We start from the raw sequence: 47,093 nt of genomic DNA, 5'->3' as shown, positions 1-47,093 counted from the left end.
GAATGCTTCGAATGAAGGAGAAAAGTGCACCGGCATCAACGATACGGCCTACGTTTGGGTAGAACCGACAGCTAAGCTCGGAGTAACTCCTAAAGTTGACACGGTCTGCAACGGCGATGCGGTAAATATCCTGTTGCACAGCCCGACCGTACCGACACGCCCCGTGAGGTTCCGTTATGTGACCGAAGCACCGGCAGGAGTGACCGTAACCCCGGCTTCTGCCAACCCGCTGCCGAATGATTACACCCTTACCAATACCATTGTAAACACCACGGACAATGCACAATTGGTTAAGTTTATCATTACACCCTACACCCGCAATGCTTCGAATGAAGGAGAAAAGTGTACCGGCATCAATGATACGGCCTATGTTTGGGTAGAACCAACTGCAACAATAATACTGAATCCGCAATTGGATACAATCTGTTCAGCAGAAAATGTCAATATAAGCCTGCAAAGTAATACTGTGCCAACCATGCCTGTGCTTTTCAGGTACATTACTGTTCACAATGCAGGAGTGAACGTGGTTCCGGGTAATGGTACGGCGATGTCTAATCCAAATGCTATAACCGATTACATTGAAAACACAACAAACCAGGCGCAGAGGGTACTTTTCATAATTACTCCTTATAATACCGGTGCAAACGGAATTGAGAAATGCCCGGGCAGAGCCGATACATCAATTGTATGGGTTGAACCGGTACCTAAAGTTGATCTTACACCGTACCTGGATACCATATGTACCAATCTGAAAACAGATATTGCTACATATTCTGTAACCAACTCATTGCAACCTGTTAAATTGATGTACAAGACATTTTATAATTCGTCGCAGATCGAAATTAACAGGTCACAGGATACTATCAATCTTATCCCGGGAGAACTGCTTGATGACGTTCTGATTAATCATTCTGATATTCCACAAAGGGTGATGTATGTTGTGTATCCTTATCTGTCGGGTTACAATGGTTCACAAAAGTGTCCCGGCATGCCGGATACCGTATATGTATGGGTTGCACCTGAGTTAAAGATTGTGATTGATACCATTTCAACTTACATCGGTGGTAATAATATTCGTTGTTTCGGTTCGAAAGACGGTTCCATCCGGTTGGCTCCGAGAGGTGGTATATCTGCTTTCCCCGGATATGATGATTCTGATTTAGGTTATACATGGCAAAGCGGCGCAAGGCAATGGCATTCAAGAGACCTGGCCGGTTTGGCTGCGGCAAATTACTCGATCATAATCACCGACAAGCTTGCATGCCGCGATGATTCATCATTTACACTTACTCAACCCGCTATACTCACCAATTATTTTAAAGAAATCAGCAAATTAAAAAGCTGTAAGGCTGGTGATGGTATTATATGCATGAATACCCACGGGGGTATTGAAAAGTATACCTATGTATGGGAAACGTTGCCTGGAGATTTCAAAAGGAAAATGTCCGCCGAAAAAGACACCCTCTTTGATATTATTGCAGGTATTTACCAGGTAAATATTACCGATACCAACGGGTGCAGTATAAGGAGAGATACGATTATTTCACTGCCTACGAATACCAAAGTAACGCCAATGTCGTACCATACCTATGGCTTTACTCCGGATAACAAACAGTATACAATCAAATGCAAAGACGAATATGGTATGCTGTATACGGTAAATGCAGATACATCACTCACTATCACCTATCATTGGACCTGTAATGAAACCGGTTTTGACACCACCTACACCCATAATAAAATATATGATTCCATTGATTTTGTCCCTGAAGGATTATACAATCTTACCTATGAGGATGAAAACGGATGTACCGGTGATGGTTTTGTGGAAATGATTGCTCCGGATTCCATTAGAATAGACAGGGCAAGTTTGCTGCAATATACGGGCGGTTACAACGTCACCTGTTATGGTGAAAGTAACGGAAGCATAACACTTAATAATATTAGTGGCGGTCATGCTGATCAACCGTATCAATTTGCATGGGAAAGCATTTCCGGCGGAACTGTGCAAAATCCGGCCGCAAGGAACCAGGCCAGCCTGGCAGCAGGAAGTTATGGAGTCACAATTACTGATTCTTACGGATGTACAGGTGCAGATACGTTTAACCTGACAAGTCCGGAAAGAATAGTTATATCAGATGAGGTTTCATTGTCGAATGCAGGTAATTACAATCTGAATTGTTTTGGCGACGGGACAGGCTTCATTAAGCTGACTGTTTCCGGCGGTGTATCTGCCTATCATTATAAATGGCTTGATAATTCAACCACTTCAAATGAGAGGTATAATCTGAAAGCAGGAGATTATGAAGTCACAGTTACCGACGCACTAAACTGTAAACTTAAAGATACCATATCTCTTACTGAACCGGATCCGCTAACAATTGATTCGGCCGGTATATCTGATTTCAATGGTTATGCGGTACGATGTTCCGGAGATGAAGATGCTGAGATTGATATAAGAATTGCTGGCGGAACACCGGGTTATGCCTATGTATGGACCTATAACAATAATCCTTTACCCGATAATACGGCATTATTGGTTAACAGGCCGGCAGGACAATACCATTTGAATATTACGGATGCCAACAATTGTACGCTTGCATGGTCGGCTTTACTGAATGAACCCGGGGAACTGCAGCTTGAAGTTCAAAAAACAAACATGAATTGTACCGGACTTGTCGCCGGAACCGCAGAGGCCCTGGTAAGCGGAGGTAACGCACCCTATTCCTATATTTGGAGTAATGACAGCACAAGTGCCAAAATTACCGGGTTGAATCCGGGTGAATATATTATCGGAGTTACTGATAACAATTCATGCCTTATTTCGGATACTGTTACAGTTTCGCAGAATACCGAGGTGGGTATTACAATTAATATTGAAAAGCCGGTTTCATGTTACCAGTCGGCTGATGCAGTGCTTAAAGCAATTGCTGAAGATGGCGTTCCTCCGTACGAATATAACTGGCTTAACGGAGGGTCTCAGACAGATCTGAATCAAAACCTGGCGGCAGGCATCTACACGGTTGAAGTTACAGACAATGACGGTTGTGAAGGAATGGCCACCTTCGAACTTGTTCAGCCTGACAGGCTAAAAGCCGGGTTCATCATAACTGATCCGTCCTGCTCCGGAGGGGGAGACGGATCTGTAGAGCTCAGTGCTGAAGGCGGGAACTATCCTTACTCGTATTATTGGAACAGCAATCCCGTAAACGGCGAAACGGTTACTGACGTTCAAAAAGGCACTTATACTATTTCTGTAAAAGATAACCAGGATTGCCAGGCTGATACCATAATAAGTGTCAGTGAACCGGATAAGCTTCGAATTTCACTGGATGAGTCCAATACCATTTACCCATTCTGTCCTGACTGGCAGAATGGCGTTCTTTCGGTATCGGTTTCAGGAGGCACACGTGATTACAGTTATGAATGGGATTATTCCGACCAGGAACATGACTCGATCATTTCCGGTTTAAGGGAAGATACTTATTCAGTACATGTTAAAGATGCCATGAATTGTGAAACCGATACAATTTTCAGGTTACGGGCATTGCACAATAATTGTCTCCAGCTTCCCACGGCATTCACTCCGAATTATGATAATGCAAACGACTTCTGGGAAATAAGGTACATGACTGAAGACGGATCAGAGGTTAAGTTCAGCCAGGTATATCCTGAAGGCAGTATAAAAATTTACGACCGTATAGGCAACCTGGTATTTGAATGTACGGGTGGTTGTCCGCAGGACTGGAATGGTGAGGACAGTCATGGCAGGCAGTTACCTGTGGATACCTATTATTATATCATTGATCTGAATACTGCAGATGACAATCCTCCGTTGAAGGGAATTGTTACAATAATCCGTTAGCCGCGCCAATTCTGAATAAGACAACCTTTTCGTCCGGTTATCGTATTATATACGATTAACCAAATACCTGAAATATTGCCCATTCTAACAAGGATAGCGTTATTGAGCAATAGAATGATTTACTTTTTAAGCATCATATTGATGCTTATGGTCTATTATTGTCCTGCAAGTTCCCAGCAACTTCCCCGGTTCAGCCAGTATTTTTCAAACGAATTTATTGTAAACCCTGCCGTTGCCGGTTATGATGGCCGCACAATTGTAAATCTTGCTGCCAGAAAGCAATGGCTTGGATTTTCCGAATATACCCCTAACTCATATGCATTAAGCCTCGAAGGTCGTATTCTGAAAAAAACAATGAATGTAAGGGGTGGAATTGGTGGCTCAGGTTTCCGAAAATCAACCAAAGGACGAATCGGGTTAGGAGGACTCGTTTATCATGATGTGAACGGGGCAATTGAAAGAACAGGCGGTCAGTTCAGTTATGCCTATCACATATTTATTAATAATGCACAGCTATCTTTCGGACTAACCGGAAATGTGTTTCAGTACAGGATTGATGCGGAAAAGGCAAGGTTAAAAAACCCCGATATTGATGTACTTAATGGCCTTATAGGAAAATCAACACTAATTCCTGATGCCAACGTAGGAATCAATTACATGACTGAAAAATATCATTTAGGCGTTGCAGCCTGCCAACTTTTCCAGTCGAAAATTAAAATCGGCAACGGAAGCGACTTCAAGGAATCGGAAGAAACCAGGTTGTTAAGGCAGTATTACTTTCTTGGCGATTATATGTTCACCAGCAGAAGGCAATGGGAATGGCAGCCTTCGGTGCTTATAGTCATGTCAGAGAAACCCCAGGTCCAGGCAGAGGTCACTTTAAAGGCTTATTATAACCGTCAGTACTGGTTCGGTGTATCAGGCCGCACCAGTGGGGATATTGTGATAATGGCCGGAGTAAAATTGCTTAAGTATTACTTCGGCTACTCGTATGATTATGGTTTCAACGGTATCTCCCGCTATACTTTTGGTTCACACGAGATCTGCATCACTGCAAAATTCGGTGATACAGCGCGAAGATACCGCTGGCTTGACCGCTATTGATCGGTTTTCTTCTTTTTGTATTCAAACCAGGCTGTTCCTATAAGCAATAAAATGAGGATCAGCGATGAGGCAAGCGAAATTTTCTCGCCCACATAATAGCTTGCCGGATGAAACCGGAATTCAATTATATGACTGCCGGCCGGAATCCGCATAGCCCTGAGCAAATAATCAGCCCTGAAATGAGGAGACGGTTTATTATCAATATAAGCCTGCCATCCTTTATCATAGAATACTTCGGAGAAAACAGCAAGTTGTTCTTTTTGTGATGTTGAAGAGTACTTAAGATAATTAGGCTTGTATTCAACCAGTTTGATACTGGCTGATGAATCTTTTTCAGGTTTGAACCCTTCAACGAAATTGCTGAAACGTTTGTCAACCACAGCCTGGCGGGCAGGATTAATTTCTAAAATTGATTTGATTTCCTCATCGGCATTCGCTACAACTCTGAGTTCATCAACAAACCATGCGTTTCCGAGCTTTGATTTATTAACCAGCGGAGGTGCATCAGGATTAACAATAATGTACCGGGTATTCAGAATATTGAGCGCATTGGCCCCCGCAAGAGTACTGTCGATGGATGCCATCGTCAGGCTCTTCTGTTGAAGCGTATTATAAAGAGACAGTATCTCTTTCTGAATATTATTATCATATAATTCCTGGAATCTTCTCATTTTGGCTCCGTGATAACCGCCAATGGATTTATGATAATAGGAGGTTGTCGCGTCCTGCAAGGGGCTCAGAGAAACATTCAACACCCTGAAGTCCGGATCTTTATCGTTTAGAATGACAAGGTCGGCAGTAGTCGGTTTGAATACATTTTTATCCTCCTTAACTGTCATGAAATTACTGCTGTTAAGATACCTCTTATCCACAGGCCACAAGTCAACCAGGATCAAAAGCGAAAGAAGGACGATGACCATATTAAACTTAAGCTTTTTAAGCCAGGTATAATATACAAGTGCAGCTGCAAGACTGATGAGCAAAAGTGAGCGAACTGCGTCGGCACGGAGTATGGAAAGGCGGTCCATTTCGATTGCATCTATCAGCCCCTGTATCCCCTGCAGTCGCTGTGAATCATAGGGCGTGCTCATATTGAATGATCCGGCGATGAGAATAAGGAATACAATCAATCCGCCCAGGCCAAAAAATGAATACTTAAGTCCGCGCATGAAATCTTTTTTCGGAATATCACCAAATATGATTTCCCTGAGGACAAGGACAGCCATGAAGGGCATTGTGAATTCAACCATTGTCAGGGTCATGGATACTGTTCTGAACTTGTTGTAACCCGGGAAATAATCGAGCATGAAAAAATTGAAAGCTTTGAAATGATCTCCCCATGCAAGGAAGATGGCAAAAACGGTAACGATGCCCAGCCACCATCTTGCAGGACCACGAACAAGGAATAAACCAAGGATAAACAGGAAAACAATAACCGCTCCTATATAAACCGGTCCGGCAGTCTGAATCTGATCACCCCAGTATAAGGGTACGGCTTTGATAAAATTGCGGGCAGTAGGATTTCCGTAATTCGATTTAAGAAATTTATAGGTGTGGGATGATTCCTTTAATTCACCACCTGAACTGCCCCCCATGAAATTAGGGATCATCAGGTTAAAAGTTTCAGCAGGGCTGTAGCTGTATTGTGTAGCATAATCCTTGTCAAGTCCTGAAGTTCTGTTTGCTTTTTCAGAAGACAGTTCTGTAGGGCCACGGATTGAATATTTTCCATATTGATACGTTGTATAAATACTGCTGAAATTGGCACCAACCCCCAGGACAACACAAAGAACAAGCCATGGAAAAGGTTTAAGAAAAGCTGCCAGTGTTTTATTTTTGATGGCAATTACCAGTTCGACAATACCCAGGATAAGGAGGATCAGGAATGTATAATAGGTGATCTGAATATGATTCATCAGGATCTGCAATCCCAGGAAAATTCCGGCACACAGGCTTCCCAGAATATGTTTTCCCCTGAAGGCTACATATACCCCGGCAATAATGGGAGGCATATATCCAAGGGCAAGAACTTTTGAAACATGCCCCACCTGGATAATCTGGAAGAAATAGGATGAGAAACCATACGCCAGGGCTCCGGCGAAACTCAGCCAGGGATTCACTCCAATAAGGAGTAATGCTAAATAGGCTCCAAGGAGGTAAAGAAAAACAAAACTTACGGGACGGAAACCGAACAAAGTAAAAACCGCATGAACTTGTTTCAGGATGTTTCCTTTATATTTGGTGGATATAAGATAGGCTGGCATTCCGCCGTACATGCTGTTAGTCCACAAAGGCTCTTCATGATATTTCTCCCTGTAGTCCGATATTTCCTTTGACATACCTTTGAACTGCATGATGTCATGCTGGTTAAGTTTTTTTCCTTCGAGGACATCAGGGATGAAATAAGCAACAGATATGAAGAAGAATAATATAACAGGCATCCCGTAATGGATGACCATTTTATTGGTAATTTTATTCATACAGTTTTTTATTGTAAAGTAAGATTAATTTTGTAGTCGCTCAAAGCCCAGAATAAAAATATTTTTGAATGATTCTTCATCTATTTACGCAGGTATCCGAATATTCACTTGAATTTATCCGGTTGCTTGCTGATGAATTTGACCCGTCAGAACATCTGGTGGTTTTCAGAAATAGAGCCAATGCTGAAAAAGTAAATCAAACAGGGATTGATGTCCGGTTTATAGAAAGCCGACAGGAACTCATATCACAATTGCCACTGCTTCTTGAAAAAAGCAGTAAGATTATTTTTCATTCATTTCCTGTTTCCCGATCACTTTTATTTTGGTATAGGCATCGAAAGTACATGCAAAAAGCTGCCTGGTTTGTGTGGGGACATGATGCTTATTGGTTCAGGTATTGTAAAAAAACATTGAGCAACAGGCTCTATGAAGTAATCAGAGCCATATTGATCCGGAAGCTGGAAACCATTATTTCACCTATATCAGGTGATTATGAATATGTTGTAAACCACTACAAGACAAAAGCTCCTTTAATAAAATGCAGGTACCCGGTGCCAACCGATTTCGAATTATTAAAATCGCTCAGGAACCGTTCAGATAATGAAACTGTTAACATTCAGCTAGGCAATTCAGCAAATCCAACAAATAACCTTGAAGAATTAATACAATTTTTCGGGAAGTATGAAAAAGCGGCCAATTTTCATTTCCATTGTTTGTTATCCTATGGTGATATGAAGTATGCTGAAAAAATCATTGACTTGGGTAAATCTGTACTAGGAAATCGCTTCTTTCCTGAAACCAGGTTCATGAACCGTACTGAATTTGCAAATTATATTTCAACAATTGATGTGCTGATCATGAATCATCAACGTCAGCAAGGATTGGGAAACATTATTTCATTTTTGTATCTTGGCAAAAAAGTATATATCAGGAGTGATAATTCGTTGTATTCGTTATTTAAGGAAAACGAAATTACAGTTTATGATACTATTGAATTACTATACTCAGGAGATACTAAAAACCTTTTAGAAGTAGATTCAGACACCATTTCAGAAAATATTATAAAAACGGAAAATTTCATATCACACGACAGAATTACTTTGGAATGGCAGCAGGTGTTTCACGTAAATTAACTGCATTTTGGAAATAGAAACTTTAAACTGGGATTCAGTCTTTTTTGGAATTAAAATTGGAAGAATCAGCGTGGATCCTTCTTTCAATTATGAAGAATTCAATGAGCAGGCAACAAGGGAAAAATTCAAACTTGTTTATGTTTTCCGCGAGGTAAATGACGTGTCCGATAAAGGTGTTATTTCTTCAGATTTGCAATTAACAGATATCCAGGTTACCATGAGGCTGCTGTTGGATTCTGAATCTGAAATTGTGCCAGTTGATTTCAATACTTCCTTAAATCGGGATGAATTAAATGAGTGTTATGAGATTGCTGAAAGCATTGCAAAGGTCTCAAGGTTTTACCGCGAACCAGCGATAGGGAAAGAAAAAGCTTTAAGTCTATACAGAACATGGGTGGATAATGCGCTCAACGGATCATTTTGCGACGGAGTAATTGTCAACAGAGTTGATGGACATATCAGGGGAATCCATCTGATTAAGACCGATGCGGTGAATCAAACCGGAACCTGTTCATTAATAGGAACCAATCCGGTTTATAAGGGTGCGGGAATCGGGAGGAACTTATGGAAACAGGCATTCTCCTACTGGCTGGGTAAAAAATCAGTCACCCATTGCAGGGTGCCTTTTTCGCTGGATAATATGGAATCGTTTAATTTTCATCTCAGGATGGGATTTAATTCTGTGGAATCCATCAGGTATATATATCATTATAGAGCAGAACTATGATTCCTTTTAATAAGCCATACTTAACAGGCAATGAAACGAAATATATTGAACAGGCTGTTCAATCGGGGAAAATTTCAGGTAATGGGGACTTCACCAAAAAATGCCAGAATTTTTTCGAACAACGGTATGCATTCACAAAGACCTTGCTTACTACTTCCTGCACGGATGCTCTTGAAATGTCCGCCATACTATCCGATATTAAACCGGGCGATGAGGTAATAGTACCTTCATATACATTTGTATCCACTGCATTAGCTTTTGTAAGACAAGGAGCAAAGATAATTTTTGCTGACAGCAGGAGTGATCATCCCTGTATGGATACTGACCATATTGAGCATCTTATTACAAAAGCCAGCCGGGCAATAGTGCCGGTACATTATGCCGGGGTTGCCTGCGATATGGATAAGGTTATGGATCTTGCCGGAAAGTATAACCTCGTTGTAATAGAAGATGCTGCCCAGGCGATTGATTCACAATATAAAGGCCGGCAATTGGGAGGTATCGGGCATCTTTCATCTTTTTCATTTCATGAAACCAAAAACATAAATTCAGGTGAAGGCGGTTTGCTTGCCATCAACGATGAGCAATACCTAAAAAGAGCTGAAATTATATGGGAAAAAGGAACCAACCGTGCTGAATTTTTCAGGGGTGAAGTAAATAAATACGGGTGGGTCGACATTGGGTCTTCATTCCTTCCGTCTGAAATCATTGCAGCGTATTTGTGGGCACAACTCGAATGTATTGATAGAATTCAGCAAAAACGCGTTGCGCTGTGGAACAGGTATTATGATGGATTGATTGACTGGGCTCCGGAACAGGGCATAATGCTTCCTTTTATTCCGGATTATGCCACAAACAATGGCCACATGTTTTACCTGGTTTGCAATAACCATGAGCAACAGCAAAGACTGATCAACAAATTGAAAAGACAGGGAATCCTGGCTGTATTTCATTACCTGAGCCTGCATAAATCTGATTATTATAAGGATAAATACACCGGAGAGTCGTTACAAAATGCAGACTGGTATTCGGATTGCCTTATACGTCTTCCCTTATATTATGAACTGAAGAATGAAGAAGTCGACTTTATCATTTCAGTCATTAAAAGTGAAGAATAGTAATATTATCGTGGATTTATGAAAATACTAATGGTTCTCGACAAGGAATTTCCTCCTGATGAACGGGTGGAAAAAGAAGCAATCACACTTGTTCAGGCCGGGCATTCCGTATCGATTGCCACCTATACGCTTAACGGAAGAGAACCAATAGAAAATAAGGACGGATATACGATTTACAGAAGAAAGATTTCCCGCCTGATGTTTAAAAGTTCTGCAGCCATATTGCTGCACCCGTTTTATTTCCTGTACTGGAAGCGTTATCTGACAAGTTTGTTCACGCAGGAAAGATATGATGCCATACATATACATGATCTTCCATTGGCTAAAACCGGGTATTATATAGCTCAGAAGTATAAGTGCAAACTGGTATGTGATCAGCATGAGTTTTACAGCAACTGGATTGTGAGGACGAAACACTATACAAATCTTTGCGGAAGATTAATACTCCGACCTTTCAGCTATTGGAAACCATATGAGAAAAAATATCTGAAAAGGGCGGATCTTGTTATAACCGTAGCTGAACCGTTACGCGAAATTTATATTAACCGGGTCGGAATTTCACCCGATAAAATTATCACTGTTCCAAATACTCCTTCCTTTGGCAATTTTAACATTGATAAGGTAGATAGTGAAATCATTGAACGATATTCCGGCAGGTTTGTACTGTTTTATGCCGGTGGATTTGATCATTTGAGAGGTATTGATTTTATCCTGAAGGCACTTGCACGCTTGAAAAATGAAATAAAGGAAATTGTATTTCTGTTAGCTGGCAAGGAAAACAGGGCATTTGACCTTAAATCACTGATACAGGAATATCACGTTAAAGATGTGACCGAATTGGCCGGTTTTGTTCCTATTGAGAAATTATCATCGTATGTGGCCGCCAGCAATGTGTGTTTATTCGTGCCCAGGGCGGATAACCTTGAAATTAACAATACTATTGTGACTAAAATCTATCAGTATGCCGCAATGGGAAAGCCAATAATTGTCAGTGAGGCAAAGAAAATGAAAGAATTTGTCGAATCGAATCAGATTGGATTTTCTGTTCCATATGGAAATATCGAGGAACTATGCCGTATAATAAAAGAAATCCATGGGAACCCCGGTATTGCAGATTCTGTGAAATTAAAGGCAGTTAATATCGCAAGAGACAACATGTGGGAAATCACTTCGAAACCGCTAACCGAATCTTATCTGAAATTGATCTCTCAATACTATGCTTGACAATATTAAATCAGCAGCCAAGGGTACAATCATTTACGGATTTGCCAATGTTTCCATCAAGCTAATCGGAGTAATACTTATTCCTATATATACAAACTACAAGTATCTGTCAAAAACGGATTTCGGTGTATTGGGCATAATGGATATTTCTTACCAACTTGTAATTATTGTTTTCGGGCTTGCCTTGTATCAGTCACTTGCACGTTGGTATTTTGACCCTCAGCACAAAGATTCACAAAAATCGATGCATTTTACTGTAATTGCATTAAACGGATTTTTGTGTGCTATTACATTTCTGTTTGTATACAGATATTCTACAAAGCTTTCCGGGTTGCTTTTTGATTCACCGGATTACGGAAGGCTTGTCTGGATTATGTTTGCCAGTGCTTCGGTAAATATACTGACAACTGTTTCAATGATGTTGCTGAGGTTGCAGGAAAAAGCGCTGAAATATGCCACCATCAGTGTTATAAAACTCCTCGTTACCTTATCGGTTACTGTTTTTCTTGTTGTTAAAATGCACAGGAGCGTTCTGGGTGTTTATGAAGCTACGCTGATAGGCGAATTAACAGGACTGGTTTTGATTTCAAGGGATATTATAAGAAACAGCGTCCTGAAATTTGAATTTCAGAAACTTGTTAATATGCTGGGCTACGGATTTCCCCTGATGCTGGCTGCTGTATCAACCGTGCTCTTAAATACAATCGACAGGTATTCCCTGAATTACCTGGCTGATTTGGATGCTGTAGGTACCTACACTCTGGCTTTCAGGATTTCAAATACTATCAAAGTAGTTGTTATCACTTCCATTCAGCTTTCACTCGTACCAATTTTCTTTAAGAAACTGGGTGACGGAGATCTGAAGCGTTTTATTTCTAAAAGCATGAACTACAGTGCGCTCATAGTGATGCTGACCGTTGTTGGAATTTCAATTTACAGTATTGAAATCATCAAAGTTTTTTCCTCCAATATGTCATACTGGAAAGCGGCAGAAATAGTTCCGATATTGGCCTTCTCCATGGTTTTTGTGATGATGAAGGAAAATGTGCTGATCGGATTGCAGATCACGAAGAGTTCTTTTACCATGGGAACTCTGATAGCCTTAACCGCTTTATTCAATCTGGGGATGAACATGCTGCTGATTCCAAAATACGTTCTTTATGGTGCAGCAGCATCCACTATCATTTCTCAAATCGGGATGTTTTTACTCTTTTATTTCGTTGCACAGCGAAAATACAGCATCCCGTATGAACTTAAGAACCTCTTTGTTTTAATATTCATCGGGTTTATCCTGTATCTTATTTCAATCATTTCAGATGACTGGAATTTATTGGCCCGCCTTGCATTCAAAACAGCTTTAATGATTTCGTACCCTTTTCTGCTTATAATGGTACGATTCTTTGAACCTATAGAAATTCAAAGAGGCATGGAATTTTTAAGAAAGTACAGGAATAAGATTTTCAGGAAATCGCTTCGATGATTTTCCGGCTTGCATTGCCCTGTCCGTAGAAATGATGATGATTCACAAATGTCCGGTTCTGAATTTCAGAATAAGCTTTCAGGATTTTACTTTCATCAGGACCGGCCAGGTAATTGTAACCGTTATCCACAAGTTCAGTCCATTCGGTCTCATTCCGGACAGTGATACAGAATTTGTCAAAGAAAAAGGCTTCCTTCTGCATTCCACCACTGTCGGTTATTACTAGCGAACAGTGTTTAAGCAGTTCAACTATATCAAAATACCCTAATGGTTCAATAACGTTGAAATCAGGGTTCAGTCCGCCTGCCTCCATGATCTTGCGGGTTCTCGGATGAAGAGGAAGAACGACTTTCTTAATTTTATTAATTTTATTCAGGGAGGTTATGATATTCTGAAGATTTTGTACGGAATCTGTATTTTCCTGGCGGTGAATGGTGCAAACTATGAATTCGTCTTTTTTCAGATCCAGAGTAGTTATAATTTTCGATCGTTCATGGGATATGGCACCATAAAACAGGGCTGCATCATACATAACATCACCTGATTTTTCAATTTTGCAGCTGAAATGATCAAAACCTTCGTTCTTCAGATTACGGATGGCGGTATCAGTAGGACAGAATAAAATATCTGAAATTCTGTCGGTAACTATACGGTTTACCTCTTCGGGCATTTTCATGTTAAAGGACCGGAGACCGGCTTCCACATGGGCTACCTGAATGTCAAGTTTCCTGGCTGTGAGAGCACCGGCCAGTGTGGTGTTTGTATCACCGTAAACTAATACAATATCAGGTTTTTCACTGACAAGAATCTTCTCGATTGATTCCATCATCCTGCCAGTCATGGCCCCATGAGTAAGACTGTTAATCTCAAGCTGGTAATCCGGTGTTGGTATATCCATTTCCTTAAAGAAAACCGAAGACATGTTTTCATCAAAATGCTGACCGGTATGGATAATGATTTCTTTTATTGTACCTGAATTACGGATTTCCCTGCTCACTGCAGCAGCCTTAATGAACTGCGGCCTGGCGCCTATTATGGTGATTAATTTTTTCAATTTACATTTGGTTTAAAAGGATCGAAAGCTGTTCTGTAAGAATCCTTCTTGAGTATTTATCAATTCCAACCGAATTCACGGATAAATTCTGTGTTGTAAATAACCGGAATAACTCAGCCATGTGCTCTTTTAACTTAACAATTTCATTGTACCCGAACGCCTTTCCTGCACCTGATTCGTTTAATATGGAGGCAGCATCACCGTCTTCAGGTCCTATAGCCAGTATAGGCCTTTTGGTCGAAAGATATTCGAAAAATTTATTTGTAAGAATTCCCTTTGCATTGGGGGTATTGTTAATGCATAGCAGGAGAAGAGAGGAGGAGGATAGGATTTGAGGTGTCGCATTGTGAGGGATGTAAGATTCCATTCTTACAAATGAACTTAATTTATGTTTTTCAAGGCTTTCCATCACTGAATGGTCAACCTTACCGATCAATCTTATTTCAAGAAGTTTACTGAACTCCTGATCTGCCTTTATAAGGTCTGACAAAACCATCCAAAGGTTTTCAGGATTTCGTGAGCGGGGCATCGAACCTAAATGCAGAATGGAGAATTTATCAGATATATTATTATGTACACCGGTTGAACCCTCATCGAAGCCATTTGTAATGGTTGTTACATTTTTTGACCCCATTAACCTGAATTCATCTGTCATACCGGGCGAAACGGTGATTATCCGGTCCGCATTGAAAAGCACTTTTCTCTCCAGTTTATGATGCAGCATATCGGCAATGCGTGTAAGCGATAGTTCTTTATAAAAATCAATGTTTGTCCAGGGATCCCTGAAATCGGCCATCCATTTCACACCTGTTTTTCTTTTCAGATGATAACCTATAAGATGCATACTATGAGGTGGCCCTGTTGTTACAACGGCGCTGACAGGGTGTTGTTGCATGTATTTAATCAGGAAATTCACCGATGGCCTTATCCATAACATCCTGGGGTCAGGAATAAAAAAATTGCTGCGTATCCAAAGAGATGCCCGGCCGATAACTCCCAGTTTCCTTCCTTCATTCATCAGCGCTACACCAAGCCGTTCATTTTTCTTTTTCCCTGTAAGGAATTTGTAAATGGAATAGGGCTCTACAATTCTTGTTTTGATTACTTCCAGGTGATCCGGTATATCTGCAAGAAGTGATTCATCATATTCCTGTGGCTCGGGATTGGATGGAGTATAAATAACGGGCTCCCAGCCAAACTGGCAGAGGTATTTAGAAAACTTAAGCCAGCGGAGTACAGCTGATCCTCCGCTTGGTGGCCAGTAATAAGTTATAATAAGGACTTTTTGCAATTCCGAAAAAATTATTCCGTGAAGTTAATGAAGTTAAGAAAAACAAACGGATCATCTTTTGATATAAACAAATCCTTTCAGTACGGTATTAAGCCCCGGAATCTGTATAACATACCAATATGTTCCGTTCTGAAGAACATTGCCGTCCGTATCAATTCCAGTCCATTCATTGTCATAATTATCATTCGAGTAAAGCGTTTTTCCGTTGGAGTCGAATATTGTTACTGAAGTGCCTTCGGTTAATCCACGAATAAAAAATACATCATTTACATTATCACCGTTCGGAGAAAAGGAATTGGGGATATTAATCTGCAGCGAAGAATTATCGCAAGTCTTCACAATCAAGGGATGTGCCTGTGAAGTCTTTTCTCCGCATTGATTTATCCCGGATACTGTTAAGCTGCCACTTGAAGCATTGCCATACAAATAAAGAGTCAGAGAGTTTAAATTTACTAGCAAGTCAGCGTCATTTCCGGTAAAACTCCACTCGTACTGTAATGCATTTGTAATTTCAGGAATTGAAAAGATATAAGGCCCATCATCTTTGCACAGTTCTGTAGGTCCGGAAATTATCCCGGGATCTCCGGGAAGTTCCTTTACATGTATTTCCAGATCAGACTGATCGATACGTATACCGGCTCTGTGGACGGAAACGCTTACTGTTCCAGAGGTTGCATTTTCAGAGAAATCAATTTGAAGTAAATTTTTATCAGCGGTTAAATCTGCTCCTGTTCCTGAATAATCCCATTCATAGTCTAAATCTGCGATATATGGGACTGAAAACAAAACATCTTTCTCACCCTGGCAGAAATTTTGATTACCTGTTATTTCAAAATTACATGGAAGGCTGAACAGTGCAATAATTTCATCATATGTAAGCACCCTGTTGTAGATTCTCAGATCGTCAATTTTACCTTTATAATTTCTGTCAAAAACTCTGCTTGTACCAAGTAAAGCAGATTCATAACCACGGACTGAAGTAAAATTTGAATTGGCAAATTTTCCAATAAATTGGCCATCCAGGTAATGTCGTGCTGTATCCCTGTCGGCTGTCAGTGTAATCATATGCCATTCATATTCTTTTACCTCTGCATGCGCTTCAGCCACCGGACCAGCTACACCTGTGGATGATCTGATTTCTTTAAGACCACCCAGTTCTCTTATTTTAATTTGGGAAAAGCCGTTGGTTAAATAGGGATTATCCGACACGTAAATATGACGCTCAATTCCATCAATAACATCAGCACAAAACCAAAGATTTACTGTTCTCTCAGGATAATCAAAGGTTGACATAAGATCCATATAATCATCGATTCCATCAAAATAATAGGCACTGTCAGCCTGACCGCATCGATCAGTGGTTAATACCGGACCGGAAACCAAAGCATTATGGCCATTTCCGCTTTCATCGATTGCATTTCCGTTAAAGGGATAAAAACCAACAAGTCCGTTAGTAGGTATTTGGGAAATTATTGGGTTACATAGAATAATAATCCCTACCAGGCTTATAATGAACTTTTGTATTTTCATATTTTCCGTATTATAGAAGTTCGGATACCTTCAACCTGAAATAGTCCGAGATTGATACCCAGAAATATGTTGTGTGTTCCATAGTTAAACGATCCTATCTTACCAAGGGTATATTCATAAGAATACCCGGCATGAACCATTTTAATTACGTGCACAGCCACTATTATATTTATGTTTCCGTTTGTACTATAGCTGATGCTTGTCCAGTGAAGCCTGTTTACATAAAGTTTAGCATAAATATCGGCCGAAATTGGTTCATCGCCCAATTTCTTTGCAGTAATTGACGGTTCAAACAGCAAAACTCTGTTGATTTTAATTTTTTGGCCTGCCATTAAATAATAGGAAGGCAGAAACTCATTGGTTTCATTTACAGCATTGGCATCTGGTAGTAATTTTACTGTGGAAAAACCAATATAATTGTTGTTGCTGTGTAAAAGTATTCCAAGATTAAAATTCATTCTGAAAACCGGATCATTACCATTCAGAAGATAGGGATCATCCGGCTGGTCCGGTTTCAACATATCTGAACGCAACGAATGATAATTGGCTATAACAGACATTCCAAAAGAAAGCTCATATTTTGAACTCAATGGAACATGGTAAGCGTAGGAGATATTTCCACCCAACAGGTTTTCAGGACCATAATTGTGATTGTAGAGTGCTGCTCCAAGACCCATACGGTCTTTTAATTCTAATGCACCTTTATTCACGAATCCTTTAGGGTCGTAAAAGTCATATGATCCAATCCGGTAATTACCACTCAGAAAATAGGTGGCGGGTGATTCAGGAATTCCCACCCATTGTCTTCTCACCGAAAGCAATGCTCCGGGATAATAATTGGATCCTGTAAAAGCAGGGTTAACAATAAAAGGTGTTAAATAGTATTGTTTATAAACTGATTTTTCCTGTGCAAATGTACCTGCTATTTGAATTAGCAAAATAGCAAGGAAAAGGATAACGGACTTTTTTAATTGTAATTTCATTTGTTAAGTAACTTAAAGGCGACCCTTCGGTTAATTTGTCTTCCTTCAGCAGTTTCATTTGATGCAATCGGAAAAACATAACTGTACCCAGCTGATTCAATTCTGTCGGCAGCAATGCCCCGGTTTAAAAGATACAATACGACAGATTCCGCCCTTTTTTTTGACAGATCCAGGTTGAAATCATATCCTCCGAAATTATCGGTATGGCCTTCAATTCTTATACGGACAGATGGATGAGAAGTCAACAGGTTGTATAATTTCTGAAGTTCACTTTCTGATTCAGGCAGCAAATCGGCTTTATTAAATTCGAAGAAAATGTTTTTTAAGATTACGGCTGAGTCAATCGCAATATCAGCTATACTTATAGTGTCAGTCAATAACTTATTGGCTGGATTATCGGGAGATACAACAGTATCCTTTTTTTCAAGCGTTACTTTTTCAACAACGATGTCATCCATATAATAATACGAGGCCTTTTCACCTTTCACAAGGTCCCATTTTTCCTTATATGTTTTATTTTTAGGTGTTGCCAGTTTAGTGATGGAAGTATTTTTATCATTTCTGAAATTACCAAGCATAATGAATTTCTCATCACCGGTTGATTTATAGAACGATGAAAAAGTTATCCAGCTATTCCGGCAATCAGGGGAAGAAAACGCAAATTCAACCTGCGGCTTTACTGTAAGCAATTTGTATTCCTTGTAATCAGTTAATAAATCAGAAGTGAAATAAATCCTGAAATTTTTTATGGCTACATTGGATTCCGGTTCAAGACACAATGAAATTTCAATTCTGTAAAGGCTATCTGCAATCAACGGTTCAAGCAACCCGGTCTGAACAAATTCCCTTACATTTCTGATCTGTCTTTCAGAATTGTACCTGTAACAGAAAATACCGATAAAACCTTCACCGCTTTTTGGTCTGATTCCTCCGTAATATTTTTCAAAAGCAGAATGGCCGGGATACTCTTTGTTAGTATTAAAGTAATCGGGGGTATCTGATAATTGTACTTTATGCCAGCCTGAATTATTTTTACCCCTGAAGTCTAAAATTTTTTCAAACGAATAATTAGGAACAAGATTCTGGCCCTGTAAAACTGTACCGCCTGCCATTCCTGCTATAAGGATTATTTTCAAATAGAATTTCATTCCGGAATCAAAGAATTGAAACGAATGAAATATTCAACAGAAGAGTTTCCATAACTAAGTGGGGTTATCGTCCGGGTTTCAACTGCAATATAATAAAAAGTAGCTGAATAGGAGCTTTAAATTGACTTTCAGTTCTTTTTAGTAAATGAATATGTCATTTTAATGCTTGAATTCTTGAATAAGATGCAGGAAAGAAAAATTTCCACAAACATTCAGGCAATACCATAACGAACGATCTGCAGTGATCGTTGGTAACATACCCTTCGCATAGCGAAAGTTAAAAAACCTACAGCTGTTTCAGAAGTCCCGTCAGGCTTACCTTATCCCCCATGATATCGGTCAGGCGGTCAATTGCAACTCTTTCCTGCTGCAATGTATCGCGATGGCGGATTGTAACCGTATTATCTTTCAGTGTGTCGTGGTCAACCGTGATGCAGAACGGAGTTCCGATAGCATCCTGTCTGCGGTAGCGCTTGCCGATGGCGTCTTTTTCCTCATACTGGCAGTTGAATTGGAATTTCATCTTATCCATGATTTCTCTTGCCTTTTCAGGAAGTCCATCCTTTTTGGTTAAAGGAAAAATGGCAAGCTGTATAGGAGCAAGAGCAGGGGGCAGTTTCAGCACAACGCGTTCTTCTTTTGCACTTCCTTCCCATTCCACTTTTTCTTCGGTATAGGCATTGGAAAGAACAGTAAAGAACATCCTGTCGAGGCCGATTGAAGTTTCAATAACGTACGGGGTGTAGGATTCGTTGGCTTCGCCGTCGAAATACTGAATTTTCTTGCCCGAAAACTTTTCATGGTTACCCAGGTCAAAATTGGTACGGGAATGTATACCCTCCACTTCTTTAAATCCTATCGGGAAATCAAATTCGATATCGCATGCGGCATTGGCGTAATGGGCCAGCTTATCATGATCGTGGAACCTGTATTTTTGATCGCCCATGCCCAGGTTTTTATGCCAATTCATTCTCTTTTGTTTCCAGAATTCATACCATTCCATTTCTGTACCCGGCTTGATGAAAAACTGCATTTCCATTTGTTCAAATTCGCGCATGCGCAAAATGAACTGGCGGGCTACGATCTCATTACGGAACGCCTTACCGGTTTGGGCAATACCGAACGGAATTTTCATACGTCCTGTCTTCTGAACGTTCAGAAAATTCACAAATATACCCTGGGCTGTTTCAGGCCTCAGGTAAATGGTGTTGGCTTCTTCACTTACAGAACCCACCTGTGTACTGAACATCAGGTTGAACTTCCTTACCTCAGTCCAGTTTTTTGTGCCCGAAACAGGGCAAACAATTTCCGCATCAAGGATGATCTGGTAAATCTCTTTCAGATCGTCTGTTTCAAGGGCTTTAATATACCTTGAACGGACGGCATCATATTTTTCCTGGTTTTCAAGAACCCTGGGATTCGTAGTTCTGAATTTTCCTTCATCAAATGAAGCCCCGAATTTCTGGGCAGCTTTTTCAACCTCTTTCTGAATTTTATCTTCGATCTTCTGCAGATGTTCCTCAATGAGCTGATCAGCACGGTATCTCTTCTTTGAATCCTTGTTATCAATAAGAGGATCATTAAATGCAGCCACATGTCCGGAGGCTTCCCAGATCTTGGGATGCATGAAGATTGCCGAGTCTATACCCACAATGTTTTCATTCAGCTTGACCATGGCTTCCCACCAGTACCTTCGGATATTATTCTTCAGTTCCACTCCGTTCTGACCGTAATCATATACGGCACCAAGTCCGTCATAAATTTCGCTCGATGGAAAGATGAAACCGTATTCCTTACTGTGGGCAATAATTTTCCTGAAGAGATCTTCCTGAATCATTGTGGTATATTTAATATTATAGCGGCAAATGTAATTGAAAATTTCAAATTAAACCGGTTCAGCCTATAACACATAGCGAAACAATGAATGGTCAGTTATAGTAAATTCTGCTAATTTTGTACCACGTTGAAAATTTCATAAGATGGAACATCAATATGATTTTCTTGTAATTGGCTCGGGACTCGCGGGGTTGGCCTATGCATTGCAGGTGGCAGAACACGGGAAAGTGGCTGTTGTCACAAAGTCATCATTTTCAGATACCAATACAAGTTACGCCCAGGGCGGAATTGCAGCGGTTACAAGTGAAATTGACAATTTCGACAAGCACATCAATGATACGCTGATTGCCGGTGACGGCCTTTGCAACCGCAAAGTGGTTGAAATGGTAGTCAGGGAAGGACCTGAGCAGATCAAGAAGCTGATACAATGGGGTACTGAATTTGACCGTGAGAATACAGGGAAATATAACCTGGCAAGGGAAGGAGGCCACTCAGAATACAGGATTTTCCATCACAAGGACAATACGGGTTTTGAAATACAGAGCGCTTTAAGCGACAAGGTTAAAAAGCATCCCAACATTGATGTTTTTGAACACTTTTTTGCCATTGATATCATTACCCAGCATCATATGGGAAAGCTGGTGAAGCGCTATTTCTCCGATATTGAATGCTATGGCGCCTATGTACTCGATCTGAATGAAGGTACAATCCATAAGTTCCTGGCCAGGGTTACGCTTATGGCAACCGGCGGAATCGGTAACCTTTACCATATTACAACAAACCCCCTGATTGCTACAGCTGATGGCATTGCCATGGTTTACAGAGCCAAGGGCATTATTGACAATATGGAATTTGTGCAGCTTCATCCCACTGCTCTTTATAACCCGGGTGAGCGGCCCAATTTTCTGATTACTGAAGCTTTGCGTGGTCACGGGGCTATACTCCGTAATCACAAAGGTGAAGATTTCATGCCCCGATATGATATAAGAGGATCGCTTGCACCACGCGACATCGTATCAAGGGCAATCGACAACGAAATGAAAACAAGCGGGGATGAGTATGTATTCCTTGATTGCACGCACCTCGACGGTGAAGATGTGAAAAACAGCTTCCCGAATATATTTGAAAAGTGCATGTCGCTCGGCATCGATATCCGCACCCAGATGATACCTGTTGTTCCTGCCGCTCATTTCCTGTGTGGCGGTATAAGGGTGGATATGAACGGTTGCAGCTCCATTCAGCGGCTGTATGCAGCTGGTGAATGCTCGTCGACCGGCCTGCATGGCGCAAACCGGTTGGCAAGCAATTCCCTGCTCGAGGCCATGGTTTATGCTGACAAGGCTGCCCGTCAAGCCCTGAATAGTTTTAAACAGTACAGTATTCAGGAAAATATACCCGACTGGAATGATGAAGGAACCACACATACCGAGGAAATGGTTCTTATCACCCAGAATTTTAAAGAAGTTCAGCAGATCTTCAGCTATTACGTGGGTATTGTGCGCTCGAATATAAGGCTGAAACGTGCCATGGACAGGCTATGGATTATCTTCAATGAAACAGAGGAATTATTTGCCACATCAAAGCTTTCGCAAAAGTTGTGTGAATTGAGGAATATGATCAATGCCGGCTACCTTATCATCAAAGCGGCACAGCAACGGAAAGAAAGCCGCGGCTTGCATTATACGATTGATTATCCTCTGAAAAATCCGGCTAATACTGCGGATAAGTAGCCACAATCAGGTAGAGAAGCCTTTCGATTTCATCCGTATCCAGTGTGGTTACCAGCTTCATACGAATTTCCTTAAAATCAGGAAGACCTTTGAAATAGTTGGTAAAATGTCTTCTCATCTCAAAAATGCCTCTTGGAATGCCTTTCACCTCAAGCGATTTGTGAAACTGTAAACGTGCCAGGTCAACTTTTTCCCTTAATGTAAGCGGAGGCATGATTTCTCCCCTTGTAATGAAGTCTTTAATTTCTTTGAATATCCAGGGCCGGCCAACTGTTGCACGCCCAATCATAATCCCGTCCACGCCGTATGTATTAAAAGCTTGCTCAGCAGCTTCGGCACTGGTGATATCGCCATTGCCAATAATCGGGATTTTCATACGGGGATTTTTTTTTACGTCACCAATAAGGGTCCAGTCAGCACTGCCTTTATACAATTGTGCCCTTGTTCTGCCGTGTATAGTAAGAGCCTTTATTCCAACATCCTGCAATCGTTCGGCAATATCCACAATTGTTTTGCTGTTTTCATCCCAGCCTAAACGCGTTTTAACCGTAACCGGCAGCTTAACGGCGTCCACAATGGCTTTTGTCATTTCAACCATAAGCGGAATATTGCACAACATACCGGCACCTGCTCCGCGATTGGCAATCTTCCGGACGGGGCAGCCATAATTGATATCAATCAAATCAGGTTTGGCTTCTTCCGCAATCCGGGCCGCTTCCACCATACTTTCAATGATGTGGCCGTACAACTGTATACCAACAGGTCTCTCGTCATCGGTTATTTCAAGCTTCTTTACGCTTTTCTGCGCGTCCCTTATCAGCCCGTCTGAAGCAATGAATTCGGTATATACCATGTCGGCACCAAAGTGTTTGCATATGAACCTGAAGGAGGGATCAGTCACATCTTCCATGGGCGCCAGCAGTAAGGCCTTATCGGGCAGTGTTGTATTTCCTATTGTTATCAAGGCTTCTGAAAACGGCAAAGATACCAAGAACTTTTTAGTACTTTTACAGGCAAAGTTCAAATGATGAATTCATCTGTACAGCAGTTTAAAATCAATTTCATTAACATGTCGCCACCGGCAAAGATCATATTGCTGGTGTTCCTTGTGTTGGTTTGTGCCCTTTTTGGCTCTCTGCTTGCCCTGGTTATTGCCGTGCCGTTATTCCACACCAGTTTCATGAACCTGGCGGGAATAATCAGTAATCCTCAGCAAAGCACAATAGGAGTAATGAAATACTTCCAGATTTTCCAGTCAGTTTTCCTGTTTGTAGTTCCCGCTATCATTGCAGGCTGGCTTTTTGATATCCGTGCCTTCAATTATATTAGGGCAAACCGGAAAGCTTCAGTTGTCACGTTACTCCTTGTGTTCGTAACGGTTTCCGTCGCCATTCCTTTTCTGAACAGGATCGCCGCGTTGAATATGCAGATGGATCTGCCGGAGAGCATGGATTGGGCAGAAAAGTTTATGAAATCGATGGAAGAGAAGGCATCCGAACTGACTGAACTTTTTCTTATAAGCAACAGTACTATGGTGCTGGCCGTGAATTTTCTTATGATTGCCATTATTCCGGCAATCGGAGAGGAATTTCTTTTCAGGGGGGTAATTCAGCGGCTATTGAGTGAATGGACACGCAATGCACACTGGGGTGTATTTCTCACTGCTTTCCTGTTCAGCTTTATTCATTTCCAGTTTTACGGTTTTGTACCGCGTTTTTTACTTGGGATGTTTTTCGGATACCTTCTTGTATGGAGCGGTTCTATATGGGTGCCTGTAATGGGACATCTTGTAAATAACGGGCTGGCCGTGTTGTACTATCACTTTTCAACTGAACCCATGGGAGAAACCATGATGGATAAAGCAGGAACGGACAACAACCTCTTATTCTACCTGAGTGCTTTAATTACGTTTGCCTGTATCGGTATGATTTACCTTCGTGAGAAAGGGCAGTCGCCATCAGACAGCTGATCCCTGCTTTTCTGCCTGTTCACTTTTCCTGAAGAAATAGACCACACCATAGATTTTAGCACTGTTTCTTTTGGCGTCATCCGGCAGATCTTTATAATGTTCCTCTACTTCGTTCCAGACAGCTGCAATAATTGAATCGATCATTTTACGCTGTTCGACAAGTTTTTCCTGGCTGCGCTGCAGATTTTTCTGAAGGATCTTCTGGTGTCGGTGAGCTTCAAGAAAATCTTCGTAGCGAACTTTTACAACCGCCATTGTCGGGTTGGTTACCTGAGTCAGACCTTTCGAGATCCGTTGGGTTTCCCCTTCAATTATCTTTTGTCCCCATTTTATCACTTCACCTTCGCTGCCGAAAGATGGCACCCTGCTCTGATCGCGGCCGAATCCAAAATAATCCCTGTCCGACGCCGAAAGATCGCCACGTGCTATGGCCATATTGACAACCTGTATGAAATGGGAAAGGTATAGTTTTGTTTTTTTCAGAAGGCGTGCATAATCCTTGCTTTTCTGAACCTGTATGTTGAATGCCTGGCGGCTTTCCTGTACAGTTTTCTCAAATGAATGCAGCACCGAAATTACCCGTTGATAACTCGCCTGTGTAAACGCCAGTTTAAAAGGAGGCAATTCCTTTCCCTTTTCATAGGCAATCCTCAGTGCTCTCAGTCTGGCCAGATCGGTATTGGGAAGGCGGCGGTACGGCATAGAAAAAATTAAAATTAGGGTCAGAATTGTATACGAAATTTAACATTCCCGGTTGTGATGAGAATGTTTTTTATGACGTTTTTATTGGTTTTAGAAGAAAATAGGTTATAATTTTATAAGCAGACCAATATATAAAAACCATGTTTCCTGCTGAAGTATATATCCAACGTAGAAAGCGATTAAGAGAACTTGTCGGTAAAGGAGTTATTTTATTTCTTGGCAATAAAGAAGTTGCCATGAATTATGCAGACAATAATTACCCGTTCAGGCAGGACAGTTCATTCCTGTATTATTTCGGAATCGATCAGCCGGGTGTTGCGGGTATGATCGACTGTGAAACCGGGATTGAAATGCTTTACGGAAGTGACCCCACTCTTGAAGATATCATTTGGGTGGGCCGCCTTGAGCCATTGCAGGATAAAGCCCTGAAAGCCGGGGTTACCAAAGTGAAACCGCTTGAAAGGCTTGATGGGGATGTTTTCAGGGTAATAGCCCATTCAAGAGAGGTACATTATCTTCCTCCCTACCGCGAACAAAGAAGGCTACAGCTCGCCTATTATGATAATCTCAAATACGAAGAGGTCGACAGGAATGCATCACAGGCTCTGATAAAGGCTGTTGTTTCTCAGCGGTCAGTTAAAGATTCCTGGGAACTTGAGGATATGGAAAAGACAATGAGTGAGGTTACTGCTCCCGGTTATGATGAAATCAGGGGACTGATTAAGCCGGGAACTTATGAATACCAGATCCAGGGGACCTTTGAAGGTTTTGCCCTTAAGCATCATTGCCGGATGGCCTATCCCGTTATTTGCACGGTTAACGGCCAGACGTTGCATAATCACTCATACCACAATGAACTTAAAAAAGGCCAGCTGCTTTTAATGGATGCCGGCGTCGAATCACCGATGAGGTATGCAACGGACATTACAAGAACTTACCCGGTTAATGGAAAATTCACCAACCAGCAAAAAGAAATATATAAAATTGTGCTGGATGCGCAGCTGGCTGCCATTGAAGCAATCAAGCCCGGAGTACCCTATTCAGAAGTTCATCGTTCGGCCGCTCTTGTAATTGCAAAGGGACTGAAAGAACTCGGATTGATGAAAGGAAGTATTGAGGATTCCGTGCAACACGGGGCTCATGCCTTGTTTTTCCCCCACGGGCTCGGGCATATGATCGGCCTTGATGTGCATGACATGGAAGATATCGGTGAAAATTTTGTCGGTTATGATGAGGAGTTCAAACGGTCGGAACAATTTGGTACAGCATACCTCAGGATGGCCAAACGGCTTGTTGAAGGGAATGTGATTACAGTTGAGCCGGGCATTTATTTTATAGAACCCCTCATTGAAAAATGGCACAGCGAAGGGCGTTACCGTGATTTCATCGACTACAGGGAGGTTTCAAAATACATTGGTTTCAGCGCTGTCCGCATCGAAGATAATGTAGTGGTCACCAGCCAGGGCAATAAAGTGATTGGAACGCCGATAGCAAAAAATATTGAAGATATAGGCTGATCACCTGGAGGCCATCAGTTTTTCTATTTCATCAGGTTCAACCGGGATATCCTTCATCAGGTCGAGATTACCGTCGCGTGTAATCAGGATGTTGCTTTCAATCCGGATACCCGTCTTTTCTTCAGGAAGATAAATGCCGGGTTCACAGGTCAGAATCATGCCGGGTCGGAATTCTGCATCTTTACCTCCTACATCATGGACATCCAATCCAAGAAAATGGGAAGTTCCGTGCATGTAATATTTCTGGTACAAGGGTTTTTCCCGGGGTTCATTTTTTAATTCTTCGGCTGTATAAAGGCCAACTCTCACATGTTCAAGACTGAACCTTCGGCATACATCAGCATGCATATTGTTTATTGTATTTCCCGGCCTCATCAGGGAACAGGCATACCGGAATACATCAAGAACCGATTTATAGAGATCCTTCTGCCGGGCTGTGAATTTTCCGTTTACGGGTATTGTCCTTGTGCAATCTGCGGCATAGTTCGCATATTCGGCACCGAAATCCATCAGCAGCAAATCACCGTCGTTGCAGGTGCTGTTGTTGTATAGGTAATGAAGTGAACAGCCGTTGATACCCGAACCAATGATAGGCTGGTAAGCATGTCGTCCGCCTTTCCTGACAAATTCATAAGTAATCTCGGCCTCCACTTCATATTCCGTCATGCCGGGTTTCACGGTTTTAAGCACTCTTTGAAACGCATCGCGTGTGATGGCACAGGCCTCCTTAATCATGGTTATCTCAGCTTCCGATTTCATGGTTCTCAGATCGCGCATGATCGGAGCAAGTCTTTCATAATGGTGGGCGGGAAACCGGCGTTGTATGTCGTATGAAAACCTGAGGTTCCTGTTGGGCAATTCCGGAATGATCTTGTGTAATTCAGGCAGGTTAAGGTAAATGTTGTAATTGAACATCATCATGGGTGCCAGCACTGAGTCATATTCATCGGCATAGTAAACGGTTTTTATACCTGAAATCGCCCTGGCCTCTTCAACAGTGTATTTATGACCTTCCCAGGTTTCAAGTTTAGGATTGGCTCTGCGGATAATCAGAATCTCACGCATCGATTCATCAGGATAGTCGGGTGCAATCAGCAATGCCGTCTTTTCCTGGTTAATCCCCGTCAGGTAGAAGAGATCGGAGTCCTGGCGATATGGGAAATCCTGGTCGGCGGTCCGGTTCATTTCATCGTTGGCATGAAAAATCGCAAGTGACCTTGGTTTCAGAGCATGTGAAAGTCTTTCCCGGTTAACGGTGAAGAAGGCCGGAGGCATTGTGATTGTCTTCATAATTATCTTTAATGGTTCTAAAGTAGCATATTTGGTCTGTCATGTGTTGTAAAAATAACTCTAAGCAGGTAAATTTGCTGCCGTTACGATAAACAATTATGCACATCTTTTGATTTATTCATACTTATGAGCAGTATCCTTACTTCTTCCATTGGAAAAAAATTAATGATGTCGCTGGCAGGGATTTTTCTTGTAGTTTTCCTTGTAGTGCATCTTGGTATTAATCTTAGCCTGATTTTTTCAGACTCAAGGGAACCCTTTAACAAAGCGGCCCATTTTATGGGAACGAATGTACTTGTAAGGGTTATGGAACTCATACTCTTTGGAGGGTTCCTGCTGCATATGATTTATGGTGTTATCGTTCAGCTTCAAAACTGGATGGCCAGGCCAAGCAGGTACCGGAAAGAAAATTTTTCACAAACATCTTTTTTTTCCAAATTCATGATCCATACGGCTGCCATAATCACCGTTTTTCTTGTTATACACCTTTTTGACTTTTATTTAAAAGCAAAAATATTCGGTGATGTGCCTGTTGTGAATTATGATGGAGAGGAATACCATGACCTTGGTTTGCTGGTTATCGAAAAATTCAAGATCGGATGGGTTGTAATATTCTATATTGCCTGTATGATTTTTCTTGGTTTTCACCTGCTGCACGGTTTTCAGTCGGCTTTTCAGACACTGGGAATCAATCATCCTATATATTCGCCGATTATAAAGTGGACGGGCATAATTTATACCCTGGCCATCGTAGCTGGATTTGTAGCGATACCGCTGTATGTTTATTTCCGAATGTAAGACATTGATTTTTCAATTATGACAAAACTGAATCCAAGAATTCCGGAAGGCCCGCTGGCCGAAAAATGGACTAACTATAAGGCTACTCAGAAACTTGTAAATCCTGCCAATAAGCGCAAACTGGATATCATTGTTGTGGGTACCGGTCTGGCAGGGGCTTCTGCAGCTGCCAGCCTTGGTGAACTGGGCTTCAATGTAAAAGCTTTTTGTTACCAGGATAGTCCCCGCAGGGCACACAGCATTGCCGCGCAGGGCGGTATTAACGCTGCCAAGAATTATCCCAATGACGGCGACAGCGTTTACAGGTTATATTACGACACAATTAAAGGCGGTGATTACAGGGCACGTGAAGCCAATGTTTACAGGCTTGCCGAGGTAAGCGGGAACATCATTGACCAGTGCGTTGCACAGGGTGTACCTTTTGCAAGGGAATACGGCGGATTGCTTGAAAACCGTTCTTTCGGCGGAGCCCAGGTATCACGAACCTTTTATGCCCGCGGGCAAACGGGTCAGCAGCTGTTGCTTGGCGCATACAGTGCACTCATGCGACAGGTTGATGCAGGAACGGTAAAACTATTCCCTCGTAATGAAATGCTTGATGTGGTTCTGATTGATGGCAAGGCAAGAGGAATAATCACCCGCAACCTTGTAAATGGCAAAATCGAGAGGCATTTCGGACATGCTGTTGTAATAGCAACCGGAGGTTACGGAAGGGCATTTTTCCTTTCTACCAACGCCATGGGATCAAATGGCAGTGCTGTATGGCAGGTGTATAAAAAGGGCGCGTATTTTGCCAACCCGGCGTTCGTGCAGATCCATCCTACCTGTATCCCGGTTCACGGAAGTTACCAGTCGAAACTTACTTTGATGAGCGAAAGCTTGCGTAATGACGGAAGAATATGGGTCCCGAAAAAGAAAGAAGATGCTGAGGCGCTGAGGGCCGGCACCAAAAAGCCAAAAGATATCGCTGAAGACGATCGCGACTACTATCTCGAAAGAAGGTATCCTGCCTTCGGAAACCTTGTTCCGCGTGATGTGGCTTCAAGAGCTGCAAAAGAAAGATGTGATGCAGGTTTCGGTGTAGGTTCCGGGCTTGCTGTTTACCTTGATTTTAACGAATCCATTAAGCGACTTGGCAAGCATGTTATCGAGGAGCGCTACGGAAATCTTTTCCAGATGTATGAAAAGATCGTGGATGACAATCCTTATGAAACTCCGATGATGATTTACCCCGCCATTCATTATTGCATGGGCGGTATCTGGGTGGATTATGAGCTCATGACATCCATTCCGGGTTTGTTCTCAATCGGCGAATGCAATTTTTCCGATCATGGCGCCAACAGGCTTGGGGCTTCTGCATTGATGCAGGGACTGGCTGACGGGTATTTCATTTTGCCTTATACTATACAGAATTACCTGGCCGCTGAAATCCTTACTCCCAGGATGCCTGTTACCAATCCGGCGTTTGAGGAGGCTGAGTACAACATTCAAGAGAGACTGAATAAGCTCATGCAAATCAAGGGAACTCAAAGCGTGGATCATATCCATCGCAAATTCGGATTAAGATTATGGGACCTTGTGGGCATGTCAAGAACAAAGGAAGGACTTACCGAAGCCGTTAAAGAATTTGCTTTGCTTCGCCAGGAATTCTGGAATGACGCCAGGATTACAGGGGATCAGAATGAATTGAACCAGGAACTTGAGAAAGCATCCAGAGTGGCTGATTTTATTGAAATCGGTGAACTGATGGCCCGTGACGCATTACAGCGTGAAGAATCATGCGGTGGTCATTTCCGTGAGGAGTACCAGACTCCTGAAGGTGAGGCCAGCCGTAATGATGAGAACTTCATGTTTGTCGGTGCCTGGGAATACAAGGGTACCGGTAATGAGCCTGTTTTGCACAAGGAACCCCTTGTTTATGAAAATATAAAAGTACAAACCCGCAATTACAAAATATAAGCTACATGGACTTCACGTTGAAAATTTGGAGACAGGAAAACAGCACTGCAAAAGGCAGGTTTGAAACATATAAGGTTGCGGAAATATCGCCTGACTGTTCATTCCTTGAGATGCTGGATATACTTAACCAGGATCTGATCAACAAAATTGAAAAACCTGTATGTTTTGATCATGATTGCAGGGAAGGTATATGCGGTGCTTGCGGACTTTATATAAACGGCAGGCCGCACGGGCCCGATTCAGCAGTCACAACCTGCCAGTTACATATGCGCAAGTTCAAAGATAAAGATACCATTGTAATTGAACCATGGAGGGCAAAGCCATTTCCAATTATAAAGGATCTCATTGTTGACCGTTCAGCGCTTGATAAAATTATCCAGGCCGGGGGCTATATTTCAGTGAACACAGGCGGAGTTCCGGATGCCAATACGATACCGGTTCCCCGTCAGAATTACGAAACGGCCATGGATGCTGCATCATGTATAGCCTGTGGCGCATGTGTGGCAGCCTGTAAGAATGCATCCGCAATGCTATTTGTTGCGGCCAAAGTTTCACAGTTTGCCGTATTACCCCAGGGACAGGTGGAAGCCAAGGAAAGGGCGATCAGGATGGTTGCAAAAATGGATGAGCTGGGTTTTGGTAATTGCACTAATACGGGATCATGCGAAGCCGAATGCCCCAAGAGCATATCACTTTCACATATTGCACGCCTGAACAGGGAGTATTTACATGCTAAACTGACTTAATCGTCAGCCGGCATTTCCGAAGGCTCCTTGCTTGTAATGGCTGAAATGACAAAATAGTCGTTTTCAGCATCCTCTGAAAAAATTTTGAATTCAAGCTTATTCCCGCATACAATGCTGGTTTGAATAAGTCCAATCTGTGCACCGGTGTCACGTTCCAATGCCTGGGAACGGATTTCACGTTTCAGTTTCCGGAGTTGCTCACTGTCAAAGGCATTGATTTCATTGCAATATTGTATGAGGCGTGGGCCATGTTCGGGCTTTATTCTGTTGCCGGTTGTGATTTTCAGGTAATCATCGAAGTTTTGAATGGTAACCCATCCGCTGCCGCAGGATACTCCGCTTTTAACGTTGACCACTTCGGCAGAGTAATAGGAGACATTCTGGGTTAATTCCATGAAAATCCTGAAAAGCTTTTGTACTATTCTGAAGTCGATTTCAGGAAGTAGCCGGATTTGATTTCCCAGTATTGAAATCAGGTTAACTGTGAACGCCCCTTTATAAATCAAAAGGGAATTTTCCTGATTCTCTGTTGCTATATTCATTTCGAATTAGAGGTGTTAATCAGATTATGAAATTAGTCATTTTAGTGTTTATTTTCTGACAACAGAAATAACTTTCTTAAAAATTTTGCTATCCCCCTTATCGTCAATAAATTCACCATAAAGCAAGTAAAGTCCGGCCCCGGTTATTGTTCCTTTTCCGTTTTGCCCGTCCCATTCAAAGTACTCATCCGTCCCGGATAATGATCTTTTTTTAATCGGGCATACCATTTCACCTGCCAGGGTGTAAACGGCAAGGGAGCCAATGATACCGGGATGATCACTTTCAAGATGGATTGTTATCAGGTCATCAATGCCGTCATTATCGGGCGATATATAATCGGATGAACACGTCAGCTCCCATTTATTACCGGGATTTGAAAGCATCGAATTTTCATATCCCGGGGTGGCATACCCTGATAGGGTGGAAGCCGTCATCCAGTTACCCGGGTCATCGGAGGGAAGATCCGGATTAACCCGTTCAATTGAATAATCCTCGTTATCATTGATCAGGGCATGGTGAAAACGTTCACTGTACCTGAGTTCATCAATAATGTTTCCTGTTGAATCGGTTAGTACCAGCGCACCTTCTGTATCGGGGAGTCTGAAGAGATTGGTTATTTCAATCACATTGGTTAATGACGAATGCGGATGTCCGCAAAGCAACGTAGCCGCATCTTTTGTAAAGACGGCATAAGAAGCAGGCATCAGAAGAAAGGGATTTCCATTCAGCGATATGGTTTTTTCAGGATTTCCCGTTAGGTAATCGGAAAGTGATATTTTAAGACTTTTGAGGTCAATGGTTTTTTCCGAGCGGTTATAGATTTCAATGAATTCAGTGCCATCTTCAGGGACATCAAATAATATTTCATTGAATACCACATCACTCATGCCGGGTACAGAAGGAATTCCAAAACTTGTGTATCCCGGTTTCTCCGAAATATTACCGGCACAATCCGTTAATCCGCCTGCGACGGTTATGCTATACGTAACTCCGGGTGAAAAGGAATTAGTATAGGACAGGCAGATCATTTTGTTATCAGGAGGGATCAATCTTACTTCAACAGGATCAAAAAAACCGTTATTAACTGAAAACAGGCCCGGTTCAGAATTATTACATGGAAATAAAGCTTCATTGAAATACAGCAATAGCGAAGTATCGGACGGAAGGGTACAACGTACGAGGTATGGCGGTTTTGTATCGGGATTACTTCTCATAACCGAATTTACTTTACCCGGGGTTCCGCCGCGGGTATCCGTTGAAGAAGTCCAGTTTTCTCCGTTACCGCAGAAATTCTGAGGATCCATTATTTCAAGAGAATAGCCTCCCTGTTCTGTGCCCGGTTTATACCATTTTGGTGAAAAGGTTATGCTATGAATCACTGTTCCGGCAGGAGATATAAGAGAAACAGCCTGACCGGTATTAAGAATGGCCGGAAAATTTGAAACAGCAATTACAGGGCCATATTTGATAAAAAACGGGACTGTTTCCCTGTCACAAATGACGGCATATGAACCCGGTGATAGCAGAGAATCAGGAAGGATACACTGATGAGTTCCTATGACCAGGTTTATTCCTTTCAGGTTCACAGGCACGGAGCTTCGGTTAAGGATTTCGACGTACTCGGCATCCGGGAGTTTCTGAGCAGGGGAAGGGTCCGCCATAATTTCAGTAACAATTATTGAAAAAGGCGGTAAAACCGGATCACAACCTCCCCGAACCTGGCCGGTAGTATATAAATTTAAGAAACAGGAACAGATTACTAAAAAAACGTACCTTACATTTTCAAAAATCATTTTTTTTACCAATTTTGCAGGTAACAATGGAGTAATTTATTCCATTGGGATTTAAATAAAGAGAATTTTTCTAACGATGTACAGCACAGATTTTAAAGATACAAAAAAAGACGCTAAGTATTACACAATGAAAAAGTAATACAAGGCAGGTCTTTTGAATATCTTTAAAAGCTCTGCGGTAATAAAACTTCGGGATGAAAAGTTCTTTTTCATTTTAATAGGGTAATCAATAACCACAAATATATAATACAATGAAAGTTGCTGTAGTCGGCGCCACCGGGTTGGTTGGCACACAAATGATGAAGGTTTTGCAGGAAAGGTCCTTTCCCGTTACTGAGTTTATACCTGTTGCTTCCGAAAAATCTGTTGGTAAAGAAGTAACCTTTAAAGGCAAGCAATATAAGGTGGTTGGCATGCAAACTGCAGTGGATATGAAACCCGACATTGCTATTTTTTCAGCAGGAGGCAGCACTTCAAAAGAATGGGCTCCGAGATTTGCAGAAGCGGGTACGAAGGTTGTCGACAATTCATCGGCATGGAGAATGGATCCTTCAATTAAGCTCGTGGTTCCGGAAGTAAACGCTCATGTTCTTACAAAGGAAGATATGATTATAGCCAATCCGAACTGTTCAACCATACAAATGGTGGTGGCACTGGTTGGTCTTCATAAAGCATATAAAGTTAAAAGGATTGTGGTTTCAACCTACCAGTCGGTTACAGGAACCGGTAAAAAAGCAGTCGACCAGTTAATGAACGAAAGAAAAGGGATTGATGGTCCCATGGCTTATCCGCACAAAATTGACATGAATGCGCTGCCTCATATCGATGTGTTTCTTGACAATGGCTATACAAAGGAAGAAATGAAAATGGTGAATGAAACCAAAAAGATAATGGGCGATGACTCCATCAGGGTTACGGCAACCACTGTGCGTATTCCGGTGATCGGAGGCCATTCGGAGGCTGTAAACGTTGAGTTTGAAAAAGAATTTGATTTGGATACCGTACGTGAGATTCTTGGCGAAACCCCGGGCGTTATTGTGATGGATGATCCCAAAAACAATGTTTACCCCATGCCCATTGTTTCACATAACCGTGATGAGGTATTTGTCGGCCGTCTTCGCAGGGATGAAACCCAGCCGAAAACGCTAAATATGTGGGTTGTATCGGATAACCTGCGAAAAGGTGCTGCCACCAACGCTGTTCAGATTGGTGAATATATGGTGGAAAAGAAACTCATTTAATACAGAAAATCATCATATGGGTACCGGGTGATGTGAATTGCCCGTACCTTTTCATATAGCTTTTGTTTCAGTTCCTCAATATTATCCTTTTTTAAAGCAGATATAAACAGGGAAGGGGAGTTGGTTTTCACGATCCAGCTGTTTTTTACTTCTTCTAGAGTCAGATTTTCCTTTTGTTTTGGTGTTAGGTCATCTTCGTCTTTTGGGATGAAGGCATAGGCATCGGTTTTATTAAATACCACCAATACCGGCTTATCTGCAGCACCGATTTCCTGTAATGTCTGGTTAACAACGGCAATCTGGTCTTCAAAGCCGGGATGTGAAATATCCACCACATGAAGCAAAAGGTCCGCTTCGCGAACTTCATCAAGTGTGGATTTGAACGATTCTACCAGGTGATGTGGCAGTTTACGGATAAATCCCACAGTGTCTGAAAGAAGGAATGGCAGATTTCCGATAACCACCTTACGCACGGTCGCATCAAGTGTAGCAAACAGTTTATTCTCGGCAAACATGTCCGATTTGCTTAGCAGGTTCATCAGGGTGCTCTTTCCTACATTGGTATAACCAACAAGTGCAACCCTTACCATCTTTCCGCGGTGTTTCCGCTGGGTTATCATCTGCTTGTCAATCTGCTTCAGCTGTTCTTTAAGCAATGAAATTTTTGTGCGGATAATTCGCCTGTCGGTTTCAATTTCTGTTTCACCGGGCCCCCTTAAGCCAATACCTCCGCGCTGGCGTTCAAGGTGTGTCCACAAACCGGTAAGGCGGGGCAAAAGGTATTCATATTGAGCCAGCTCAACCTGGGTTTTGGCATAAGCTGTCTTGGCGCGTTTTGCAAATATGTCGAGTATGAGGATAGTCCGGTCCAGGGTCCGTATTTCAAGTTCCTTTTCAATATTTCTGACCTGGCTGCCTGAAAGTTCATCATCGAATACGATGATATCGGCATGATTTTCAAGAATAAATTCCTTTATTTCCCTGAGTTTGCCGCTTCCTATATAAGTGCTCGGATTCGGCGCATTGAGCCGCTGGACAAATGATTTAAGAGGAACGGCCCCGGCTGTTTCAACCAGGAAGGCCAGTTCCTCTAAATATTCTTTTACCTGCTGAAGTGATTGATCTTCGTTTGAAACACCGACTAATACAGCTTTTTCGGGTTCCGTATAGTTTAAATTTACTCCCATTTATCTGTTTAAGGCCACGGGAGCAAAGTTAGGCAAAAACAAGGTTAGCGCAAAGTCCCCCTGTTACTATTGATTGCCTCATGAATCGAATTCTTCAACGCCTCGGTACAATCAAGGATCATTTGGATATCTTCGGGGAACGGAACGGGTTTAACCTGGACCATCTTTTTGGTTTCCTCGGATAAGGCTTCCACATCGCCAATTGCCCTGGCTGATGAATAATCAAAATGAGTATTGGCTGCAACAGGCTGCTTTTTGATAAGGGCCTGAGGATTGGCACTGAGGAATTCAATTTCACCCACAATATTGCAATCCTTCTGCTGCCTGGTTTCAATTACAGTGCACTGCACATCTTTGTATTTCTTTACCTTGATATCATTGCCTGCGGTGTCCTTCATCACATTACCCTTTGCATCAAGAACGTATTCGAAGCCGTTTTCGATCCTTTTCTTTTCAATGAAATCCCTGTCTTTGCTTAAATCGGGACTTACTGTAATCGACTGAAGGATGATATCCACATAATAGTCATAACGCATGTTGTCGTCCATCTTACGGGTATAATACTCAACCCATTCACTGTTCATTTCATTGGCATTAACGGCAACAAGCCCATCTGTAAATTCCTGCGGAAGGTTGATAAGCGTTTTGTTCACCACGCCAATCAGTACACGGCTCATGCCCTGGTACCTGCATTGTTCAATCAAACGGTCCAGATCACTGATCGATCCGCCCGAATAACCTTTGGCGCGCTGCAACTCATAGAATGCCTGCCTGTAGGATTCCTTATCCTTGTTTTCCATGAGTTTCCGGCCATGGGCATTGTAATAATCGGCAGCCTTACGTTTGGCGGCAACTATTTCGGCATCATAATCAACGATGGGATAATTGATCGTCTCATTACCGATATGAAGTGGAAGAACCCGTTTCACCGAAGCCTGCCTGTTTTTGAGGTTACTGTATAAATTGAGCATCTCATCCCAGGTATCAGGATTGTTTTCCGTTTTCAGGTATTTAATTCTGTCAAGGTCCCGTTCGTTGGCCAGCTTGTAAGCTTTGTCAAGCATGTCCGCATCATCTGTACTGTTGGGTTTCTTGATCAGGTTTTTCACTGATTTTTCAACTATGGCATCGTAATTACCTTGCACCATAAGCTTTTTAGGCGATGTGCAGCTGCTTATTATAAGCAGGGAAAGGAGGATCCCTGAGATTCTTTTCATGACATTTGGTTTAGAAAGTAAAAATTAATTATGTTTTTGCACAAATTGTTTTATTTTGATACTTTTGCCCCCACGTTTTTGATTTCAAGATTTGATGATTTATTGATTTGTCGATTTAGGAATCAATATATCAAAAAATCAGCCAATCATTCAATATTATGGGGAATTAGCTCAGTTGGCTAGAGCGATTGCATGGCATGCAATAGGTCAGGGGTTCGACTCCCCTATTCTCCACTACTTCTTTTTACTCCTGTAATACAGGAATAATACACCAAGCAAAAGCGTTCCCACCGCCGACAGAATGATAATCAGCATTCTGTTTCTGCCTTGTTCCTTCAGATACTGACTGTTTATGTTATTGATATACATATCCGTCATCTTGTTTTCAGCTCCGGATTCGATCGCCTCTTTGCGTTTCAAAGCTTCTTCATTCAGTTTTGAAATAATCTTCTGAGTCTGGTTTAGGTTTAGATCCATCTCGTTTTCAGAAACCGGAATTTCAATACTAACTGCTGTCATTTTCATTGAACTGAGCTCCTGTTCCATTTCTGAAGCTTTATCAAAGTTCTTGGCCGCATTGTATGAAACCGAAAGAGCTTTAGTGCTTTTTGCCTTCAGTGATACAATATTCAGGCTGTCAGCAATTCTCCTGCTTTTTTCATAGCTTTTGATCGCCATATCCTGGTTCCCTGATCTCCTGTATGCATTGCCCAGGTTGAAAAGGGTCACTGCCTGGCCGTAAGAATAATCTGCTTCTTTTTTAGTAGTCAGTGATCTTTCGTAATACGAAATTGCCTCTTCATAATCATTATGAATAAACAACAGGTTTCCAAGGTTATTGAGAGCCATGGATGCTTCCTTCCGGTTCCCGTTTTCATTAAGGTTTTTCATGGATTCCTTAAAGAACTTTTCAGCCTCTTCATAATTTCCCATTTCATAATGAGCCACGCCAAGCTTATTGTAAACCGAACCAAGCGCTTCATTCATATTGAGTTTCCTGATGAGGTCAACAGCCTTTTCATAGGACATGATTGAACTTGTAAGCACTTTCTGCTTATAGTATACATCTCCGAGGTTATTCTCCACATCCTTCAGGCCGGATTGATCCTGGATGCTTTCCTTTATTTTTGCTGACTGCTGGTAGTAATCAATGGCGTTTTTGTAATCGTATGTGGTTTCGTAAACATTGGCTATCTGTGACAGAACTTTTGATGTACCTGCTTTATCACCTGCTTTTTCCTTCAATGAAAGTGATTTTTCGAAGGAACTGATTGAACTTTCAAAATCACCCGAATTGTAATACGAGTCGGCCAGGTCATCATAAACTGCTGACACTTCCTTTTCCTTGCCCAATCCCTGTTCTATTGCAAGCGCTTTATTGAGGTAAGTGATAACCATTTCATCATCGGAGACTTTTTTAAACGCATCTGCAATCTTGCGATATACAACTGCCCTGGCGTTCATATCGGAACCTTTTTCCGCTTTACGCAGTTCCTCGGCAAAAGAATCGAGAATCGATTTCCGCTGAGCATCCTTTTCCTGTCCTGAAACAGGTGCCACACTCTGTTCTGCCTGTTTTGCAGTTCCCGTTTTGGCTGATGCAGCCTGTTCCTGCTCCTGCTGCCTTACCTGGTCCATTTTTTTATGAAGCTCGGTAAGCTCGTTTATACCCATGGTAGCCTCAATGCTCTGCATCTTATCCCTTGGCTCATCTTCGTTCGGCTGCAGATCCGATGCTTTTTCATATTCAAGCATGGCTGCGGCATAATTTTTACTTTCGCGGTATGAATCTCCCTTTTTCATGTGTTCCTTGTAAAGAGCCGCATTGTCAGGGGTTTGCCCGTATCCGGTGTTGTAATTTGCAGATGAAAATATGAGTCCTGAAACTAAGACCAGGATCATAAAAACTCTTGTATCTCTTAATCCTAAATGCCTTTTCATCGGTTTTCTGATTTACAAATTCATACGGAAATAGTATGCGGTTAGATACATGCTATGACATAAAATTTTATTCAAATTACGTTAATTTTGTGCCCTGATAACTCTTTTTCCCCATTATGAGAGAGGAAATTAAGAAGAAAGCCGAAAAATACGTCAAAAGCCTCATTGAGAAAGGGGAAAATCAACAGCTCGATTTTAAATTTGAGATCAGTGATGCCCGGAAAATAGCGAAGACTTTTTCAGCTTTTGCGAACACCGATGGAGGCAAATTGCTGATAGGAGTTAAGGATAACGGCAAAATCAGCGGTGTGAGAAGCGAGGAAGAGGCTTATATGGCCGAATCCGCCGCACAAATTTATTGTAAGCCTGAAGTTGAATTTAACCTGAAAAGATGGGAGGTTGACGGGAAAAGTATCCTTGAAGTGGATATACCGAAAGGCAAAAGTAAACCACATTATGCCAAAGATGAAAAGGGCGACTGGATTGCATATGTGAGAGTCGGCGACCAGAATATCAAGGCAAACCGGATACTTGTAGATGTCTGGAAAAGGGAACAAAACAGGAACGGAGTATGGCTGAATTATGGCCGGGAAGAAAAGACGCTCATGGACTACCTGAGTCAGAATGAAAAAATCACACTGTCAGGATTTGTCAGGGTTGCCCGGACCAACCGTATGAGAGCGGAAAGGATACTGGTGAAAATGGTGCTTATGAAAGTTATTAAGCTTGAAGTGACTGATAAATCAGTTTATTTCCATTTAAACCCTTTGAATACTTAAGCGTTATCTTAAAACAGAGTAATTATCAGAGAATTAATTTTGAAATATGCGGATCACAGGTTATTTATCGATGCTGTTTTTGTTTATAGCCATTACAGGCTGTAACGGACAAACAGGTAAAAATTCGGGCGGCAATAAAAGTGTTTCCCCTGTCAGCCAGGTGAATGCCGGCAATGATGGGCTGCCTAGACAACTGACAAAGCAGGATTTTCTTAAAATGGTGATGAACTATGAGAAGAATACAGAAGTGTGGGTTTATGAAGGGAACAAACCATGTCTTGTTGATTTCTATGCCGACTGGTGCGGCCCTTGCAAACTGACATCTCCCATTCTTGAAGAATTATCGAAACAATACGGTGACAGGATCAATTTTTACAAGGTTGATATAGATGAGGAACAGGAATTGGCAGCTATTTTCGGAATTCAGTCCATTCCCACCTTTTTATTCTGTCCTATGGACGGTCAGCCTACCATGTCATCAGGCATAGCCAGGTCAAAAGAAGAAACGAAGCAGATGTTCATAAAACAAATTGAGGAACTTTTGTTGAAAAAGGATAATTCTTCAACCACTATTTAATAAACCATAAAACATGGAAGTATTTCTCAGGCCTGAAAGCTGGATCGCTTTACTTACACTAACTTTTCTTGAGATAGTTCTAGGGATTGACAACATCATTTTTATTTCAATTGTAACCAATAAATTGCCGGCTGCCCGCCAGAGGTTGGTCCGCAACACGGGTCTTTTGCTTGCAATGCTTTTCAGGAGCCTGTTGTTATTGACGATCAGTTTTTTCATCCGGTTGACTAATCCGTTATTTACTGTTTTCAACCTGGGAATTTCCATAAGGGATTTAATCCTGATGGCAGGAGGACTTTTCCTGATTATTAAAAGCATTTCCGAAATTCATCAGAAAATGGAAGGGGAGGATCATTCATTAAACCTGTCGGCCGCTTCATCCATTGCCGCCGTGCTGGTTCAGATTGTAATGCTCGACCTTATTTTTTCGTTTGACTCCATTCTCACTGCCATAGGCCTTACCGATGAAGTTCCACTGATGATAACAGCCATTATTATTTCTATTGGGATTATGATGATTTTTGCCGGTGCCATCGGCCGTTTCATCAATAAACACCCTACTCTGCAGGTTCTGGCCCTTTCTTTCCTGATCCTTATCGGATTTATGCTGATTATCGATGGCCTGCATTACCATGTACCAAAAGGATACATCTATTTTGCCGTATTCTTTTCACTGATTGTTGAAATGATCAATATGCGTGTGAGGAAAAATACAAATCCTGTTCAGTTGCACAAGGATCATAAGAATACGTGAGTCAGGGTGACATAAATGCAATTTTTCCCAACTTATCAACATTAACATTTTAATCGCGGCTTCTGCTGTATTTTTGTTTCATGTTCCTGATTTTTGATACAGAGACCACCGGGTTGCCATTGAATCCGAACGCCCCTGCCAGCGACCTGAAGAACTGGCCAAGGCTGGTTCAGCTTGCCTGGGAATGCCACGATAAGACGTCTTTACTGCTTTGCAACAAGTCGTTTATAGTAAAACCCGACAATTTTATAATTCCGCAGGCAGCTGAAAAAGTACATGGCATCTCTATGGAACGGGCCATGGCCGAAGGTATTGAACTTGAACAGGTACTCGCCGAATTTGAGGCCGATTTAGAGAATGCATCCTTTGTAATCGGCCATAATATATCCTTTGATCTTAAGATTCTTGAAGCTGAATACCTGCGTAAAGGAATTCCAACCCGCCTGAATAAGCTTGCATGGATCTGCACAAAAGAGTCCTCAACTGATTTCTGTGCTATACCAGGGGGCAAAGCAGGTAAATACAAATGGCCTACTCTGGCCGAATTGTCCCAAAAGCTTTTTAATGAAGGGTTTGACGAAGCGCATAACGCTGCAGCCGATGTGGCAGCCACTGCACGGTGTTTTTTTGAATTGCTCAGGCAGGAAGTGATAACGGCTAGCACGCTAAAAATTGAACCTGCCCTTCTTGATGAGTTTAAAGCTTTAAACAAGGCTCCCATAAAGCCTTTTGCCGTTTCATTCAAATCGAATTTCACACTTCCCCAGATTGTTGAGGAAGCCAAAGAGGTAGCTGAAGTTCCTCTTCCGGGTTGTGATGCACCGTTTACGCACCTTCATGTTCACACCCAATACTCCATTCTAGACGGGGCTGCAGTTATCAAAAGCCTCATCACCAAAGCTAAAAAGGATGGAATGGAAGCTCTCGCCATTACCGACCACGGCAACATGTTCGGCGCCAAGGAATTTCATAACGAGGCCAAGAAACAGGGAATTAAGCCGTTGTTGGGCTGTGAAACATATGTGGCCCGGAGATCGCGTCATGAGAAATCAGATAAGTCCGACGGAGGTGGTTTTCACCTGGTGTTGCTGGCCAAGAACAAACAGGGGTATAAAAACCTGATAAAACTGGTATCCTACGGGTGGACTGAAGGATTCTACTACAGGCCCCGCATCGACAAAGAGCTGCTGCGAAAATATCATGAAGGACTTATTGCATCCTCAGCCTGCCTTCATGGCGAAATACCCTGGTTGTTAAGGCATGAGGGACTTGACGCTGCAAAAAAAGCCCTGGCCGAATACAGGGAAATTTTTGGTGACGATTTCTACCTTGAATTGCAACGTCATCCTTCGGGTGACCCGCAGATAGACCGTGAGGTGCTTGAAAACCAGGTGTTCGTTAACAGTCACCTGCTTACGATCGCCAAAGAGGCCGGCATCAAGGTGATTGCCACCAATGACGTCCATTTCATCAATGAGGAGGATGCACCGGCTCATGACCGGTTGTTATGCATCAGCACGGGTAAGGATGTGGATGATCCTAACCGGTTGCGGTATACCCGCCAGGAATGGCTGAAAACACAGGATGAGATGCGCAGGTTGTTTTCGGATATCCCCGAAGCAATCATTAACACGGGTGAAGTTGTGGCAAAAATTGAGCATTATGAGCTGAACAGCGAGCCCATTATGCCTGACTTTCCAATTCCTGAAGGATTCCAGGATGCCTACGAATACCTGCGGCATCTTACTTACGCAGGTGCCGCACAGCGTTTCGGCGAAATGAATGAAACGGTAACTGACAGGATTGATTTCGAACTCGAAACCATCAGGAACATGGGTTTCCCGGGTTACTTCCTGATTGTTTGGGATGTAATCAGGGCGGCTCGTGAAATGGGTGTTTCTGTAGGACCGGGACGAGGTTCTGCAGCCGGTTCAGTGGTAGCCTATTGTTTAAGAATCACCGATATTGACCCGATAAAATACGATCTCCTTTTTGAGCGGTTCCTGAATCCTGATCGTATCTCAATGCCTGATATTGACATTGACTTTGATGAAGACGGGCGCGACAAGGTGCTGCAATATGTGGTAAGAAAATACGGACGTGAACGGGTTGCCCATGTGATCACCTTCGGAACCATGGCGCCAAAGATGGCAATCCGCGATGTGGCAAGGGTTCAGAAACTCGAACTTTCGGAGGCCGACAGGCTGGCCAAAATGGTGCCTGAAACTCCGGGAACATCATTTAAGGAGGCATATGAAAAGGTACCTGCCCTGGCAGCAGAAAAAAAATCAGAAAACAAACTGGTTGCCAGCACACTAAAATATGCCGAGGTACTCGAGGGATCGGTTCGTCAGACCGGCGTACATGCCTGCGGTATCATTATTAGTCGTGATAACCTGGAGGAATATATACCTGTTTGCCGGAATAAAGATGCCGAACTTAATGTTACCCAGTATGAGGGTTCGCATATCGAATCGGTGGGCATGCTTAAAATGGACTTCCTGGGTCTGAAAACCTTGTCTATCATAAAAGACACGCTCGAGAACATAAAGAAATCACGGAATAAAGACGTTGATATAGACCACCTCCCGCTTGACGATGCGCAGACCTATGAATTGTACAGCCGGGGTGAAACCACGGGACTGTTCCAGTTTGAGTCGGAAGGTATGAAAAAGTACCTTAAGGCATTGCGGCCAAACCGGTTTGAAGACCTGATCGCCATGAATGCCCTTTACCGACCGGGCCCCATGGAGTATATTCCGAGTTACATTAACCGTAAACATGGCAAGGAAGAGATCATTTATGACATTCCTGAAATGGAAGCCTATCTTAAGGATAGTTACGGAATTACGGTTTACCAGGAGCAGGTAATGCTTCTTTCGCAGTTACTGGCAGGTTTTTCCAAGGGTCAGGCCGACTCACTCAGGAAAGCCATGGGAAAGAAGATCGTTTCGATGATGAACGATCTGAGGTTGAAATTTGAGGACGGGTGTGTAAAGAAAGGACATGATCCGAAGATTGTTGCCAAGATTTGGAAGGACTGGGAGTCGTTTGCCCATTATGCTTTCAACAAATCACACTCAACCTGTTATGCATATATTTCTTACCAGACGGCATACCTGAAGGCCCATTATCCTGCTGAGTTTATGGCGGCTGTGCTTAGCCGGAACCTCAATGACCTGAAGAAAATCGGTTTTTTCATGGATGAATGCCGCCGTATGGGTATGAAGGTGCTTGTACCTGATATCAATGAAAGCTATGCCCGCTTCACAGTGAACACGCAGGGCCATATCCGGTTCGGACTGGCAGCCATCAAGGGTGTAGGTGAATCGGCAGTGGAACATCTGATTGAGGTAAGAGAAAAAGGAGGTCCCTTTAAGGATATTTTTGACCTGATTGAAAGAGTAAACCTGACGACGGTTAACAAGCGATGCTTTGAAGCGCTTGCCATGGCTGGAGGGTTCGACAGTTTTGCCGATATCCAGCGAAACCAGTATGTGGAACAGGATGCAACCGGAACTACATTTATCGAACAGCTTATACGGTACGGAAATAAAGCCCAGGTAAACACCGACCAGGCGCCCACACTGTTCGGCAGCATCAGCAATATAGAAGTCATTAAGCCCCGGCCTGCAAGAGTCACGGAATGGCCACCGCTGGTAAAGCTCAATAAAGAGAAAGAAGTTATTGGTATTTATCTTTCCTCTCACCCTCTTGACAATTTCAAGCTGGAGATGAGCCAGTTCTGTACTCATTCCCTTGCTGATCTAAGAGATCTTGATTCGTTACGGGGCAAGGATGTTACCGTTGCAGGAATGGTAACGACTGTACGGCATGCCACCACCAAAACGGGTAAGCCATACGGATCCTTCACAATCGAAGATTATTCCGATACATCCTCAATCACCCTTTTCAGCAAGGATTACGAGAATTTCAGGAAGTTTCTTTATGAGGGGTATTCTCTGCTCATTAAAGGAACGGTTTCTGAAAACACCTGGAAGAGCAACCCTGAACTTGAATTCAGGATTAAGACCATTTATATGCTGAGCTCGGCACGTGATGAGCTTGTAAAAACAATACAGATCAGGCTTCCTGTTGATATTATTTCAGAAGGCCTGGTTGATGACCTGACGAAGCATACACTGAAACATACGGGAAGTACCAATCTTAAAATCCTTGTGTATGATCCGGCCGAAAACATAAGCGTTGACCTGTTCAGTCGGTCACACCGCATCTCGCTGGATGATGAGCTGATAAGCTATCTTGAAGGCAATCATGAAATTGAATTCAAACTATTTTAAGACATTTTTAAACGCAGTTTTGTAACTTTGCGGATCAAATAAAACAATTAATAATATAAACTCATATAAATATGGTTATTACACTTACTGATGCGAATTTCGACGAAATGGTTCTCAAAGCTGACAAACCGGTATTGGTCGATTTCTGGGCTGAATGGTGCGGACCCTGCCGGGTTATCGGACCTTTTGTAAAGGAGATCTCAGAGGACTATAGTGAGAAAGTCATTGTAGGCAAAGTGGATGTGGATTCAAATCCCGGTATATCCAGCAAATATGGCATCAGGAATATTCCAACCGTATTATTTTTTAAAAATGGCGCTGTGGCTGATAAGCAGGTTGGCGCAGTTCCGAAGGGCAATCTTGTAAATAAAGTAGAGGCTCTGTTGTAGCCTGTTGAATCCATACTCATGTTATTAAAATACGTCAACAGCAACCGGATAACAGTAATTGTTCTTTTCCTGCTGGTCCCATTATTGTACTGGATCCCTTCTTTGGTGCATCTGACGCCGCTTGAACCCGCCGCCAACGATGTTACCTTCGGAAAGTGGATTTCAGTCTTTAGTTATAAATACAGCGGATTAGCTTCATTCATTGCCCTGCTGCTGTTGATCGTTAATGGTTATTTGCTGCTTCAGCTGAACACCGTACACTTCTTTATACCTTACCGTACACAGCTCCCGCTATTCTTTTACCTGCTGCTTACGCTTAGTATAAACCAGCTTCATCAGCTCACCCCGGCGCTTGTGGCATCCACGTTGATCATCCTGATGTTTTACAGGATCTTCCATGCTTATAAAACCGAAGGGATTTCACTCAACTTTGTAGATGCCGGACTGCTCATTTCTTTGGCCAGTTTGTTTTATTTCCCGGCCATATTCTTCTTTCCCGCCTTATTGACAGGGCTTGTTATAATGAGGCCTTTTATTTGGAGAGAATGGGTATTTGCCATTATCGGCCTGCTGATCCCATATGGAATTGTTTTTTCGGGTTATTACCTGCTTGACATCCCGGGAAGTGAGTTATTCAGGGGCATGGAAAACACTTTTACTCATGTATCACGATCGCTCAGGTTAAGC

Annotated in this window: 35 protein-coding genes and 1 tRNA gene (1 of these 36 only partly in view); 21 read left to right on the top strand and 15 right to left on the bottom strand. The window is 42.2% G+C overall.

The genetic code is table 11. The features are described 5' to 3' along the window. The coding region (locus tag VK179_10285; GenBank protein HLO59120.1) for a gliding motility-associated C-terminal domain-containing protein at positions 1-3,865 on the top strand (3,865 nt) is incomplete at its 5' end. 114 nt (positions 3,866-3,979) lie between these two features. Beyond that, a complete protein-coding gene (locus tag VK179_10280) occupies positions 3,980-4,969 on the top strand; it encodes a type IX secretion system membrane protein PorP/SprF (protein ID HLO59119.1) in 990 nt (329 codons plus the stop codon). On the opposite strand, the gene VK179_10275 is transcribed toward VK179_10280, so the two are convergent. Beyond that, on the bottom strand, positions 4,963-7,449 hold the full coding sequence (locus VK179_10275; GenBank protein HLO59118.1) for a YfhO family protein: 2,487 nt from the start codon (positions 7,447-7,449) through the stop codon (positions 4,963-4,965). The genes VK179_10280 and VK179_10275 overlap by 7 nt on opposite strands. Before the next feature lie 68 nt (positions 7,450-7,517). Here VK179_10275 and VK179_10270 point away from each other — a divergent pair, with 68 nt between their 5' ends. Genes VK179_10270 through VK179_10250 form a run of 5 tightly spaced genes read left to right on the top strand, consistent with a single transcriptional unit; the run spans position 7,518 to position 13,131 of the window. Continuing rightward, positions 7,518-8,582, top strand: a complete 1,065-nt coding sequence (locus VK179_10270) for a TDP-N-acetylfucosamine:lipid II N-acetylfucosaminyltransferase (GenBank protein HLO59117.1) — start codon at positions 7,518-7,520, stop codon at positions 8,580-8,582. 7 nt (positions 8,583-8,589) lie between these two features. Continuing rightward, positions 8,590-9,309, top strand: coding sequence for a hypothetical protein (locus VK179_10265; GenBank protein ID HLO59116.1), 720 nt, complete (start codon positions 8,590-8,592; stop codon positions 9,307-9,309). Further along, positions 9,306-10,427 (top strand): dTDP-4-amino-4,6-dideoxygalactose transaminase, encoded by a 1,122-nt coding sequence (rffA, locus tag VK179_10260; GenBank protein HLO59115.1) that lies wholly within the window; start codon positions 9,306-9,308, stop codon positions 10,425-10,427. Before VK179_10265 ends, rffA begins: the two co-directional genes overlap by 4 nt. Before the next feature lie 18 nt (positions 10,428-10,445). Next, positions 10,446-11,651, top strand: a complete 1,206-nt coding sequence (locus VK179_10255) for a glycosyltransferase family 4 protein (protein ID HLO59114.1) — start codon at positions 10,446-10,448, stop codon at positions 11,649-11,651. Next, the gene (locus VK179_10250; protein HLO59113.1) at positions 11,644-13,131 is read left to right on the top strand and encodes an oligosaccharide flippase family protein; all 1,488 of its coding nucleotides are present in this window, start codon (positions 11,644-11,646) and stop codon (positions 13,129-13,131) included. Before VK179_10255 ends, VK179_10250 begins: the two co-directional genes overlap by 8 nt. Here the strand turns inward: VK179_10250 and wecB are convergent. From wecB to VK179_10220, 6 genes are all read right to left on the bottom strand, one after another. Next, the gene (gene wecB, locus VK179_10245) at positions 13,112-14,185 is read right to left on the bottom strand and encodes a UDP-N-acetylglucosamine 2-epimerase (non-hydrolyzing) (protein ID HLO59112.1); all 1,074 of its coding nucleotides are present in this window, start codon (positions 14,183-14,185) and stop codon (positions 13,112-13,114) included. The two genes, VK179_10250 and wecB, sit on opposite strands and share 20 nt — an antisense overlap. Position 14,186: 1 nt before the next feature. Beyond that, positions 14,187-15,476 (bottom strand): glycosyltransferase, encoded by a 1,290-nt coding sequence (locus VK179_10240; protein ID HLO59111.1) that lies wholly within the window; start codon positions 15,474-15,476, stop codon positions 14,187-14,189. Positions 15,477-15,527: 51 nt separating this feature from the next. After that, positions 15,528-17,006 (bottom strand): gliding motility-associated C-terminal domain-containing protein, encoded by a 1,479-nt coding sequence (locus VK179_10235; protein ID HLO59110.1) that lies wholly within the window; start codon positions 17,004-17,006, stop codon positions 15,528-15,530. Then, positions 17,003-17,989, bottom strand: a complete 987-nt coding sequence (locus tag VK179_10230; GenBank protein HLO59109.1) for a PorP/SprF family type IX secretion system membrane protein — start codon at positions 17,987-17,989, stop codon at positions 17,003-17,005. Before VK179_10230 ends, VK179_10235 begins: the two co-directional genes overlap by 4 nt. Then, entirely contained in the window at positions 17,986-19,137 is a 1,152-nt protein-coding gene (locus VK179_10225) for an OmpA family protein (protein HLO59108.1), read from the bottom strand. Before VK179_10225 ends, VK179_10230 begins: the two co-directional genes overlap by 4 nt. A gap of 286 nt (positions 19,138-19,423) precedes the next feature. After that, entirely contained in the window at positions 19,424-20,974 is a 1,551-nt protein-coding gene (locus tag VK179_10220) for a glycine--tRNA ligase (GenBank protein HLO59107.1), read from the bottom strand. A 142-nt stretch (positions 20,975-21,116) separates the two neighbouring features. Between VK179_10220 and nadB the strand changes: the two genes are divergently transcribed. Beyond that, positions 21,117-22,703: an L-aspartate oxidase gene (gene nadB, locus VK179_10215; GenBank protein HLO59106.1), complete on the top strand. Its 1,587-nt coding sequence runs from the start codon at positions 21,117-21,119 to the stop codon at positions 22,701-22,703. Here nadB and dusB read toward each other — a convergent pair. Next, positions 22,684-23,685, bottom strand: coding sequence for a tRNA dihydrouridine synthase DusB (gene dusB / locus VK179_10210; protein ID HLO59105.1), 1,002 nt, complete (start codon positions 23,683-23,685; stop codon positions 22,684-22,686). The two genes, nadB and dusB, sit on opposite strands and share 20 nt — an antisense overlap. A 45-nt stretch (positions 23,686-23,730) precedes the next feature. On the opposite strand from dusB, the gene VK179_10205 reads away from it, so the two are divergent. Continuing rightward, positions 23,731-24,672, top strand: a complete 942-nt coding sequence (locus VK179_10205; protein ID HLO59104.1) for a CPBP family intramembrane glutamic endopeptidase — start codon at positions 23,731-23,733, stop codon at positions 24,670-24,672. Here the strand turns inward: VK179_10205 and VK179_10200 are convergent. Further along, on the bottom strand, positions 24,661-25,374 hold the full coding sequence (locus VK179_10200) for a hypothetical protein (GenBank protein HLO59103.1): 714 nt from the start codon (positions 25,372-25,374) through the stop codon (positions 24,661-24,663). The genes VK179_10205 and VK179_10200 overlap by 12 nt on opposite strands. Before the next feature lie 140 nt (positions 25,375-25,514). Here VK179_10200 and VK179_10195 point away from each other — a divergent pair, with 140 nt between their 5' ends. Beyond that, a complete protein-coding gene (locus VK179_10195) occupies positions 25,515-26,891 on the top strand; it encodes an aminopeptidase P family protein (GenBank protein ID HLO59102.1) in 1,377 nt (458 codons plus the stop codon). Here VK179_10195 and VK179_10190 read toward each other — a convergent pair whose 3' ends face one another. After that, entirely contained in the window at positions 26,892-28,181 is a 1,290-nt protein-coding gene (locus tag VK179_10190; GenBank protein ID HLO59101.1) for an aminopeptidase P N-terminal domain-containing protein, read from the bottom strand. It lies immediately after the preceding gene. A gap of 126 nt (positions 28,182-28,307) precedes the next feature. Here VK179_10190 and VK179_10185 point away from each other — a divergent pair, with 126 nt between their 5' ends. Genes VK179_10185 through VK179_10175 form a run of 3 tightly spaced genes read left to right on the top strand, consistent with a single transcriptional unit; the run spans position 28,308 to position 31,684 of the window. After that, the gene (locus tag VK179_10185) at positions 28,308-28,979 is read left to right on the top strand and encodes a succinate dehydrogenase cytochrome b subunit (protein HLO59100.1); all 672 of its coding nucleotides are present in this window, start codon (positions 28,308-28,310) and stop codon (positions 28,977-28,979) included. A gap of 18 nt (positions 28,980-28,997) precedes the next feature. Next, entirely contained in the window at positions 28,998-30,938 is a 1,941-nt protein-coding gene (locus VK179_10180; protein ID HLO59099.1) for a fumarate reductase/succinate dehydrogenase flavoprotein subunit, read from the top strand. 5 nt (positions 30,939-30,943) lie between these two features. Beyond that, complete coding sequence (locus tag VK179_10175; GenBank protein HLO59098.1) at positions 30,944-31,684, top strand: succinate dehydrogenase/fumarate reductase iron-sulfur subunit; 741 nt, start codon at positions 30,944-30,946, stop codon at positions 31,682-31,684. Here the strand turns inward: VK179_10175 and VK179_10170 are convergent. Both VK179_10170 and VK179_10165 read right to left on the bottom strand, forming a co-directional pair. Then, a complete protein-coding gene (locus VK179_10170) occupies positions 31,681-32,226 on the bottom strand; it encodes a SiaB family protein kinase (GenBank protein HLO59097.1) in 546 nt (181 codons plus the stop codon). The two genes, VK179_10175 and VK179_10170, sit on opposite strands and share 4 nt — an antisense overlap. 48 nt (positions 32,227-32,274) lie before the next feature. Continuing rightward, entirely contained in the window at positions 32,275-34,020 is a 1,746-nt protein-coding gene (locus tag VK179_10165; protein ID HLO59096.1) for a lamin tail domain-containing protein, read from the bottom strand. A gap of 251 nt (positions 34,021-34,271) precedes the next feature. Between VK179_10165 and VK179_10160 the strand changes: the two genes are divergently transcribed. Beyond that, entirely contained in the window at positions 34,272-35,261 is a 990-nt protein-coding gene (locus VK179_10160; GenBank protein ID HLO59095.1) for an aspartate-semialdehyde dehydrogenase, read from the top strand. Here VK179_10160 and hflX read toward each other — a convergent pair. Together hflX and VK179_10150 are read right to left on the bottom strand one after the other, a co-directional pair. Further along, positions 35,258-36,448 (bottom strand): GTPase HflX, encoded by a 1,191-nt coding sequence (hflX, locus tag VK179_10155; GenBank protein HLO59094.1) that lies wholly within the window; start codon positions 36,446-36,448, stop codon positions 35,258-35,260. The two genes, VK179_10160 and hflX, sit on opposite strands and share 4 nt — an antisense overlap. A gap of 44 nt (positions 36,449-36,492) precedes the next feature. Then, positions 36,493-37,665, bottom strand: a complete 1,173-nt coding sequence (locus tag VK179_10150; protein HLO59093.1) for a hypothetical protein — start codon at positions 37,663-37,665, stop codon at positions 36,493-36,495. A gap of 160 nt (positions 37,666-37,825) precedes the next feature. On the opposite strand from VK179_10150, the gene VK179_10145 reads away from it, so the two are divergent. Further along, a tRNA-Ala gene (locus VK179_10145) sits at positions 37,826-37,899 on the top strand. Here the strand turns inward: VK179_10145 and VK179_10140 are convergent. Next, positions 37,900-39,606: a tetratricopeptide repeat protein gene (locus tag VK179_10140; GenBank protein HLO59092.1), complete on the bottom strand. Its 1,707-nt coding sequence runs from the start codon at positions 39,604-39,606 to the stop codon at positions 37,900-37,902. 116 nt (positions 39,607-39,722) lie between these two features. Between VK179_10140 and VK179_10135 the strand changes: the two genes are divergently transcribed. The 6 genes from VK179_10135 to VK179_10110 all read left to right on the top strand — a co-directional run. Beyond that, positions 39,723-40,385 carry an ATP-binding protein gene (locus tag VK179_10135; protein HLO59091.1) on the top strand — a complete coding sequence of 221 codons (663 nt, stop codon included), beginning with the start codon at positions 39,723-39,725 and terminating at the stop codon, positions 40,383-40,385. Between the two features lie 46 nt (positions 40,386-40,431). After that, positions 40,432-40,962: a thioredoxin gene (trxA, locus tag VK179_10130; protein HLO59090.1), complete on the top strand. Its 531-nt coding sequence runs from the start codon at positions 40,432-40,434 to the stop codon at positions 40,960-40,962. A 13-nt stretch (positions 40,963-40,975) separates the two neighbouring features. Next, positions 40,976-41,716, top strand: coding sequence for a TerC family protein (locus VK179_10125; protein ID HLO59089.1), 741 nt, complete (start codon positions 40,976-40,978; stop codon positions 41,714-41,716). Positions 41,717-41,796: 80 nt separating this feature from the next. Continuing rightward, positions 41,797-46,017: a DNA polymerase III subunit alpha gene (gene dnaE / locus VK179_10120; protein ID HLO59088.1), complete on the top strand. Its 4,221-nt coding sequence runs from the start codon at positions 41,797-41,799 to the stop codon at positions 46,015-46,017. A 71-nt stretch (positions 46,018-46,088) separates the two neighbouring features. Then, positions 46,089-46,406 carry a thioredoxin gene (gene trxA, locus VK179_10115; protein HLO59087.1) on the top strand — a complete coding sequence of 106 codons (318 nt, stop codon included), beginning with the start codon at positions 46,089-46,091 and terminating at the stop codon, positions 46,404-46,406. A gap of 18 nt (positions 46,407-46,424) precedes the next feature. After that, positions 46,425-47,093 carry the 5' portion of a DUF6427 family protein gene (locus VK179_10110; GenBank protein ID HLO59086.1) on the top strand. It continues 303 nt past the right edge of the window, so the window shows 669 of its 972 coding nt (coding positions 1-669); its start codon is at positions 46,425-46,427; its stop codon lies off the right edge, out of view.

The organism is Bacteroidales bacterium (assembly GCA_035299085.1).
Taxonomy (GTDB): Bacteria; Bacteroidota; Bacteroidia; order Bacteroidales; family UBA10428; genus UBA5072.
The sequence above is the reverse complement of the archived record's forward strand: the minus strand, read 5'-3'. Positions and strand labels throughout refer to the sequence as shown.

Coding starts and splice junctions, on each gene's coding strand:
- VK179_10280 (HLO59119.1), top strand. CDS start 3,980: ATGATTTACTTTTTAAGCATCATATTGATGCTTATGGTCTATTATTGT.
- VK179_10275 (HLO59118.1), bottom strand. CDS start 7,449: ATGAATAAAATTACCAATAAAATGGTCATCCATTACGGGATGCCTGTT.
- VK179_10270 (HLO59117.1), top strand. CDS start 7,518: ATGATTCTTCATCTATTTACGCAGGTATCCGAATATTCACTTGAATTT.
- rffA (HLO59115.1), top strand. CDS start 9,306: ATGATTCCTTTTAATAAGCCATACTTAACAGGCAATGAAACGAAATAT.
- VK179_10255 (HLO59114.1), top strand. CDS start 10,446: ATGAAAATACTAATGGTTCTCGACAAGGAATTTCCTCCTGATGAACGG.
- VK179_10250 (HLO59113.1), top strand. CDS start 11,644: ATGCTTGACAATATTAAATCAGCAGCCAAGGGTACAATCATTTACGGA.
- VK179_10235 (HLO59110.1), bottom strand. CDS start 17,006: ATGAAAATACAAAAGTTCATTATAAGCCTGGTAGGGATTATTATTCTA.
- VK179_10230 (HLO59109.1), bottom strand. CDS start 17,989: ATGAAATTACAATTAAAAAAGTCCGTTATCCTTTTCCTTGCTATTTTG.
- VK179_10225 (HLO59108.1), bottom strand. CDS start 19,137: ATGAAATTCTATTTGAAAATAATCCTTATAGCAGGAATGGCAGGCGGT.
- VK179_10220 (HLO59107.1), bottom strand. CDS start 20,974: ATGATTCAGGAAGATCTCTTCAGGAAAATTATTGCCCACAGTAAGGAA.
- nadB (HLO59106.1), top strand. CDS start 21,117: ATGGAACATCAATATGATTTTCTTGTAATTGGCTCGGGACTCGCGGGG.
- VK179_10205 (HLO59104.1), top strand. CDS start 23,731: ATGAATTCATCTGTACAGCAGTTTAAAATCAATTTCATTAACATGTCG.
- VK179_10200 (HLO59103.1), bottom strand. CDS start 25,374: ATGCCGTACCGCCGCCTTCCCAATACCGATCTGGCCAGACTGAGAGCA.
- VK179_10195 (HLO59102.1), top strand. CDS start 25,515: ATGTTTCCTGCTGAAGTATATATCCAACGTAGAAAGCGATTAAGAGAA.
- VK179_10190 (HLO59101.1), bottom strand. CDS start 28,181: ATGAAGACAATCACAATGCCTCCGGCCTTCTTCACCGTTAACCGGGAA.
- VK179_10185 (HLO59100.1), top strand. CDS start 28,308: ATGAGCAGTATCCTTACTTCTTCCATTGGAAAAAAATTAATGATGTCG.
- VK179_10180 (HLO59099.1), top strand. CDS start 28,998: ATGACAAAACTGAATCCAAGAATTCCGGAAGGCCCGCTGGCCGAAAAA.
- VK179_10175 (HLO59098.1), top strand. CDS start 30,944: ATGGACTTCACGTTGAAAATTTGGAGACAGGAAAACAGCACTGCAAAA.
- VK179_10170 (HLO59097.1), bottom strand. CDS start 32,226: ATGAATATAGCAACAGAGAATCAGGAAAATTCCCTTTTGATTTATAAA.
- VK179_10165 (HLO59096.1), bottom strand. CDS start 34,020: ATGATTTTTGAAAATGTAAGGTACGTTTTTTTAGTAATCTGTTCCTGT.
- VK179_10160 (HLO59095.1), top strand. CDS start 34,272: ATGAAAGTTGCTGTAGTCGGCGCCACCGGGTTGGTTGGCACACAAATG.
- hflX (HLO59094.1), bottom strand. CDS start 36,448: ATGGGAGTAAATTTAAACTATACGGAACCCGAAAAAGCTGTATTAGTC.
- VK179_10150 (HLO59093.1), bottom strand. CDS start 37,665: ATGAAAAGAATCTCAGGGATCCTCCTTTCCCTGCTTATAATAAGCAGC.
- VK179_10140 (HLO59092.1), bottom strand. CDS start 39,606: ATGAAAAGGCATTTAGGATTAAGAGATACAAGAGTTTTTATGATCCTG.
- VK179_10135 (HLO59091.1), top strand. CDS start 39,723: ATGAGAGAGGAAATTAAGAAGAAAGCCGAAAAATACGTCAAAAGCCTC.
- trxA (HLO59090.1), top strand. CDS start 40,432: ATGCGGATCACAGGTTATTTATCGATGCTGTTTTTGTTTATAGCCATT.
- VK179_10125 (HLO59089.1), top strand. CDS start 40,976: ATGGAAGTATTTCTCAGGCCTGAAAGCTGGATCGCTTTACTTACACTA.
- dnaE (HLO59088.1), top strand. CDS start 41,797: ATGTTCCTGATTTTTGATACAGAGACCACCGGGTTGCCATTGAATCCG.
- trxA (HLO59087.1), top strand. CDS start 46,089: ATGGTTATTACACTTACTGATGCGAATTTCGACGAAATGGTTCTCAAA.